Origin of the sequence: Phytohabitans kaempferiae, assembly GCF_042433955.1 — a bacterium.
Classification (GTDB): Bacteria; Actinomycetota; Actinomycetes; order Mycobacteriales; family Micromonosporaceae; genus Phytohabitans; species Phytohabitans kaempferiae.
The window spans coordinates 113511-171181 of record NZ_JBHLUH010000079.1 but is presented as its reverse complement, the minus strand read 5'-3'; the positions used below and the strand labels follow the sequence as shown (position 1 = coordinate 171181).

Below are 57671 nucleotides of genomic sequence, written 5' to 3'. Positions count from 1 at the left end.
GACACCTGGATGCGCGCCCGACCGGCGAGCAGGCCGAGCTGGTGGCGTTCGCGGACCGGCACGGCCTCGTCTACGTCCCGCTCGGCTACGCCGTCGACCTCGACCTGTCGGCGATCCCAGCCGGTGAGCGAGTGATCATGCGTGGCTTCGGCCTCGCGTTCTTCGACCTGATGGCGCTGCTCACGGAAGGCCGCGGCGGTCGCTACGCGCGGGGTCGCGACGGCACGCTCGAATACCACGCCAGCGGTCGTGAGCCGCTTCTCTATGTCGGGTCCCGGCGAGGGCTGCCGTACCGGTGCAAGCCGGAACGGCGACCCGACAAGGCCGTCCTGCGCTACCTGACAGACGGGGCCGTCGGGCGCATGGTGGCCGACGGCAGCCGGTTGAGCTTCGAGGGGGACGTGTGGCCGCTCGTGGTCAAGGAGCTCAGCCTCGCCTACCACCGGCAACTGTTCGCGATCCGCCCCGACCTCGCGGGCCTGAGCCTGCAAGAGGTGCAGGACCTGCTCGACCGCGCGGGCGACCTCGCCGATGTGACCCGCGTGAGCACCCGCGCTGTCATCGCCGCTTCCCACCGGTTCGACATGGACGCACTGCACCAACCGTTGCGGGGTCACCGTTTCGACAGCGTGCAGGAGCTGAACGACTACCTGTGCGCCGAGCTGCGGACGGAGATCGCGCGGGCATCGGATCCATTCCGGTCCGCCGACCTTGCCGTCTACGCGGCGCTGCTGGTCATGTTCGGCCAGCTACCGCGCCTGCGCCCGTTGCTCGATGGCAGGTCGCGCGTGGACCTCGACAACGCCTGGACCAGACTCTTCGACCTCGTGGTCAGTGGCCCTCCGGCCTTCCGCGTCGAACAGGCGCTCGCGCTGGCCCGGCGCGGCGTCATCGTCCTCATCGGATCCGGGATGCGGGTGCGCGGAGACTCCCGGCGAGGGCTGTTTCGGGCCACCAGCGCCAATACGTCCAGTGAGTTCGTCGCGACCGCACTGGTCGACGCGTTCCAGCCGGCGCTGACGATCGCCCACACGGCGGACGGACTGCTGTCGGACCTGCACGCCTCGGGCGCGGTCACCGAGGAGGTGCTGACCGACGAGTCAGGCCACCGCCACAGCACCGGGCGCATCGCCGTGGACGGCGACGGTCGCCTCATCGACGCGGCGGGTCGGGCCCACCCGTCCCGCTTCGCACTGGGCTGGAACACGTCACTGCGTGGGGCGCGGGCATTTGCCTTGCCCGGGACCGACGCGGTCGCGTTTCACCACGCCGATCAGGTGGCTAGGGCGAGCCTCCGTGGTCTTTCAGGCATCCAAGAAGATCTTTTCGAACGTACGAACTCTTATTAGTCGGCCTTCACGACGCTGAGGAGAACAGTGCTGAGCATCGTTGTTCCCAGTCGCCACAACGTGCATGTCTCGACCTGACGCTGCGATCGCTCCTGAACCTGATTATCGGCAACGACCCGATCCACGCCCTGTCAACGCAGTGACAACAGCATTGGAGTGAGGTCATGTCAACGGACGCCGAGATAGAAGGCCTGCTACGTCGTGAAGATGAGCACTATCTCAACAGCATCGACCTGATCGCGGCGTCGAATGCGCCGATCGGTGCCGCCCGGGACAATCGAACCTGGGGCGTGGCGCAGTTTCGCTCGGCGGAGGGGCATGTCGGCCGCAAGCCCTACGCCGGTACGCACCTGTTTGACGAGGTGGAGCGGCTGGCCGTGCGCCGGGCATGTGAGCTGTTCGGAGCCGATTACGCCAACGTCCAACCGGCCTCGGGGTCACTGGCCAACCTCGCCGCCTACCGAGCGGTGATGAAGCCGGGCGACACGCTTCTCTCCCTGGACGTCTCGTCGGGCGGGCACCTGTCGCACGGGCATCCGCGACACATCGTGCACGATCTATATCAGGTCGTTACCTACGCCGTGAACCCCAGCACCGGGCTGTTGGACTACGACGAGATCCGAGACGTCGCGCTGCGTCAGCGTCCGAAGGTCATCGTCTCCGGCTTCTCCGCCTATCCGCGGGCGATCGACTTCGGCGCGTTCAGCAAGATTGCCGAGGAGGTGGGCGGCACGCTTGTCGCCGACATCTCCCACATCGCCGGCCTGGTGGCGGCGGGCTTGCATGACAACCCGTGCGTCTGTCCGAACGCGATCGTCACCACCTCGGTGGAGAAGACCCTGCGCGGGACCCGTGGCGGCATCATCCTCGGCCCGGCCGCTGTGCAGCCCGCGGTGGATGCCGCGGTGTTTCCAGGGCTGCAGTCGTCGGTCGGGCTCGCCGGGCTCGTGTCGCTGGCGGAGACGCTGGGGGACGCGGCGAGTCCGGGGTTCCGGGCCTACCAACGCCGCGTGGTGGACAATGCCCGGCTCCTCGCTGAGCTGCTCCTCGCGGGCGGCCTGGACCTGGTCTCGGGCGGCACCGATACCCACCTGCTCGTGCTCGACCTGACCCGCACCGGGCTCACCGGGCGGGACGCCGAAGGGCGCCTGCAGGACCTTGGCATCCTTTCCAACCGCAACATGCTCGCCGGTGACCCGCGCCCGCCCTTCGTCGCCAGCGGGCTTCGCCTGGGCACGCCCACCATCACCTCGCGTGGCTTTGACGAGGCCGACATCAGGGAGCTGGCCGGCATCGTGCTCGCCGCGCTGAAGGCCCAGCACTGGGACCAGGCGGAGCGCGATCCGTTGCGGGAGCGGACAGTGGCGCTGCGCGAACGGCGCCGGCCCGACGACACTCTCACAGATCTTCTCTCGGAAGGGGCCTGACATGGCGAGTCGTGGCACGGTCGTGGGCTTCCACCCCTTTGAAACCTATGCGGGGCACCCCGGCAAGGACGGCGCGAACTTCGACTATGTCGAGCAGGTGGCGCTGGTCGAGGCCGACGGTGGGGTTGTGCCGCGGCCACACAACCTGGTTGACCTGTGCCGCAGTGACGCCGTGGCCCGGGAGGCGCTCAGCGGCGTGGACGTGGTCATGACCACCGTCGGTCCGCATGCGTATTTCTACTTCTACCTCCGGGAGCGTCTGGGCCTCGACTTCCGGATCGTCCGGGACGTGCGTACGGCGCTGTGGAACGGCTACCTGCAGCAGGAGAGCCTGTGCGCGTCCTACCTGCGAGCGGACGACATGCTTCTGCACGCGTCGCGCTACTCGATGGGCGTGTTCAACACGGTGCTTCCGCATCTGGCCCCCAAGCCCCAGGCCGTCTGCTACCCGATCCTGCATTCCCTCCCGCCCGAGGCCGAGGGTTCGTGGGTCGGCTCTGGGCGGTCGGCCGCGTCCACGACCCGCCCTCGGCGCATCGGATTCGTCGGCCGGCTCACCGACGACAAAAACTACGGGCAGGCGCTGGCACTTCTCGACGAGTTGCGGCGCCGCTGGCCTGGCCGGTACGAGCTGCACGCGGTGGGCGAGCGACCACCTGGCGTACCCGGGCCGTCGTCCGACACCACCGACTACCGCTGGTTCCCGCCCGTCGACAGGTCAGCGCTCTGGGCGATGTTCAGGGAGATGGACGTACTGTTCTTTCCGAGCACGTCGAGCCTGGAGACCTTCGGCCGAGTGCTCGTCGAAGCGTCCTATGTGGGCACGCCGATCCTCTCCTCCTCGCACGCGGCCACGTCCGAACTGTTGCCGCAGACATCGCTGGTCGACACCGCCTACCGCACCGACCTGGAGTTCACGACCCACCTCGCCGGACGGCTGGGCGACGTCGACGTCGAACGGGCGGCCGACCTGCTCGGTGCTGGAGAAGCTCCGCCGCGCGCCACCGGCTACCAGGTGTTTCGCGGGCACGACCGCTACCTGACAGACCTGCTGCGACGTGGGCCCGAGGCGGTGGCGACCGACGCTCAGGTGGAGCCGACGCCGCTGCAGCGCGACTTCCTCGCATCAGTTCAGATGTCCAACCTGTCGACGTCCTTCGACAGGGAGGCGGCTGACGACATCATCGCGCGGCTCCGGTCCCACTTCGTCGCGCTGCACCGCCGGGGGAGCCTCCGCTACTTCGCCACACTCGCCACGCTGCTGGCCCGGTCTCGCTATCGCGCCAAGACCAGGGACTTCGTGCGGCGCAGCCTGGTGCGCGGGGAAGACTTCACCAACATCGGCGGCATCGACCTGCAGTTCAGCCACCTCATCGGCTACGAGCCACGGTTTCGCATCAAGGCGTAGCGCGGACGGATCGGAGAGCGCCATGCTAAACAAACTCGTCGTCGGGTACGACAACGAATCGTTCGACTTCGCGGGCAGCGTGGGCAAGCGCCTCGGCGTCGCCGATCTGAGCCGGTGGCACGAGCAGGTCGACCTGGCCGGCGAGGAGGAGCCGGGGTTCGGTAACCAGCGATCGGACCTGCACGAACGGCTTTACGCGTCCGGTGACGTGTTTCTGCCTCTGTTCGAGCGGTTCGTGGCCACGACGGTGACAAGCCTCGTCGGCGAACCCGTGCGGTACCAGCCGATCCCCAACTGGCGTGTGCAACTGCCAGGGCGCCATGGCGTGGGGGAGTACCACCGTGACCGGGACGGTGGACACAACACCGAGGAGATGACGTTCTGGGTTCCGCTCGTCGCGGTCAGCGAGGACAACTGCCTGTGGGTCGAGTCGGCCGAAGGGCGAGCCGACTTCCGGCCAGCGACCATGCCTTATGGCAAGATGCTCGTCTTCGACAGCGCCAACCTTCTGCACGGCAATGTGCGCAACGGCTCCGACCGCACGCGGGTGAGCTTCGACTTCCGCGTCATTCCGGCGTCTGCCTACCGTGAGGATCTGGCCCGGCCGTTCCACACCGGCATCGGCGCCCCGATCGAGTGGGTGCGGTCGTGAGTCGCGTCGACCCGCCGTTGTCGGTAGGCGCCAGGAGTTCGCGTACCGGCGCGACGGCCGCCCGTTGGGCGGTGACTGTGATGTTCGGCGTCAACGGCCTGGTCATCGCGAGTCTGGCGGTGCGGACACCCTCGCTGCAGCAGGACCTACAGCTCACCACCGGCCAGCTCGGGCTGCTCTCCGCTCTGTTCGGGCTGACCGCGGTCGGCACCATGCAGATCGCCGGGAGCCTCACCGTCAGGTTTGGCAGCCGCTCGCTCGTGCGGGCGGCATCCGTCGTGCAACCGGTGCTGCTGCTCGGGATGGGGGTCGCGCCCGACTTCGTGACGCTGGCCGCCGTGCAGATGATGCTGGGCGCCGTCGTCGGCCTGCTCGACGTCAGCGTCAACGCCCACGCCGTGACGGTCGAGCGGGCTCTGGGGCGGCCCATCATGAACGGCTGTCACGCGGCGTGGAGTCTCGGCAGTGTCAGCGGTGCGCTCCTCGGCGCGGGCGCCGCCCACATAGGACTGTCACGCGGCGTCCACTACGTGTTCCTCACCGCGGTGCTCGTGCCGTTCATCGTCGTGATCGGACGGCTTCTGCTGCCCGCCGCCGGCGAGCCGACCGGGGCACGGCCAGGCGCACGTACGACTTGGCGGACCGGTTGGAGCCGGCCGGTACTCGTGCTCGGCGCGATGGGCGCCATCGCGCTGACCGCCGAGGCTGCCGTCATCAACTGGAGTGGCGTGTTCCTGCACGAGCGGCAGGCGACCCTGGGCGTGGCCGGCCTCGGCTACGCCGCGTTCGCGGTCTGCCAGACCTCGGTCCGCTTGATCGGCGACTCGATCCTGGTCCGGACGTCGGCGGCGGTGATGCTCCGTCTCGGCGCCGGCCTCACCGCGGCCGGCCTGACGGTTGTCGTGGTCAGCCCCTGGGTGGCGCTCGTGGTCGCCGGCTTCGCGCTGATGGGCCTGGGCCTCGCCACCTGCCTGCCCGTCCTGTACAGCGTGGTCGGGCACCTCGGCGCGGACCGCGAGTCCGGCTCCGAGCCCGGAGCCGACGCTGGTGCCGCCGCCATGGTGGCGCGGTTCACCACCATGACGTACGCCGGCATCCTGCTCGCCCCGGCGGTGATCGGCTGGGTCGCCGACGTCGTCGGGCTCACGTGGACGTTGGCGGCGATCATCCCGCTGCTGGTGGCGGTGGCGTACGCGGCCCGGACCGTCACAGCGAACCCCGTTCCAGCGAAATGAGCCCACTGTGGACTGTGCTCTGTCGAGCGAAAGGATGAGAGCTGATGTCCGAGGTACTCAAGGATGGCGCAGCACACAATCCGGCCCATCAGCCGTGGCGGGATCCGTCGTTGCCAGTGAGTGATCGGGTCGCCGATCTGCTGGACCGGATGACCCTTGAGGAGAAGGTCGGGCAACTCGGCGCGTACTGGGTGGCGCCCCTGCGTCCCGGTGAGCCCGTGCTCGCGGTTCCGGAGGGGGCCACCGACCCGCTGCCTCCGCCGCTGGAGGAGGCGGCGGCCGTCGGCTTGGGTCAGCTCACCAGGGTCTACGGCACAGAGCCCGTGCTTCCCGCGGCGGGACTGGAACGGCTCCGCCTTCTGCAGGGCACCGTGATGGCGGCGAACCGGTTCGCGATTCCCGCGCTCGTGCACGAGGAATGTCTCACCGGCGTCATGTCGTGGACTGCCACCGTCTTTCCCACTCCGCTCGCTTGGGGCGCGGCATTCAATCCCGAACTGGTGGAGGAGATGGCCACGGCCATTGGGGGTAATCTGCGCAAGATCGGCGCGCAGGTGGGTCTGGCGCCCGTGCTCGACGTGACGCGAGATTATCGCTGGGGCTGCACGGAGGAGACGATCGGAGACGACCCCTACCTCGTCGCGACCATTGGCGCCGCCTACGTCCGCGGCTTGGAAGGTTCTGGGATAGTGGCCACGCTCAAGCACTTCGCCGGATACTCGGCTGGTGTGGCCGGGCGAAACATGGCGCCGGTGGCGTGCGGCCCTCGCGAGTTCGCCGACGTCATACTGGAGCCGTTTGTCGCCGGCGTGCGCCTCGGCGGGGCGCGTTCCGTGATGGTCTCGCAGAATGACATCGACGGCGTACCGCCCACCGCGGACCGGCGCCTGCTCACTGACGTGCTCCGCGGTGAGATGGGCTTCACCGGCGTCGTCCTGGCCGACTATTTCGGGATCTGGAATCTCAAGCACATCCACGGCGCGGCCGACTCGCGCGGGGAGGCCGCCGCGATGGCGCTACAGGCCGGCGTCGACATGGAGCTACCCACCACGCACTGTTACGGGACGCCGTTGGTCGAGATGGTGCGACAGGGGCGTGTCGCCGAGGAGCTGGTGACGCGGGCAGCGTCTCGGGTTCTCACGTTGAAATGCGAACTGGGCATGTTGGACGAAGCCTGGAAGGCCGAGCTGGCCGCCCTCCCAGCTCTGGGGCCCGGAGATCTGGACCCGCCCGAGCACCGGGCACTGGCGCGCAGACTCGCCGAAGAATCGGTGGTGCTGTTGGCCAACGACGGCACGCTCCCGATCCGTGACGGTGCCGTCGCGCTGGTCGGCCCGCTGGCGGACGATCCGCTGGCCCTGCTGGGCTGCTACGCGTTCGCCAACCACAATTCCCTCGATTTCCTGGAGGAGATGTCGGCGCGCGCGGGCATGGAGCCAGGGGTTGCGATCCCGACCCTGCGCGATGCTTTGGCCGCTGAGCTGCCGGACGCGAAGCTCCAGGTGAGATCCGCGGACGATACCGCGATGACGCAGGACGCGGACATCGCCGCCGCCGTGGCCGCGGCGCGCGACGCCGATGTGTGCGTGCTGACACTCGGCGACCGCGCCGGCCTCTTCGGCGTCGGGGGGCGGACTTCCGGCGAGGGGTGTGACGCGGAGACCGTGGCCCTGCCCGGCCGGCAGGCCGAACTCGCGAAGGCGGTGCTGGACACCGGAACTCCCACCGTTGTCGTACTGATCTCCGGCCGCCCATACGCCCTGAGCGGCCTGGCCGAGCGGGCCGCGGCCGTCGTCCAGGCGTTCTTCCCAGGTGAGGAAGGGGCGGGCGCGATCGCGGGCATCCTGTCCGGTCGGGTCGAACCGTCCGGACGGTTGCCGGTGAGCATGCCCCGCCACGCGGGCGCCCAGCTCGGGACCTACCCGCGCGCCGTGATGGCCGGTGCCTCCAGGGTGAGTTCGGTCGATCCCACACCGCTGTACCCGTTCGGGCATGGGCTCACGTGGACCACCTTCACCTACGCGGACCTCGCGACGGATGCCGACGTCATCGCGACCGACGGCACCGTGCGGATCAGCGTCACCGTGCGCAATGACGGGCGGCGGGCTGGCACCGAGGTGGTCCAGCTCTACCTTTCCGATCCGGTGGCCTCGGTCGTGCGTCCTTCCCGTTGGCTCGCCGGATGGGCCAGGGTGCGACTCGAAGCGGGCCGCGCCGCCCGCGTCGAGTTCGCCCTCCACGCCGACCGTGTCTCCTTCACCGGGAGGGACCTCAAACGCCTCGTAGAGCCCGGATTGATCCACGCCGAGGTCGGGTCATCGAGCGTTGACCTGCCGCTACGCGGATCGTTCATGCTCGATGGCCCGGAGCGGGTCCTGGGAGCCGACCGCCACCTCACCGTGCCGGTGAGCATCCAGCCACTGTGAAAGCGGTCGAGGTGAAGACTTGTGTGCGCGTGGCGGTGGATCCTGGCGCCCGGATTCCTGCAGTATGGTGGCGCGGTCGCGTAGCACGGATCGGCGCGTCAACGGTGGTCGGTGACAGGTGGTGGTTGTGGTGGCGGTCGGAAGGATTCTGCGGTTCGACGATGCCCGGGGGTACGGGTTCATCGCACCGGACGGCGGCGGCGAGGACGTGTTCGTCCACGCCAACGATTTCGGGGAGCAGCGCCATCAGGTCCACTCCGGCACGCGGGTCGAGTACACGGTCGTGGAGGGCGAGCGGGGCCTGAAGGTCGCGACGGTCCGGATCCTGGACCCATCGCCGGTGCAAGCCGCCACGGGGCAGCCCGACGAGGTGTCAGCCCGGTCGAAAACGGCGCCGGCCGGTGACGACGAGGGCATGTGCGACGTGCTGACGGCGCGGCAGTACACCACCGAGGTGACCGAGGTGCTCCTTCAGCACGTGGGCTCGCTGACGGCCGCGCAGATCACGCAGATCCGCGAACGGCTGCTGGCGCACGCACGCGCCCACGGCTGGGTCGAGGCCTGACCTGCTCCGCCCAGGTCTACCGGCAGGGCTACGGGGAGGGAGCCGGAGCGGCGATCGCGGAGCTGTACGGTGCCGCCTGAGAGGCCCGACCTCGCCCCTTCTCGCGGGACACGACAGCCTCCGCGTCGGGGGAGCGCTACGGCGCCGTTCCAGGTGGCTAAGCTGACCGTCGTCATCACCGTCTCACCATCCTCGATCCTTGGCAGGGGTGCCGATGGGCCAGCCGCCCTGGGCGGAAGGCGTCGACCTTTCGCGACCGAGTCCCGCTCGTGTGTACGACTACTTTCTGGGCGGCGCGCACAACTTCGCGTCCGACCGTGACCTGGCCGAGCAGATGCTGACGGTCGAGCCGGGCGTGCGGCAGTGGGCGGCCGCCAATCGCAGCTTCCTCGGACGCGCCGTCGAGCACCTGCTGGATTCCGGGGTACGGCAGTTCATCGACCTGGGCGCCGGCATCCCGACGGTGGGAAACGTGCACGACATCGCGCTGGGGGCCACCTCGGACGCCCGCGTGGTGTACGTGGACATCGACCAGGTCGCGGTGACCCACAGCCGCCACCTCGTGGCCGACGTCGCCGACCGCGTGGGCGTCGTACAGGCGGATCTGCGCAAGCCGGATGCCGTTCTCGGCGACCCGGTGACGCAGCGGCTGATCGACTTCGACCGGCCGGTCGCCATCCTGATGGTCGCGGTGCTGCACTTCGTCGCGGAGTCCGACGAGCCGGAGGCGTTGCTCGCGGCCTACCGTGACGCGGTGCCCTCCGGCAGTGGCCTGGTCATCTCGCACATGACCTACCCCGCGGAGATGACCGATCAGGTGCGGGAGAGCGTGAAGACGTACGGCCGCAGTGCCGCGCCGCTGACGTTCCGCTCGCAGGCCGAGGTCGAGGCGCTCTTCGCGGGCTGGGATCTTGTCGACCCCGGCGTCGTGCGGGTGACGCGCTGGCGCCCGACGGCGGCCGGCAACGACCCGGCGACCCTGCCCGACATTCCCGGGCTGGTCGGCGTCGCGATCAAGCCGTAGTCAGTCGGCGCCGCGTCAGCAGGCGTGGGGCTGGCTGGGGCCCGGTGTGCGTGCACCGTGAAAGATCGGCAGGATCTGCCGGGCGACCAGGTCGAGGTGGCGCTGGCCGATGTTGTCTGGCAGCCGCAGGTAGACCCGGTCGGTGCCGATCGCGTGATACTGGCCCAGCGTGGCGAGGACCTTGAGCAGCGCGTCACCGGCACACGCGTGCGGCACCGGCGCGGCCGGCTCGTGGCGGTGGCGGCAGTTGACCGGGTCGAAGCGCACGGTGAGCGCCGCCGAGCGCCCCAGCCGCTGCCGGTCGCGCGGTCGCCGGTCGGATCGGGAGCTGGCGTCGTCGGCGTTCCAGTACTGCCGGACGGTGTGGTGCAGGCCGCGAAACGGGACGTTGACCTCGTCGGCCCAGCGGGCGGCCAGATAGCTCGTGGTGTGCCGGCCCGGGCCGGAGACGATCAGCGGCGGCCCGGGCCGTTGGGCGGGGACGACCGCGGGGTGGTTGAGCACCGTGTGGTAGCGGCCGGTGAAGGTGAACCGCTCGCCGGGCGAGGTCCACCACAGCCCGGTGATCACCGCAAGGGTCTCGTCCAGCCGGGTGAACCCCTCGGCCATCGGCGGCAGGCCCCGGCCCGGTCCGCCGGCGGCGCGGACCGCGGCCAGGCCGAACTCGAGGCGCCCGCCGCTGCACCGGTCGAGCGCGGCGGCCGAGGCCGCGACCCGGTGCGGGGCGGTGAGGTGGGCCGGCTGGAGCAGGACGCCGAGCCGCAGCCGCCGCGTGCCGCGCGCCACCGCGGACATCGTCGCCCAGCCGCTGTCGCAGGCGGACCGCCCGATGTGGAGTGTCGCCGGGCTCGGGGCGGCGACGATCAGACCGTCGAATCCGGAGTGCTCGGCGGCCTTGGCGAGCCGGACCAGCCGTCGTGCCACCGCGTTCGGTTTCGGCGAGGTGTACAGCCACACTCTCACGATCGCCCGCTCCCGCTCCGGCCGCCTGACCTGCCGATCCCTCACTCGGACGGGCTCGGCACGGCAACGCCTCGCCCCCCGACGGTACGGGAAAGATCGTCAATTGTCGCGCCGCCGAAAGATCGCTCCGGCGGGCGTGCATCGACCACCTAGACTCGGCGCGTGTCGGAGACGCCCCTGACGCCCGTTCTGGAAGAAAAGCGGCGACGCGACCCGTTGCTGGTTGCCTTCGGCATATTCGCCGTCGTGGCGGTGCTGGCCCTGTGCGCGTGCACCGGTGCCGTCTTCGCCTTCCGCGACCGCATCTTCGACCTCGGCGAGCCCGGTGAGACCGTGATCACGGTGGAAGCGGTCACCGCGGACGGCGCCACGCCCACCAAAGACCAGCTGGAACGGAGCCGCGACGTGCTCGCCGGCCGGATCGAGGCCGCGGACCTGAAGCGGGTACGGGTCGAGGTGCGCGACGACGGACGGATCACCGCGCGGGTCGACGGCACCGGCCACGAGGACGAGCTGCGGGCGCTGGCCGGGACCGGCGACCTGCGGCTGCGCAAGGTGCTGGCGACGACGCCGGACCAGGCCGGCGGCGGCATACCTCCCACTGTGGACACTGAGCCGATCCCGCCGCTGGAGGATGTCGCCGCGGCGCTCGGGCCGGCGTACCAGGCGGCCGAGACGATCGCCGCGCCCGACCGGCTCGACGCCGCCACGACGCGGGAGCTGGCGCCCTTCGCCGAGCTGACCCCGGCGCAGGTCGCCGCACTGCCGGCCACCATGCAGTACCAGGTGCCGACCATCGGCTGCCGGCAGCTCCTGGCCCGCCCCGCCCAGGGCGGCGCCACCGGGCAGGTCGCGGCGTGCGACTGGCTCAGCCCGCCCAGCAAGTACCTGTTGGAGGTGGCCCAGGTCGACGGCGCCGACGTCGGATCCGCGGAGGCCAAGCTGGGCCCGACCGGGCAGTGGGTCGTCGCCATGACGTTCACGGAGGCCGGTCAGCAGCGCTGGACGGAGCTGACCCGGCAGGTGGTCGCCGAGGGCGACAACGGCCAGGTGGCCGTCGTGCTGGACGGCGTCGTGATCAGCGCGCCCACCGTCACCGCCGTCGTCACCGGCGACGCCGAGATCGGCGGCCAGTTCAGCCGCGGCGACGCCATGCTGCTCGCGGCGCAGCTCGACAGCGACCCGCTGCCACTCATCCTGCGGCCGGTCGCCTGACTCCTCCGCCGGACGGGCGGGCGCCCCGCGCCTCCCGCGACGGCGGGGCAGCGGCCATCTGTCACCCTTGTGCGGTGCTGATCTACAAGATTCTGCGGCCGGCCGAGTGGGCCAAGTTCGAGGCGGCCGGGCGCTTCGAGGGCTCGCCGTTCGACCACGAGTCCGGTTTCGTCCACTGCTCGTCCCGGGAGCAGGTGGCCGCGACCGCGCTGCGCTTCTTCGCGGACGTGTCCCCGCTCGTGGTCCTCGCGCTAGAGGCTGACGCGCTGGGGGAGAGCGTGCGCTGGGAGGAGGCGTCCGACGGCGACCTCTTCCCGCACGTCTACGCCCCGGTGCCGCGCACGGCGGTCGCCGCCGTCCACGAGGTCGCCGGTGCCGCCGAGGTGGAGCGGGCGCTGGGGGCCTCTTCCTAGGGACACGGCCTGGCCCGTAAATGGTGCGATGATGCGACACATGTCGATACGTGACCGGCTGGATGATGTGCTCGCGGCGGGGCGGGCAGAGGGATTGCACGCCGTTGTGGTGGTCCACGGCGGCCGCACGGTGCTGGAGCACTACGGCAAGGGCGAAGACTTCGCCTGGAATACGCCGCTCGGCACCGTCGATTTCGGGCCGCGCACACCGCACGACGTGCGCTCGGTGACCAAGAGCGTCGTGGCGCTGCTGTACGGGATCGCGCTCGGCGAGGGCCGCGTTCCCGAACCGGCGCAGCCGCTGCTGGCGGCGTTTCCGGAGTATCCGGACCTGGCCGCCGACCCGGCCCGCGCCGCGCTCACGGTGGAGCACGCGCTGACGATGTCGCTCGGCATCGAGTGGAGAGAGGAGATCCCGTACAACAGCCCTGCCAACGCGGAGATCGCGATGGAGTTGGCGCCGGACCGGTGCCGATACGTGCTTGAGCGGCCGATCAGCGGCCCGCCGGGCATGGCCTACTCCTACTGTGGCGGCGCCACGGCCCTGCTGGGACGGCTCATCTCCGCGGGCACCGGGCGTCCATTGGCGGAGTATGCCCGGGAGGCGCTCTTCGCCCCGCTCGGGTTCGACTCGTTCGAGTGGATGGCCGGCCACGACGGCGTCGTCTCCGCCGCGTCCGGGCTGCGGCTGGCACCGCCCGACCTGGCCCGCGTCGGCGAGCTGGTGCTCGCGGGCGGGGAGTGGGCCGGCCGGCAGGTCGTTCCCACCGGCTGGGTCGCGGCGATGCTCCAACCGCGCCTGCCGATCGACTGGGGCGGCTGGTACGGCTACCAGTGGTACAGCGGGGAGGCGGCCGGCCAGCGGTGGGCCGGCGCGATGGGCAACGGTGGGCAGCGCCTGATCGTGCTGCCCGGCCTGGGAGCGGTGGTGGCGATCGCGGCCGGCAACTACGACGACCCGGAGCAGTGGCGTACGCCGAACGCGATCCTGGAGGAAGTGGTGATCCCGGGCCTCGCCTGACGCCCGCGCCTACCTGCCCGAAGCCGGCCGACGGACGAAGGGGCGCGGCCCTGCGCGGCGCCACCGACCCCGCCTCGCGCCGCCGAGATCCGCGGGCCCTAGCGTGGGGACATGTCGGGAAGCCGGCTCGCCCCCGCGCTCGTCGCGAGGATGGTCGCCCGGCAGTTTCCGCGCTGGGCGGGACTGCCGGTCACCGCCGTGCACTCCTCCGGCACCGACAACACGCTCTTCCGGCTCGGCACGGACATGGTCGTACGCCTGCCGGCCATGCCGCGCGCGGTCCCGATGCTGCGCCGCGAGTGGGAGTGGTTGCCGCGGCTGGCCGCACACCTGCCGCTGCCGGTACCGCTGCCGCTCGGTGCCGGCGTGCCCGACGGCGACTTCCCGTACCCGTGGTCGGTCTACGGCTGGATCGACGGCGACACCGTCGCCGACTCGCCCGACCTCGACCTGGACGGCGTGGCCGTGCGACTGGGGCGTTTCGTCGCGGCGCTCCAGCGGATCGACACCACCGGTGGCCCGCGCTCGCTCCGGGCACAGCCGCTCGGCCCGCACGACGACGAGGTCCGGGACGCGATCGACCGGCTGGCGGCCGGCGGCCTCGTGGACCCCGAGCGGGCGGCGGCGGTGTGGCGGGACGCGCTGGCGGCACCGCCGTGGGACGGTGCGCCGGTCTGGCTGCACGGCGACCTGATACCGGCCAACCTGCTTGTGCGGCAGGGGCGGCTCAGCGCGGTCATCGACTTCGGGCTGACCGGCCTCGGAGATCCGGCCACCGACCTCCAGCCCGCCTGGGCGGTGCTGACCGAAGGCAGCCGGGATCTCTTTCGGGCGCAGCTCGGCGTCGACGAGGCGACCTGGCGGCGCGGGCGCGGCTGGGCACTGCGCGCCGGGCTGGGCGCGGTGCGGACCTACCGCTACACCAACCCGGTGCTGGCCGCCGCCGGCCGGCACTCGCTGGCGCAGGTCATGGCCGACTTCGAGGTCAGACCCTGACGCCGACGACCAGTCCCGACGCGTAGCTCGACAGCCACTCGCCGACGTCAGCGCGGACGAAGTCGCCCCGAGGGTCGGTGCCGAGGTGCCTGACCGCGACCGCCTGCACATCCGGGTCGAGTTCCACAGTGGTCAGCCGGGCGGACCGGTCGGCGCCGTCGAGGAGTCAGGAGGCTCCCGCGCCGGTGCCGGTGCCGAGCTCCAGCAGGCGGCCGCCCGGCTTCGACGCGGCGAGCGTGGCGAGCAGGGCGCCGGTGCGCTCCTCACACGACATCACGAAGTCGCGGGCGGCGGCGTCGGCCAGGATGCCCGCCAGCGCGGTGTCGTCCATCACGGTGGGGGCGGATCCTCTCCTGAGGCACCGGGGGTAAGCGTCTCCCGCGCGGCGGCGAGGACCACCGGATCCTCGCATCCGGCGGCGTATCCGGCGATCCTCCGGCGGATGTCGCGGCCGAGAAACCACACGCCGATCCGCTCCAGCACCGGGCGGAGCCAGGCCGGGCGGCAGCGGAAGCTGTATCGCCACGTGGCCACGGTGTGGCCGGGCTCGCCGGCGGGGGCGAAGCGCCAGCCACCGGCGAACATCTCGAAGAACCACGGCCCGCGCACCATCTTCATGCCGACGTTGGTCGGCGGGGCGAACGAGACGTACTCACTGACCATCGCCAGGCCGTGCCTGGACCGCGTGTACGTGCGCACGCCCTTGCCGGGCCGCTCGGCGCCGTCGACGAAGTGCTGCCGGCGCACGAACGGATCCCACCGGTAGCGGACCGGCGCCGTGGTCTGGGACACGGCAAAGGCAAGATCCGGGGGTACGGGGACGGTGGCGACCGCCACGACGACAGGCATCGGCCCATTGTCGCCCACGGGCGCGGCGCCGGGCCGGAACCCGGCGCCGCCTCAGCCCTTGACGCACACCACCTGCTTGAGGTGGGCGACCACCTCGACCAGATCCTCCTGCTGTCGCATGACCTGCCCGATGTCCTTGTACGCCCCCGGGATCTCGTCGACCACGCCGGCGTCCTTGCGGCACTCGACGCCGGCCGTCTGCGCGGCGAGGTCTTCGGTGCTGAAGGTCTTCTTCGCCTTCGAGCGCGACATCCGCCGCCCGGCGCCGTGCGAGGCCGAGCAGTACGCCTCCTGGTTTCCCCGCCCGCGCACGATGTACGACCCGGTGCCCATCGAGCCGGGGATGATGCCCAGGTCGCCCGCGCCGGCACGGATCGCACCCTTGCGTGTCACGAGCACGTCGACCCCGCCGTAGCTCTCCTCCGCCACGTAGTTGTGGTGGCAGGAGATGGGCTCGCCGTAACGCACCCGCGGCAGCAGCCGGCGCACGACGTCGCAGAGCAGGGCCATCATGACGGCCCGGTTGCGCCGCGCGTACTCCTGCGCCCACCACAGGTCGCGGCGGTACGCCTCCATCTGCGGCGTGCCGGCCAGGAACACGGCGAGGTCGCGGTCGGGCAGGTCGGTGTTGTGCGGCAGGTGGCGGGCGACCGCGATGTGGCGCTCGGCCAGCTCCTTGCCGATGTTGCGCGAGCCCGAGTGCAGCATGAGCCAGACCTGGCCGTCGTCGGACCCGCCCCGCTCGACGCAGACCTCGATGAAGTGGTTGCCCCCGCCGAGCGTGCCCATCTGGTGGTGGGCCCGACCCTCCAACTTGGACACGCCATCGTGAAGGGTGTCGAAGCCACGCCAGAACGAATCCCAGCCGGACTGATCGAGGTCGCGCACGCGGCGCGGGTCGACCGCGCGGTCGCGCTGGGCGAAGCCGACCGGGATGGTGTCTTCGATCGCGCGGCGCAGCGCCCCCAGGTCGTCGGGAAGGTCCGTCGCGGTCAGGGAGGTGCGCACCGCGGACATGCCGCAACCGATGTCGACGCCGACAGCGGCGGGCGAGACGGCCTGCCGCATGGCGATGACGGATCCGACGGTCGCGCCCTTTCCATAGTGGACGTCGGGCATCACGGCGACGCCCTCGACCCACGGCAGCTGACCGATGTTGCGCAGCTGCTGTGCGGCCTCGGGCTCGATGCCGTACGGGTCGGTCCAGACCCGCACCGGCGCCTTCGTACCCGCCAGCAGTGTGTATCCCATGGTGTATTTCCTCCGTCCGGTCGCTCAACCGTAGGAAGTCACGGGCCCCGCGGCAACGGCGTTTTCGGCCGCGCCGGCTCGTCGCGCTCGATGCGCAGCTCCCGTTCCAGGTCGGCGACGAGCTGGCGCAGGTCGTCGAGGCGCTGGCTGATCGCGATGCGGTCGATCTCGTCGGGTACGCCGTCGCCGTCCTCGTCGGCGGCCATCCGCTCGGTCATCTCCAGCCGGCGGGCCTCCTCCATCGAGTTGACGATGACGGCGATGAGGATGTTGAGCAGGAGGTTGGCGGTGATGAGCACGTAGCTGACGTAGTAGACCAGCGTCCACGGAGACAGCGCCATGCCCTCCTCGATGAGGTCGGGCAGCGTCTCCAGCGACAGCAGCACGAAGAGCGTCAGCAGGGCGCGACCGAGAGTGCCGTAATCCTCCGGCTGCGCGTGGCGGAAGATGAGCCAGCCCGCCATGCCGTACACGTAGAGGGTCACCATGGCCAGCGCGAGGAAGCCACCGACGCCGGGCAGGCTGCGCAGCAGTGCGGCGACGATCGTGCGCAGGCCGGGGGAGAAGCGCACCAGGCGCACCACGCGGGCGATGCGCACGACCCGCAGGGCGGGGGAGTCGCCGTGCAGGCCGGGCAGGAACGCGGCGGCGATGACGACGAAGTCGAAGACGTTCCAGCCGTGGCGGAAGAAGTCCTGCGGGCGCCGGCCGTGGGCGAGTATCCGGATCACGATCTCGGTGACGAAGAATGCCCGGAAGAGCCACTCGAGCCAGTGCAGGGGCGGGCCGGCGGTGCCGAGGTCCGGGTAGGTCTCGATGCCGAGCACCACCGCGTTGGCGCCGATGACCGTGACGATGACGATCTCGAAGACGCGGGACTGCGTGATCCGGGTACAGCGCTGCGCCAGGCGGGACGGCGGCGGTCCGGTCTGCCTCACGGCGATCCCCTTCCGGTTACGGCGGACTGTCGCCTGCTGTTCGTTCCTGCAAGCCAGTGGCAATAAGGTAGGGTTCGGGCATGGAACCTGGTGGCGACGAGCCACCGGGCTCCGCTGCGATGATCCCGGGCGTCCGGGCGCTCGTCGAGACCGTGCTGCTCAGCGCGCGGGGCGGACGGCTCAGCTTCCGCACCGTGACGCGGCCGCTCGGCACCGGTGAGCATCCGGACGCCTGCGCGCGGAGCCTGGCCGGCGTTGGAGTGGGGCTGCTGCACTCGACCTCGTGGCGGCACACCTCGGACGGCCTCGTGCTCACCTACGTGGCGCTGTCCGACCCGGATCCCGCCGCTCCCGCCGCGCCGGTGCTCGACCTGCCGGCCGCCCGCGGGCGCGGTCCGCTGACGCCCAGCCCGGCGGTGGTGCGCCCGGTCGACGTGGCGGCGCACGCGTGCCGGCATCTCGCGTTTCTGCGCCACACCGACCCGCAGGTCGCCGCCGCCGCGGCGGAGCAGGCCGAGCTGTGGGACCACATCGACGTCTTCACCCCGGCGGTGGCAGGCCTGCTGCCGATCGGATCGCGCTGAGCCTCGGCACACGCCAGGCTGAGTCTGGGCACAGGCGCACCGGGCGGCTGAGCCTCGGCTCAGGTCGGGCTGAGTCTGGGCACAGGTGCGCCGCGCGGCGGCCGAGACCGTCTGGAGGGCGCGGCGGGGCGCCAGGATCGGAGGCAACCGCTCAGGCGACCAGATCCGCCGCCAGCCTCGGTATCCGCCCCACGATGCTCAGGTGACCCTCGCCGGGCCGCAGGTCGAGCTTGGCGCCGGGCACGATGTCGGCGGTGTGTTGCGAGTGGGCGGTGCGCAGGATCGTGTCGGCCTCGCCGTGCAGCACGGTGACCGGCGCGCGGACGGCACCGGGGTCGAACGCCCACGGGCGCCCCTGCACGGTGATGTCGTGCGCGTATCCGACCACGCCCTGCCGGAAGCCCTCGCCCATCGTCTCCACCATGGCCGCCGCCAGGTCGGGGTCGCCGAGCAGCACCCTGTCGGCCGGCGCCCACTCGGAGCCGCCCTCGAGAAAGCGCGTGCCGTCGACCCCGTATCGCGACTCGCACCAGGCCAGCGCGGCGCCCATCTCGCCGACCCGCATGAGCTCCGCCTCGGCCTCGTCGTAGCCCTCCCACGCGGGCGCCCACCCCATGTCGGTGACGCCCGCGACCACGCCCGCCGCGACCACGCGGTGGGGCAGCAGGGCGGCGCTTGCCACCGCGTACGGCCCGCCGGAGGAGTAGCCGACCGTGGCGAAGCGCTCCAGCCCGAGATGGTCGGCGAGCGCGGTGACGTCGGCGGCCCAGCCCTCGAGCAGGCGCCCCGGCTGCGGGGTGGAGCGGCCGTAGCCGGGCCGGTCGGGCGAGAACACGCGTAGCCCCAGCCGGGCGAACTCGGCGTCGTAGGGCGCCAGGTCGAGGCGGCTGGTCGGGGCGCCGTGGAAGTAGAGCACCGGAGCCCCGTCGGGCGCGCCCAGGTCGGTGAAGGCCAGGGTGCGTCCGTCCGGGAGAGTCAGCGAGTCGTCACGCATCGGGATCAGTATGCCGTGAGGAACCGATCCCGAGCACTTCTGCCCGATGAACTTCCTCACCCCACTCGCGGGGGTCGGACCGGTCCGGCGGCGCCCGGTCCGGCGCTATGAGGCTTTTGTTATGCGGTACCCCAGCCGCGCGACCGCTAGATTGTCGAATGTCGATGTCATTACTCCCACAAGGAGTCCACAATGCTCAGACGCGCCCTCTTGGGCCTGCTCACGCTCACGCTGTCGCTGGCCGGCGTCCAGGTGCTCGCCCAGGCGCCCTCCACCGCGGCCGTACGCACGGTGTACTACGACGCGAGCCGGGCCGGTGAGTTCGCCACGAACTTCGCGCAGGCGGCCCAGATCTGGAACAGCAGCGTGTCGAACGTACGGCTGCAGGCCGGGTCGCCGGCGACCGTCGTCATCTACGTCGACAGCGGATGGCCACGGGCGTACGTGACCGGGCTCGGCTCCGGCCGCATCTACATGGGCCGGCAGGCGGTCAACCAGGGCTACAACCGGACCCGCATCGCCACGCACGAGTGGGGCCACATCCTCGGCCTGCCGGACAACCGCACCGGCCGCTGCTCCGACCTGATGTCCGGCAGCAGCGCGCCGGTCTCCTGTGCCAACGCCACGCCCAGCGCGGCCGAGGCGGCGCGGGTCAACCAGCTCTTCGCGGGCTCGGCCGCACCGGTGCCGGCCGGCGTCTACGCCTGGAGCTGACGCCGAATCGCCCCGCCGTCGCCGGTGATCCCCGCGCCGGCGGCGGCGGGGCGGCCCGGGCCGACCACTGCCGGGCCGCGGCCCGCCGCCCACCGCGGCACGGGGATCACGGCAAACGAGGTCTATGCCTCAGCAGGCGACATCTAGGTGATCGTGACCCAGGCGGCCGTGTCCGGCGGCAGCAGGTCGCCCTCGATCGGGCCGCTGGTGAGCACCACCGTCCCCGAAACGGGCAGCCGGACGGGCGCGTCCGACAGGTTGACCACGCAGGCGAACGTGGCGTCGTCGCCCCGGCTGAAGACCAGGACCCGATCCGGCCCGGGCAGCCAGGCGAAGGCGCCGTCGCCGAGTTCCGGCTGGCCGCGCCGCTGCCGCAGGGCCCGGCGGTACAGCTCCAGCATCGACTCCGGGTCGCCGGACTGCGCCTCGACGGTGTGGTCGCGCCAGGACGTCGGCTGGGGCAGCCACGGCTCGGCACTCGCTCCGGGCGGGCTGAAGCCGAACGGCGGGGCGGTGCCGGACCAGGGGATCGGGACCCGGCAGCCGTCCCGGCCGAGGTTCTCCCCGCCGGTGCGGGAGAACATCGGGTCCTGCCGCATCGAGTCCGGGATGTCCTCGATCTCCTCCAGCCCGAGCTCCTCGCCCTGGTACAGGTAGACAGAGCCGGGCAGCGCGAGGTTGAGCAGCAGCGCGGCGCGGGCCCGGCGCAGCCCCAACGACCGGTCGGTGGGGGCACCGAGCTGGCGGTACTCCAATGTGAACGATGTGTCCGCGCGCCCGTACCGGGTCACGTGACGGGGCACGTCGTGGTTGGACAGGACCCACGTCGCGGCCGCCCGGACCGGCGCGTGCACGGCCAGCGTCTCGTCGACGATCGCGCGCAGCGCCGCGGCGTCCCACGGGCAGCCCAGAAACGCGAAGTTGAACGCGGTGTGGATCTCGTCCGCGCGCAGGTACGCGGCGAACCGCTCCGCGTCCGGCAGCCACACCTCGCCGATCAGCGCCCGCGGCTCCGGGTAGCTGTCGGTGATCGCGCGCCATGCCTGGTAGATGGCGTGCACCTCGTCCCGGTCCTGAAACGGGTGCGGGACCGGCGGGTTCGCCGGGTCGAAGTCGACCAGCCCGCCGTCCTTCATCAGCAGCGCGGCCGAATCGATCCGGATGCCGTCCGCGCCCCGGTCGAGCCAGAACCGCAGCACATCCTCGAACTCCTCGCGGACTTTCGGGTTCTCCCAGTTGAGGTCCGGCTGCTCCGGGGCGAACAGGTGCAGGTACCACTCCCCGGGCGTGCCGTCGGGGTTGGTGGTGCGGGTCCACGCCGGGCCGCCGAAGATGGACTGCCAGTCGTTCGGCGGCAGCTCACCGGAGTCACCACGGCCGGGGCGAAACCAGAAGAGGTCGCGCGCGGTCGAGCCGGGGCCGCTCTGAAGCGCTTCGACGAACCACGCGTGTTTGTCGGAGCAGTGGTTTGGCACGATGTCCACGATGATCCGAATGCCCAGCGCGTGCGCCTCCCGGATCAGCTCCTCGGCCTCCGCGAGCGTACCGAAAACTGGGTCGATCGCCCGGTAGTCGGAGACGTCGTAGCCGGCGTCCGCCTGCGGGGAGGCGTACCAGGGGCTGAACCACACCGCGTCGACGCCGAGGTCGGCCAGGTGGTCGAGGTGAGCGCGAACACCGCCCAGATCGCCGATGCCGTCCCCGTTGCTGTCGGCGAAGCTGCGCGGATAGATCTGGTAGATGACGGCCGATCGCCACCATTCCACCGTCGCCGAGCGCACCTTTTCCGGCTCGACGGTTCCGATTTCGCCCACGGCTAACCTGCTTCCTTGTACGTCATTGTGTTTCGTGCGATTGGCACCAGATGCTGTTTTGTTCCGTCAGCCCTTCAAGCTGCCCGCCGTTAGGCCGGACATGATGCTCTTCTGGAAGATGAGAAAGAAGATGATGGTGGGAATCGCGGCGATGACGGCCGCCGCGACCACAACGTTCATCGGAGTGCCACCGGAAAACGCGTAGATGCCCACGCTGATCGTGCGCGTCTCGGGCGACGGCATGACCAGCTTCGGCCAGAGAAAGTCCTTCCACACCGCGGTCACCGCGAAGATGGAGACCACACCGAGGATGGGCCGCGACATCGGCAGGATGATCGACCACAGTGTCCGGAGCGGCGTCGCACCGTCCATTACGGCCGCCGACATGATCTCTTCCGGGATCGAGTCGAAAAAGCGCTTCAGCAGAAAGATGTTGAACGCGTTCGCCACCGCGGGGAGCCACAGTGCCAGCGGCGAGTCGAGCAGGTTGATGTGCAGGACCGGCAGGTCGATGACGGTCACGTACTGCGGGATGATGAGCACCATCGCCGGGATCATCAGCGTGGCGAGCATGAGGCCGAGGATCGCGTTGCCGAAGGCCGGTCGCAGCTTCGACAGCGCGTACGCCGCCGCGGTGTCCAGCACGAGCTGGAAGACGAGCGCGCCGGCCGCGTAGTAGAACGTGTTGAAGAGCAGCTTGGCGAGGTCGAGCTGGTTCCACGCGTCGACGTAGTTGGTCAGCCTCGGGTCCCGCGGCCACAGGGTCGGCGGCGTCTGCGCGATTTCCTGACCCGACTTGAGCGCGCCGGTGACCATCCAGTACAGCGGCCCGATGAAGACCAGCGTGAAGACGAGCACCACGAGGGTGAGCAGGCTCCAGTAGATGTACTTTCCTCGCCCGCGCCGCATCTGTGCGGAGGAGATCAGGGTCCGGTTGCCGGAATCCGCTGCCATGACTCGTGTTCCCCTAGTCCTGTCGCGAGGTGAGGCGTAGGTACGCGGCGGAGAAGCCGGCCAGCACGACGAGCATGATCACGCCGAGCGCGGCCGCGCCGTTGAGGTCGTTCTGGAAGAAGCCGTGCTGGTAGATGAGGTACGCGACCGAGGTGGCCGAGTCCTGCGTACCGGCGCCGTTGGCGAGGATGAGCGGCTCGATGAAGAGCTGCATCGTGGCGACGATCTGGAGCATCGCCATCAGCGACAGGATCAGCTTCGTCTGCGGGATGGTCACGTTCCAGATCCGCCGCCAGATGCCCGCGCCGTCCATTTCCGCGGCCTCGTACAGCTCGCCGGGGATGTTCTGTAGCGCGGCGAGGTAGATGAGCACCGCACCGCCCAGGTTCATCCACGTGGAGGCGATGACCATCGCGGGCATCGTCATCGTCGTGGACTGCATCCATTCGGATGTGGGCAGGCCGAAGAACTTGAGGATGGCGTTGAAGAGCCCGGCGTCGCTGGGGTCGTACGCGTAGTACTTGAAGAGGAACAGCGCGGACGCCGGCGGCAGCATAACCGGCAGGTACACCAGGACGCGCAGGTAGCCCTTGGCGTGGCGAAACTCGTTGAGCAGGATCGCCACGAAGAATGGCACCGCATAGCCGAGGATCAGCGCCAGCGCGGTGAAGTAGAACGTGTTCTTCCAGGCGGTCCAGAAGCTCGGGTCGTTGAGGATGCGTTCGTAGTTGTCCCAGCCGACCCAGGTGGTCTCTCCGCGCCGCGTCCGCTGAAAGCTCATGATGATGCCGCGGATCATCGGGTACCAGGAGAAGACGGCGAAACACACCACCGCGCCGACCAGGAAGACGTACCCGGTCAGGTTGTTCTGGATCCGGCGCTTGCGGCGGCTGGTCCTCCGGACCGGCGGCCTTGCCCGGGGGCCGGACACCTCGGCGGGCTTGCCGTGTGCCGTGATTGTCGCCATGACGACTCCTGTGTGGACGGTGCGGAAGCGGGGAGCGGGGTCGTGCGGGGGCCGGCGCACCGGCCCCCGCACGGGAGGGTCAGCTACCGGTTCCGCCCGTGGCGAGGACCTGGTTCACCTTGTCCTCGGCCGTTTTCAACAGCTGGTCGATGTTGGCGTTCGGGTCGGTCAGCACCGCCGACATCGCCGCGTCCAGCACCGCGTAGATGGCCTGTGCGTGCGGCGGCTCCACCTTCACCGGCACCGGGTTGTTCTCGAACGGGGCGAAGTCCTCGACGGTGACGTTGGCGTTCGCCTTGCGCTGCTCCAACTCCTGGTTGTACGCGGCGCTGCCGACCGTGAAGAGCTGCGGCTGGGGCAGGCCCACCGGGTTGTTCTGCGGCTTGGCCCGCACGTAGTCGAACTGGCCCTTGCCCGGAGTCAGCTTCTGGTACGCGACCCACTTCAGGCCGGCCTCGACCTGCTCCTTGCTCAGCCCTTTCTTGAAGAAGTAGCCCTCGCCGCCGCCGAGCGTCGCCTTGGCCGGGCCGTCCGGGCCGGGCATCGGGCCCATCGCCCAGTCCTGGTACTTGCCCTGGAACTGGGTCACGATCGCGGTCGTGGCGTCCGGCGCGCCGATGAACATGCCCACCTTGCCGGCGCCGGCGTTGGTCAGCAGGTCCGGCCACTGGAGCAGCTGCTTCTCGCCCACGCTGTTGTCGGTGAACCGCATGTCCTTGAGGATCTGCAGCACCTGCTTGCCCATGGGGTTGTTGAAGTCGGCCTTCTTGCCGTCCTCGGTCACCATCTGGCCGCCCATGGAGTAGATCTCGGCGGTGAAGTGCCAACCACCGGTGTTGCCCGCGCTGTACTCCGAGAATCCGGCGATCCCGTTGCCGAGCGCGGAGATCTTCTTCGCGGCGTCCCGCACCTCGGCCCACGTCTTCGGCGGGTTCTTGACGTCTAGGCCGGCCTGCTGGAACAGGTTCTTGTTGTAGACCAGGCCCATCGAGTAGTTCTTGGTCGGGATGCCGTAGACCTTCCCGGCCTCGCTGAAGGTCGCCTTGGCGCCCGCGTCGACGCTGTCCCACGTCGGGACGGTCGTCGAGTTGACGTACTCGGTGATGTCCATGACCTGGCCCGAGTCGAGCACCTGCTGAAGGTCGGTCATGTATCCGTAGAAGACATCCGTCGTCGTGCCGCCCTGGAGGCGCGCGGTGAAGTCCGGCGGGTTGTTGCACTGCGTACCGACCGAGATGCTCTTGATCTCGATGTTCGGGTTTTCCTTCTGGAACGCGTCGACGTCCGCGTTCCAGTTGGCCAGCAGCTCTTTCTGTGAGGCGACGGGCTGGCAGTCGACCGTGATGGTGACTTTGCCGCCGGCCGAGGAGGAGTCGTCGTCGCTCTTGGTGGAGCACGCCGCGAGGCTGAGCCCCGCGACACCGGCCGCGGCCGCTACGGCGACGACCCTTCGAAACAGCGGTGCGGACATGTGTCCTTCCCTTCGGGAACGGGGTTGCGTCATCGGTGCCCTGCGGTGACGCGTCACCGCGGTGCGTCGTGGAACTCGCTGGTGTCGATGGAAGGCCGGTGGCATGGGACCCAGGCCACAAGCGCAAGTGGAGTCACCGTAGCTAACGCGACATATTTCTGCAAGGTTTCGATGGAACACTGCAAACTTGAGACTTAGCCGTGTTTGATCGTTGACGGACACGCGGAGTCCGCCCCAATTAGGGGCTTAAACAGCACGATGGGCGGTTGCGGCCGTCTCCACGACCGCAACCGCCCGGAAATCAGCCCGTCAAGCGGGCAGGACGCGCATCCAGATACTTGTCGCGACCGGGGCCTGCCCGACGCTGATCCGCTCCAGCCGCACGTTGTCGCCGCCGGGCCGCTCGAACAGCCGCGTACCGTCGCCGAGCAGCACCGGCACGATGAAGACCAGGACCTCGTCGAGCAGCCCCGCGTCGAGGCAGGACCGGGCGGTCTCCGCGCCGAGGATGTTGACGTACCGGTCGCCGGCCGCGGCCCGGGCGGCGGCGACCCCGCTCACCACGTCACCGACGAACGTCATGCCCGGCACCGGCTCGGCGGGCGGCCGGTGGGTCAGTACGAACGACGGGCCGCTCCACGCGCCGCTGAACGCGCCCTCCTGCTCGGTGCCCTTGTTGGGGTCGTCGCCGTCGAACGTGCGCCGGCCGATCAGCAGCGACCCGATCCGGTCGACCAGGCCGTCGGCCTCAGGGTTGGGCCCGAAGTACGGCTTAAGCCACGACATGTCGCCGCCGGCTCCCGCGATGAACCCGTCGAGCGACATGGTGGCGGAGTAGAGCGTCTTGGCCATGAGCTGCCTCTTTCCCGTCAGATGTGTCGGACATCCGTTGAGACGTCAGCCGACGCGAAGGTCATCGGTGGCTCGAGCGGGAGGCCGAAAGTGGCGAACAGACTCGTGTCATGAAACGCGGTGATCTCCGCGATCCGGCCGTCAGCCACGCGCAGGACCCCGATCCCGAACGGGCGGAACGCGTCTTCACCCGGCGGCCGGACGTAGGTGACGGCGGCGGGCATGCCGTTGGCCGCCGTCAGCACCATGCGCAGGCGGCCGATGTAGTAGGGCCCCGCCGGATCCCAGCTCGCCGCGAGGGTGGCCAGCACGGTGTCCCGGCCGGCGAACCACATCGGCCACGGCGGCATGACCGCGCGGATGTCGTCGGCCAGCAGGACGGCCAGCGCGTCGAGGTCGGCCCGCTCGACCGCATCGACGTAGCGCCGGACCACGGCCAGCTCCTCCTCGGTCGGGCCGAGCGGTTGCGTCCACTCCGACCGGTGCTCCGGCAGGTGCTCGCGCAGCGTGGCGCGGGCCCGCTGGAGGGCGCTGTTGGTCGAGGCGACGCTGGCGTCCAGCGCGGACGCGGCCTCCTTCGCCGACCAACCGACCACGTCGCGCAGGATCAGCACGGCCCGTTGCCGCGGCGGCAGGTGCTGGATCGCGGCCAGGAACGCGAGCTCCATCGTCTCCCGCGTGACGACCACCGAGTCCGGCTCGGCCTCGACCGGCGCCGCCTGATCCAAGAACGGTTGCAGCCACGGGATGTCCGTGCGCGGCGGCAGGTCGTCGTCCGGACCGGAGGGCGGGCTGAGATCCTGCGGCAGCACGCGGCGCGCCCGCCCGCGCAGGGCGTCCAGGCAGGCGTTGGTGGCGATCCGGTACAGCCAGGCGCGCAGTGAGGAACGCCCGGCGAAGCTGTCCCGCCCCCGCCACGCCCGCAGGAACGTCTCCTGGACCAGGTCTTCCGCCTCGTCGTACGAGCCGAGCATCCGGTAGCAGTGCACGCGCAGCTCGCGCCGGTGCCGCTCGAGCATCTCGGCAAACGTGGACTCTTCCCCCATACCGCGAAACGCTAGCGTGCCGGTCTGACACGGCGGGCGTGGTTGGATCGGGACGTGGCTGGTACAGACGTCAAGCGCGTGATCGAGGCGGTTTGGCGGATCGAGGCGGCCCGACTCATCGCCGGCCTCGCCCGGATGACCCACGATGTCGGTCTCGCCGAGGAGCTGGCCCAGGATGCGCTGGTCGCCGCGCTGGAGCAGTGGCCTGAGTCGGGCGTACCGGATAACCCGGGCGCCTGGCTCATGGCCATCTCCAAGCGCCGCGCGATCGACCACTTCCGCCGGCGGGAGCGCTTCGACCGCAAGGTGGAGGAGCTCGGACGCGACCTGGAGACCGAGCACACGCCCGACTTCGAGGCCGCGGTCGAGGACATCGGCGACGACATGCTGCGCCTGGTCTTCACCGCCTGCCATCCGGCGCTCTCGATGGAGGCGCGGGTCGCGCTGACGTTGAAGGTGCTTGGCGGCCTCACCACGGGGGAGATCGCCCGGGCGTACCTGGTCTCCGAGGCCACCGTGGCACAGCGGATCGTCCGGGCAAAGCGGACGCTTGCCGAAAAACGCGTGCCGTTCGAGGTGCCGAGCGGCGCGGAGCTGCCGGCGCGGCTCGCGTCGGTGCTCGAAGTGATCTACCTCATCTTCAACGAGGGCTACACCGCGACCGCCGGTGACGACTGGATGCGACCGGCGCTGTGCGAAGACGCGTTGCGGCTTGGCCGGATCGTGGCCGAACTGACACCTCGCGAGCCCGAGGTGCACGGCCTGGTGGCGCTGATGGAGATTCAGGCGTCCCGGTCGGCGGCGCGGGTCGGTCCCGACGGCGAGCCGGTGCTGCTGCTGGAGCAGGACCGTGCCCGCTGGGACCGCCTGCTCATCCACCGTGGACTGGCCGCGTTGGAGCGGGCCGAGAAGCTGGGCGGGGCGCGCGGGCCGTACACGTTGCAGGCCGCCATCGCCGCCGTGCACGCGCGGGCCCGTGCCGCCGAGGAGACCGACTTCGCCCGGATGGCCTCGCTCTACGAACAACTCGCGGTCATCGCGCCGTCACCGGTGGTGGAACTCAACCGTGCGGTGGCGGTGGCGATGGCGTACGGGCCCGAGCAGGGGCTCAAGTTGGTGGACGAGTTGGCCGCCGAGCCGGCGCTCCGGGAGTACCACCTGTTGCCCAGCGTCCGCGGTGACCTGCTGGCGAAACTTGGGCGTAACGACGAGGCGGTCACCGAGTTTCGCAAAGCGGCCGGGTTGACCCGTAACGCCCGCGAACGCGAGCTTCTGCTGCGGCGCGTCCGTGTTTTGTAAACTCTCTGTCCGAGGGCGACATCCGATTGTGTGAATCAGTAACATCGGCCCCATGCCACGCCATCCGCAGGTTGTCGACCACGACTCCACGCACATCTTCGAGATGACCCCCGAGGACGCGCCGAGTCCCAAAAAGCCCGGCAAGCGCCGGCGCACCCGTCGGGTCCTGCTGATCTGCCTGCTGGTGGTGGCGCTGCTCTCCGGCGGTGGGCTGCTGGCCGGCGGGCTCTACCTGCGGTCGGTCGAGGGGAGCATCGAGCGGGTCGACGCGTTCGAGGGCGTGCCGGAGGCGTCTCGTCCGGAAAAGGTGGCGTCAGACGCCAAAAACATGCTCATTCTGGGCAGTGACACTCGCGATCCCGAAAACACCTCAGGTTCCCGCACCGACACGATCATTCTCGCTCACCTGCCAAAGGGTCGGGAGAGCGCGCAGCTGATCTCGATTCCGCGCGACACCTGGGTCTACATCCCCAAGTCGAGTAACGGGCGCTACGGCGACCGCGAGGCGAAGATCAATGCTGCCTTCGCGTGGGGCGGCATCCCGCTGATGGTGCAGACGGTGGAGAAATACACCGGTGTGCGCATCGATAATGTGGCAATTGTCGACTTCTCCGGTTTTCAGCAGATTGTCGATGCGTTGGGCGGTGTGGAAATCACCGTCGAGAAGGGCTTCACCTCGACGCATTCGCTGCTGCCGGGCGGGCGCCGCGAGTTCCCCAAGGGCAAGCAGACGATGGACGGCGCCATGGCGCTCGACTACGCCCGTGAGCGCTACGCCTTCGCCGACGGCGACTTCACCCGGATCAAGCACCAGCAGCAGGTCATCAAGGCGATCCTGGACAAGGCCGCCTCCGGTGGCACGCTGGCCAACCCGGGCCGGCTCAACTCGTTCCTGCGGGCCACCGCCGACGCGGTTTCCGTCGACGAGACGTTCAGCATCTTCGACAGCGCGACCGAGTTGCGCCACATGCGCAGTGGCAACCTGACGTTCATTACCAACCCCACCACGGGCACCGGGCGCAAGGGCTCGGAGAGCGTGGTGCTCGACGACCCGGAGCAGGCCAAGGCACTGTACGACGCGGTCAGGCGAGACGCGGTCCCGGAGATCCTCGCCGCGGCCAAGTAGGAGGAACGACAAAATCACTGTTTTGTATTTCGGGGGACACCATGAGCAGCACCAGCCTTTCAGCGTTGGGACAGCCGTCCGCCGCTGGGCATGAGCCGACCGTCGAGTTACCTGTCATCGCGGCGCGCAAGCTCGCCGCCGCGACCGGTGAGGAGGGCGCCGAGGGGCAGTTGACGATTCCCAGGCCGCGTCAGGTCGACGGGGAGACCGGTAGCGTCGAGCGGCCGGTCCGCCCCGCGTCCACGGCCGTACTGCCGTACGTCGGATCGGCCGCCTCCAAGCGCACGCGCGGGCTGCGCGCGTGGATGATCACCGCGCCGGTCGACCTCGTCGCGATGCTGGCGCCGCTGCTGGTCTCGACGCAGTACTGGCGTGGTTCGTTGTTCCTCGCCGGCCTCACCGTCGCCATCTTCGCCGCCGGCGGGCTCTACCACGCCCGGCGCCACGTGAGCATCCTCGACGAGCTGCCCAGCCTCTGCGGCCGGCTGCTCGCCTCGGCGGCCATCGTGGCCATCATCGCGGCGCTGCGGCACGAGTCGGTGGAGTACGTCTCCGGCTTCATGCGCATGGTGGCACTCGCCGCCGGCCTGGTCATCGTCGGTCGGATCATCACCCGCTCGGCGACCGTGCTGGCCCGCAAGCGCCGCTGGGTCGAGCACAACGCGATCATCATCGGCGCCGGGCCGGTCGGTGTGGAGTTGGCTCGCCTGCTCCGCCGCTACCCCGGATACGGGCTGCGCTTCACCGGGCTGATCGACGACGACGCGCCGAGCGAGTCGGGAGCGCCGCCGCTGCTGGGCGGCATCGACGACCTCGACAAGATGATCGCGATGGTCGAGGTCGACGTGCTGATCCTCGCCGACGCCGGCGCTCCCGAGGCGACGCTGATGGAGGTGCTGCGCCGCCCCGAGTGCGCGCGCTGCGACCTGTGGGTCGTGCCCCGGCTGTGGGGCTCGCACGCGCAGGGCCGGCTCCCCGACCACATCGGGGCGATCCCGGTCGTGCAGGCGCGCCACACGATGCTCAGCGGCCCGCGGTGGGCGGCCAAGCGCGCGTCCGACATCGTCTTCTCCACTGTGGCGCTCACCGTGCTCAGCCCGGTCCTGCTGCTCTGCGCGATCGCCACCCTCATCGACGGCGGGCGGGGCATCTTCTTCCGGCAGGAGCGGATCGGGCGCTACGGCAAGCCGTTCCAGGTCATCAAGTTCCGCACGATGCGCCCGGTCGACGAGCACGAGTCGCAGACCAACTGGTCGATCGCCGGCGACCGGCGGGTCGGCCCGATCGGGCGGTTCATGCGGCGCACCTCGCTCGACGAGCTGCCCCAGCTGTGGAACATCCTGCGTGGCGACATGACGGTGGTCGGCCCCCGCCCCGAGCGGCCGTACTTCGTGGAGAAGTTCTCCGCCGAGCACCCCGACTACGCGATGCGCCACCGCGTGCCGGTCGGGCTGACCGGCCTGGCACAGGTCAGCGGCCTGCGCGGCGACACGCCCATCTCCGACCGGGCCCGGTTCGACAACTACTACATCGAAAACTGGTCGCTCTGGCTCGACGTCAAGGTGCTGCTGCGTACAATCGCCGAGGTCTTCCGGGGTGGCGGCCGGTAGGCCGACGTCACGGCAGCAGGAAGGGCATCGAGTCGGTCTGGAAGCCGTCGATGTAGCGGCTCGGGTCGGCGGCCAGCACGGAGTCGATGACGGTGCCGAAGACCTGGCGGAAGTCCACTGTGGCCTTCAGATCACCCTCGTCGAGGTCACGCAAGTTGGGCTGCTCGCCGTAGAAGCCGCCGGCCACCTTTGCGCCCAAGATGAAGACCGGGCCGGCGGTGCCGTGGTCGGTGCCGTCCGAGGCGTTGGCGCGCACCCGCCGGCCAAACTCGCTGTAGACGACGACCGTCACCTGCTGGCCCACATCGGTGCCGGCCATCCGGTCGACGAACGCGGTCAGTGCCTGGTCGAGCTGCTTCAGCAGGATCTCGTGGCCGGCGATCTCCTGGGCGTGCGTGTCGAAGCCGCCCAGGCTCACCGAGTAGACCCGAGTCGGCACGCCAGCCTCGATACAGCGCGCGACCAGGGCGAGCTGCGTGGCCAGGGCGTTGTCGCCGCCCGTGCCGGTGGCCGGGACGGTGTCGCTCGGCGCGTGGCTGGGGTCGGGGGACTGCGCGGCCTGCTCGGCCTCGCGGACCACCTGCTCCATGTTGATCAGGTCGGCGTAAGCGGCGGCGGCCCGGGCTTGCATCGGCGGCTCGTTGGGCTCGCTCTTGCCGATCGCGGCCACGACGCTGCTCTCTACCCACGACGGCACGCTGAGCCCGCGGTAGCTGACGCAGGCGCCGACCCGCGTGCGCCCCACCAGCAGCGGCGGAAGTACAGGCTCGAAGCTGACCGCCGACTCGACGCCCGCGTTGGTGTCGTCGAGCCAGCGGCCGACCCAGCCGGTGGTGGCCGGATTGTCCGGCGACGCGGTCTGCCAGATGTCCATCGAGCGAAAGTGGCTGCGGTCCGGCTTGGGATAGCCGACGCCGAGCACGATCGCCAGCCGCTTCTGCGCCCACAACCGCTTGAGGCCGCCCATCATCGGGTTGAGCCCGAGCGCCTCGTCGAGGTGGAGCACCTTCTCGGCGGGGTACGCCAGCTCGGGGCGGGCGGTGTAGTAGTCGCGGTCGGCGTATGGGATGACGGTGTTGAGGCCGTCGTTGCCGCCGTAGAGCGTGACCAGGACGAGCTTCCCGGTGTTGCGTAGGGCGGCGGCCTGCTCGCTGCCCGCGGATCGCAGCAGCTGGGCGAGGCCGATGGTGCCCACGCCGGCCGCCAGCGCGCCGCCTCCGGCGACACCGGAAGCGATGAGAAAGCGGCGTCGGGTCAGCGCGTCCATTCAGGTCACCAGGTATTCCGGGCTCACGAGGCCGAGCGTCAGCAACAGCCGGGAGTTGCGCACGTCACGCAGGACCGCGTAGGTCCGGTTGGTCCACTTGTCGATGCACAAAATGTACGCGACGTCTTCGGGCGTCAGCCGCTCCGGCGTGAGCAGGCTCGCCAGCTTGCCGGCAAGGCTCAGCCGCACCTGCGCGGCGGCGGAGGTGAGCCAGGCGGCACCGGAGGTCCATCCGCCGACGCTGGGCGGGGCGAAGGGGCGCTGACCCAACCCGTTCATCCCCGCGAGGATCTGCCGGAATGTCTCGTCGGGCATTCCGGCCGGCCGCACGCCGAGCTGGCGCATCGCCCCGACAAGCCACTCCACCGGCTGCTTGACCATCGTGCCCCGGGTCGTGTGCAGGCTTTCGTCCGCGAAGAGCGCCCGGAGCATGGCCAGCGGCCGAGGGAACGCAGCGCTCATCCGCTCCAATGTGGACTCCGGGATCGGCTGGGTCGACGACCCGTACCGGAACCAGAGCCGAGAGGCGATGAACCGGCGGCACGCCGGCTGCCGCAGCAGATGGTCGACAAGGCTTTGCGCGTCGAAGTCGGCGGTACGACCGAGGATCGTCTTGGCGCCGCCGTCGTGCTCGCTGGCCACCAGAGTGGATCGCGCCCGCCGCAGGTCGATCCGCCAGCCGGTCAGCGCCCGCCCGGCTGCCTTGACGTCCTGCTCGGTGTACTGTCCGATGCCGAGCAGGAAGAGCTCCAGCAGCTCGCGGCCGAGATTTTCGTTGGCTGAGGCCTTGGTGTTGAGCTGGCCGTCCAACCAGTAGACGAGGGCGGGATCGACCACCATGCGGCGGGCCATGTCGCCGAAGTCGCGCGACTGTCGGATCGTGACGTGCTGGGCGAGCATGAGCTGCGCGCTCTTCACCTTCGTCACAGAAGTGGCCCAGTGGCCGTGCCAGAAGAAGAGCAGCTTTTCCACCGCCTGGTGGTTGGCGACCGTCATGCGGTCAAGCCACCACCGGCTGATCCGCTCGTTTTGCTCGCCGCGGATGTCGTCGGACCGGACCCGCTGCGCCTGCGTGGGATTGGGCGTCTCGGCGTATGGGTCCAGGCCCAGGTCGGGGATGGGCGCACTGGTCGCGCCGATGTCTGGACCGGCTGGCACCGTAAGGCCGGCGACTGTCGTGGCATAGCCCGCCTGCCGCGCCGCGCTCAGCTCGGCGGCGGTCGGGCCGAAGCCGGCCCGCTGCAGCAACAGCGCGACGTCGTCGGTCATGCTGCAAACATAGGGGACAGTCAGCGCTCAAGCACAGCTGGCTGCGTGTTCGTCCACATGTTTCGAGTCACGATCGCGCACAGCCACGTCGTGGCTGCCAGCCGTAACACGATCGACAACAGGTACAGCGCGCCGGCGACGCCGTTGATCCGATGCCCCATCTCCAGGTGGTCCCAGACCATGTACCAGTAGAGGACCTCGGCTGCCTGCCACGCGCCCCATACCACCAGTGGCCGTTTGCCCCGCAGAGCGCCGACGGCGAGGGCGCCGAAAGGCAGCATCCAGAGCACATACTGCGGCGAGTAGACCTTGTTGGTCATCAGGAACGCGGCGATGACGAGGAACGCGAGGGGCGCCACCGCCGGCGGCTCCGGCGCCCGCCAGGCGACCCACGCGACGCCCGCGCAGAGTGCGGCGAAGCAGAGCGGCGCCACGAGGTTGAGCGCGGGTACTCCCCAGCCGACCAGATCCAGCCCGTACCAGGGGGAGCCGACCTCGGCGGGGCGGTCGGAGTTGAACCGGAAGAACAGCAGCCAGCCGTCGGGGTAGCGCAGCGCCACCGGCAGGTTGACCGCGACCCAGGCCGCCACCGCACCGGTCGCCGTCCGGGCGAACGCCGGCATCGTGTGCCCGCGTAGGCAGAGCAGTAGCAGCGGGCCGAGGATGAAGAGCGGGAAGAGCTTAGCCGCGGTACCCAGGCCGATGAGAATCCCGGCGACCAGCGGGCGCCCGCGCGACCAGGCCAGCAGCGCGGCCACGGCGGCGAGGACCGCCACCAGGTCCCAGTTGATGGTGCCGGTGAACGCGAGCACCGGCGCGGACGCCACCAGCAGCGCACCCACCAGACGGTGCCTCGCGTCGCGCGGCAGCGCCCACACGACGGCGACCGTGGCGAGCGCGAAGCCGAGCAGCACCACGACGTTGACGTCGAAGTATGTCCGGGTCAGCCCGCTCTCGCCGCCACCGCCCACGGCCCGGGTCAGGCGCGCTGTGGCGTCCATCACGATGCCGGTGAGTACCGGGTACTCCAGCGGATGGCGCCAGGACTCCGGCGCGTACGGGAAGATGCCCGCGATCAGACCGCGCTCGCGGAAGAGCACCGGGATGTCGCTGTAGCAGCTCTCCGCGTAGGCCAGACGGTTGCCGCGCGGCCAGGCCGCCGCGTAGCAGGTGGCCTTCTGCCAGTAGCCGAGCAGGAACGCGAGGCCGGTGACGGCGAGCGGCAGGGCGAGGCCGGTGCGGAGGCTGCGCCACTGGCGAGCCGGTGCCGCCAAAGCCTGCTCCACCTTCGAACCTCCGTTTGCCCGTCGCCGCCGGCGCACGATAACAGCCGGGGCGGGCCATGGTGAGGCCGCTCGGTCCGGGCGCGGACTGCGGAAAGTGCCGTTGTCCATTAGCATTTCGAGCCGGCGAGGATCGCCATTCATGTAAATGACGCGGGGAGTACGTGGGGATATGTCCGGCCATTTCGCCCATTCATCGCCGGGCGCCACTGACGCGACCCTGCTACCGGGGCGTTCCGTCGCACTTGTCCACGAGTGGTTCGGTGCCACCGGCGGATCGGAAAACGTCTTCCGCCGCATCGCCGATCTCGTGCCGCACGCCGAGCGGTTCGTGCTGTGGAAGGACCGCGACGCCGACGAGCCAGGGCTGCGCGAGTCGTGGCTGTCGCGCACGCCGCTGACCCGTTCCAAGGCCCTCGCCCTGCCCCTGATGCCGCTGGTCTGGCGTACGCTGACGCGCGAGCGGTTCGATGTGGTGATCTCCTCCAGCCACGCGTTCGCGCACACCGTGCGCCTGGGCGCGCCGAGCGATACCCGCCACCTGAGCTACGTGCACTCGCCCGCACGCTACATCTGGAGTCCGGCGTTCGACGGTCGCGGCGCCAACCCCCTGCTGGTGCCGCCGCGCCGGGCGCTCCAGGCGGTCGACGTGCGGCTCAGCCAGCACGTGCACAGCTACGCGGCCAACTCCCGTGAGGTGCAGGCCCGGATCCACCGCTACTGGCGGCGGGACGCGGTCGTGGTCAACCCGCCCGTCGATGTCGCCTACTTCTCCGCCGCGCCGCGTGCCGACCGCGAGCAGCCGCGCGACTACCTGCTCGGGATCGGGCGCTGGATCCCGTACAAGAACTTCGACCTCGCCATCGCGATCGCCGACCGGATGGGAGTGCCGCTGGTCCTCGCCGGCTCGGGGCCGGAGGAGGCCGCGCTGCGCCGTGCGGCGGAGCGGGTGCGTGTGCCGGTGACGTTCGAGGTGCGACCGGACCGGGCCCGGCTGCGCCAGTTGTACTGGGGCGCTCGCGCGCTGCTCTTCCCGGTGCACGAAGACTTCGGCATCATCCCGGTCGAGGCGCAGGCCTGTGGCACACCGGTCGTGGGGCTGCGCCGAGGTGGGCTACTGGAGACCGTCGTCGATGGCGAGACGGGCTTCCTGGTCGACTCGACCGATCCGTCCGCCTACGCGCCTTTTGCTCAGCGGATCGGCGAGCTGGTGCCGGAGCGGGCGATCACGCACGCCGCGTCGTTCTCGGAGCAGGAGTTCGCATCACGTCTCTCCGCGTGGGTACGCGATGCCACCGCCTAACGTGCTGCACGTCAGCCACACCTCCCACCGGGGTGGCGCGGAGCTGGCGCTGGCGCGGCTGCTGGCCCAGGAGCACGAGTGGCGGGCCGGGATCTGTGCCCCGCCCGGCGGCGACGCATTCGACGCCCTGCCCGCCCATGGCGTACGGGTCGCGCTCGACCTGCCGGAGTTGCCCACCGGAGGCACGCGCAGCCGCAGTCCTGCCCTCGTCGCGCGATACCTCAACGGGCTGCGGGCTTCCGCCCGGGCGCTGCGGCGCGGCCCGCTCTACCGCGAGGCGGACGTGCTGCACGCCAATACGGCCGCCGCCGGCATCATCTGCGGCTTGATCGGCCGGCGGCGGGCACCGCTTGTCGTGCATGTACGTGACCAGGTCGCGACGGAAAGCCTCGGAAAGTTCGGGCTGACCGCGTTCACCCGGCTGGCCCTAGGCCGTGCGGACGGTGTCGTGGCCAACTCCCGATCCACGCTCGAGTCGGCCGAGCATTGGCTGGCGCCCGACGTGCCGCGCACGGTAATCCAGAGCCCGATCGGCGTGGCCAGCCGGGTCACCGCGGCGCGAGTGCGCCCGGAGGTGGCCACGATCGGCATGGTCGGGCGGCTGCAACGGTGGAAGGGCCAGCACGTCTTCATCGAGGCGTTCGCGCGGGAGTTCCGGGGTACACCGGTCCGGGCCCACCTGGCCGGCGCGCCGCTGTTCGGCGAGTCCGCGTACGAGGAGGAGCTGCGCAAACTGGCCGCTCGGCTCGGCGTGGCGGAGCAGGTGCGCCTCCTCGGGCACGTCGACGACATAGGCGGTTTCCTCGACTCGATCGACGTACTGGTGCACGCCTCGACCCGCCCCGAGCCGCTGGGCCAGACGGTGATCCAGGGACTGGCACACGGCAAGCCGATCGTGGCTACCGAGGGCGGCGGGCCGAGCGAGTGGATCCGCACCGGCTTCAACGGCCTCCTCATCCCGGCGGACCAGCCGGAGGCGCTCGGTAAGGCGATGCGCGAAGTGGCGGACAGCGCCGAGCTGCGCGCGAAGCTGGCGTCCGGCGCGGTGCACACCGACGGCATCCAGACCGACCGGGAGTGCATGGCGGCACAGGCGGCGTTCTTCACTGATGTACGGCAGCGTTCCGCGAGCGAGAGGCGCCACCAGTGACCGACCAGGACGGCCGTTTCCGGGTCGCCTACGTACTTCTCCGTCCGCCCAGCTACAGCGAGACCTTCATCGGCTCTGAGATCCGGGCGGTGGGCGACGCGGGAGCCGCGGTAGAGGTCTTCGTGGCCCGCCCTGGCGGGCGCGCGGGCGAGCTGCGACGTGTGCTGGCCATCCTCCTGCGGCATCCGGTGCGGCTGCTGCGCCACGTACGCCTGCTCGGCTTCTCGTACCTGCCCCGCGCGGTGCTCGCCAGCGCGTACGCGATCGCGTTGTCGCGCGATGTCGCCCGATTCCGCCCCGATGTCGTGCACACCCACTTCGTCAACCTCCCCACCGCGACGGCCGTACTCGTCGGCCGCGAGCTGGGCGTACCGGTGACCGCGCTAGCGCACGCGGCGGACTTCCTGCTCGACGGCAACGTGGCGGCGCTCGCCCGCCGCCTCGGCGCCCTGGCCCACCTCTTCGTCATCTCCGAGGCGGCGGTGGGGCAGCTTCGGGACAAGGGAGTTGCTATCCCGCCACCGTCGCACAGCGTGGTCCGCGCCGCCTACGACGGTGAGGTGTCCGAGCGGGCGGAGCGGCTGCCGGGTACGCCCGCGCGGCTGGTGACCGTCGCCCGCCTCATCGAGAAGAAGGGCATCGGCGCCACGCTCGACGCGGTCGCCCGCCTCTCCGCCGAAGGGCTGCCGGTGCGGTACGACGTCTACGGCGACGGCCCCCTCCGCGAGGCGCTCACCGCACAGGCGCAGGCGCTGGGGATCGCCGGCATGGTCACGTTCCATGGCGCGGTGCCGCACCGGGAGGCGACCGCGGCCCTGCTCGACGCGGACGTCGCGGTGCTGGCCTGCCAGGCGGCCGCCGACGGCGACCTCGACGGCATCCCGGTCTTCCTCATGGAGGCAGCCAGCCGGGGCGTACCGGTGGTCACCACGGCCGTTTCGGGCATCCCTGAGCTGGTCGGCGCGCGCGGTGCTTGGCTCGCGCCGCCGGCCGACCCGGTTGCCTTGGCCACGGCCCTGCGCGCGGCGCTGGAGGCCGACCCTGTTGAGGTGCGGCGGCGCACCCGCGAGGTCGCCGACCGTATCCGCACCGAGTTTCCCCCCGGGCTGCAGGCGGAGCGGCTGCTCGATCGGTGGCGCCGGCTTGCCGGAGCCGAGCGGGCGAGCGAGGCACGGTCCACATGGGACTGACGGTGGTCAGCACCTTCTTCCCGATCCCGCAGGATCGCGGCGATCCGGTACGAGTGCTCATGATGCTGCGCGCGATCGCCAAGGTGCGCGGCTACACCCTGCTCGCGGTGCGCCGCCCGGAGACCACCGATGCCCAGGTCGAGGAGCTGCGCGCACTGCTACCCGGCGTGGAGGTACGCGACTTCGCCGCCACGCCGTACCGGCTGGACCGGCTCGGCCCGCTTGGCCGCTACCCGGAGTCGCTTGGCGGTGGGCTGCCCCCGTGGGTGCGCACCCGCTACAGTCGGGCGCTCCACGACGACCTACGCGACCGCGCCGGCGCCGGTGTCGCGATCGGCGAGGCGGCCGGCGCCTACCTCGCGGATACCCGGCTGCGCTGGCACTGGGACAAGGCGAACGTGCTCGCCACCAGCAGCCGCGAGGACGTCGCGGAGGCTCCCGGCATGGCCCACCAGATCCGCGCCCGCTACCTGGCCGGGATATCGGCGCGCTTCGAGGCCCGGGCACTCGCGCACTGCGGCACCGTCTCGGTCACCAGCGACGAGGAAGCCGCACGGCTGCTGACCAGCCACGGGCGGAAGGCCGACTTCACGCTGCCGAGCTGCGTACCGGTGCCGGACGGACACGTACCGGCGCCGCGCCAACGGGAGCTGGTCTGGCTGAGCAGCTTCGCCTACCGCTCCAACCTGCTCGGGCTGCGTCGGTTTCTGGACGAGGCGTGGGAGCCGTTGCGTCGCGCCGGGTTCGCGCTGACGCTGGTCGGTTCGGGCCTGAGTAACGGCATGCGAGACGAGCTCGCCGCGTACGACGGTGTGCGGGTCCTCGGATACGTCGATGACCTGCGCCCGGTGCTGGCCGGTGCGCGGGCCGGGATCGTTCCACTGTGGAGCGGCGCGGGCGTGAAGCTCAAGACGCTGACGCTGCTGGCCCACTCGGTGCCGGTGTTCAGCACGCCGGTGGGCGTCGAGGGCGTGCCGCCGACGGTCGCCGTGCGAGTCGCGCCGACCTCGGTCGGGCTCGCCGACCAGTTGCTCGCGGCTAGCGAGGCCGAGCTGGACGAGATGGCAGCCGAAGCGTTGCGGCTGGTACGGGAGCGGTTCTCGCAGGAGTGGTTCGCCACCCGGCTGGTCGAATCGCTGGGCGCGCACGGCTACCTTGACCAGGCACCCTGATGTCCACGAGGAAACTCGTCTCGGCGTCCGTCGCCAACCTGCTGATCCCGATCAGCGGGCTCGTCGTCGGCCCGATCCTCTCCCGCGAGCTGGGGCCGAGCGGTCGAGGGCTCTACGCCGCGCTGACGCTGCCGATCGTAGTGTGCGGCTGGTTTGGCACATACGGCCTGCAGGACGCGCTCACCTTCCATCTGCGCGACGGGCGTCTCTCCCGGCGGGCCGCCGCGCGGGTGAGCCTGCTGGCGGTCGTACCGCTGGGGGTGCTCGGCATCGGGCTGCTGGCGGTGCTCGGGTTCTTCGTCTTCGGCGGCACTGGGCACTACGGTCAGTTTCTCACGCTGGCCCTGCTCGCGCCGCTGCACGTGCTCGCCAACCTCTTCATGGGCGGGCTCACCGGCGTATCCGACATCCGCGGTGTCAACCTCGTCAAGGTGCTGCCGGCGCTGTTGCGTACCGCGCTGGTGGTCTTCGCCTGTCTCGCGTTCGACCTGAGTGCGTACTGGGCCAGCGTGATCTTCGTGGCTTCCATCGCGGCCGGCGTGATCGTGGGGCTGCTGCGGCTGCGGCGGGAGACGGCGCCGGACGAGGCGGATGCGGCCTGGGACGGCAGGATACCGACCCGGTCGCTCGTCACGTACTCACTGGCCGCCCTGCCCGGCGTGCTGGCCGCCATCTCCAGCGCGCGCCTCGACCAGATCATCGGCCTGCCGGTCATCGGCGCCGAGCAGCTTGGCTACTACGCGGTGGCGGTGAGCGTCGCGGAGATCCCGATGGTGATCGCGACCGCCGCCCGCACGGTTCTCATGGGACGACCGTCGTCGGACGACCCGCGCCGGGCGACCCGGGTGGCGCGGCTGGCCGTGGTCGCCTCGTTCGGCGCCTGCGCGTTTCTGGCGGCGATCGCGGCCGTGGCGGTGCCGTGGGTCTTCGGTGCCCCATTCACGCCCGCGGTCCTGCCCACCGTGATCCTCTGCGCCGGTACGACGCTCTACACCTGCATGGTGATCTTCAGCGCGGTACTGCTCGCGAACGGCCGCGCGGCCTCGTCGTCGGCCGCGCTCGTCACCGGTTCCGTGGTCTCGATCGTCCTGCTTTTCCTGCTCGCCCCGATGGGGGCAGTGGGTGCGGCCGTGGCGAGCCTCGCCGGCTACGGCGTCTCCGTGATCGGTACGGCCTGGGCGCTGGGCAAGGTGCCTGACTCCGGATCGCTGCGGATGCTCACCGTGCCGGGTCGGGACGATGTGCAGGCCGTGCGCACGCGGCTCGCGGCACTCTCCGACACCTCGATCGGGCGGATCGTCCGCCGGCTCGGCGGGATCGGCTTTCCCACGCTCGCGGTCGGCGCCCTGATCGTGCTCGGCTGGCTGCGAGTGGTGCTGCCGCACGTCGTCCAGCTCTTCTCCGGTGGCCGCCCCGAGTTCAACTCGCGGGACGACACCGTGCCGGCGCTCGCCGACAGGGCCGGTGACGCGAGCACGTTGGTGTTCCTCGCGATCGCGGCCCTGCTCGCGGTCAGCGGTGTGTGGGGCCGGCGCCCGAGCCACCTGCCCTGGCTGCTGGTGCCAATCGCGCCGCTGGTCGCGATTGCGATCTCCGGGGCGGTCAACGGTCAGGCACCGGGCATCGTGACGCTCGCGCTGCCGCTGGCCGCGCTCGCGATCTGGCTGCGCCCGCCGCGTCAGGAGGTGCTCGCCACGTTCGGCGCACTCGGCGCGATCACCGCCGCCGGGTCGATCCTGCTCGCGCTCGTCCGTTCCGACCTGGCACTGCTCTCCGGAGCGGACGCCGGTGACAAGGCGGTGCTCTTCGGCGGGCTGCTCGCCGGGCCGTACCCACACTCCAACGTGCTGGGCATCTCGCTCGCGCTGAGCCTGCCGTTCGCTTTCTGCCTGCGCTACGCGGCCCTGCGCTGGGGATCCGTCGCGGTGATGCTCGTCGCGCTCTTCTGGACCGGGTCGCGCAGCAGCCAACTCGCCGCCGCTGCGGTCATCGGCACATACGCGGCGTACCGCCTCGTCAGGCGCCAGCCACTGCGGTCCTGGCTGCTCTCGGTGCCGATCGCCGGCGGGGTCGCGCTAGTCATCTTCGTTCCGCTCGTCACCACCGACCCCGCAGGCTTCACCCGGCGCGGTCAGATCTGGGACGCGCTGCTGGACCGGTGGGCCGACCGGCCCATGCTGGGGCTCGGCCCGGAGTTCCTCGACCGCCAGCAGGCCCAGCTGGCGGTCGAGATGGGTGGCTCGTTCAACCACGCGCACAACGTGCTGGTGCAGCTCATCGTCGCCGGTGGCATGGTCGCCGCGGTCCTCTTCGCGGTGCTCTTCGCCGAGTCCTGGCGGTGGTCGATGCCGCTGGCCCGGGCCGGGATGCCCGCCGCGGCGCTCTTCCTGGTCGCGTTCTGCTATGTGTCGTGGCTGGAGGCGTCGCACGTGTCGACGACGCTCGCTGGCTACGCGGCCTGGCTGCCACTCGTCCTGATCGCACGGCTCGGCCTCCGCGCCTCCGAGAGCACGAGCCCCACGGCGGGGTACGCGCCGGTAGCGCCATCTACGGGCGAGCCGGATCAAAAAATGACCGTGTCGCGGATGTAGTTGGCGACCCGGCGCAGCTGGCCGGCGCCGTCCACTGGGGCGGTCATCCGGAAGACCAGCTGCCGGTCGACGGTGCCCTCGGCGCCGCTGCGCCAGTACGCCACGATCACCAGCCCGTACCGCTTCGCGCCCTCGATCTCCAGCGAGCTGGACTCGGCGTACGCGGCGAACTCCCCGCTGCGCACCCACTGCAGGCCGAACGCCTCCTCGGACTGGCGCAGCGCGTCGCGCCGCTCCTGGGAGCAACCGTCGGGGCAGGTACGCACGATCAGCTCGCCGCCAATCTCCGGGTTGGCGCCCGGGGAGACACCGCAGTTGTACTTGGCGAAGCCCTCGGCCCGGCCGGCCGGGCTGCAGTCCCAGGCGCGTGGCACCTTCAGCGTGAAGCCCAGACCGTCCAGATCGGACAGTGTTCGCAGGCTGTCGGAGGCCCCGAACTTCGGCCACTGCTCCGGCCAACTGCCTTCCCGCGGCGGCTCGATGCCGGGGAAGAGCGGCGAGGCGGTCGGCAGCGGCGCAGTCGCGAGCGTGGCGGAGGGGGAGGGCTCCGGCGGGCGGGGCTCCTCGCCGCCGGAAGCGGTGAACGCGTACACGCCGCCGCCGCCCGCGATCACGAGCAGCACCGCCACGGCGATGCCGACCCAGAGCCCCGTGCGGGACCGGCGCGGCTGTGCCGGCGGCACCGGCGCGTACGGGTCGTAGGGCGCCGGACCGTGCGGCGGCCGTGGCCCGTACGCCGGGGCGTTGTAGGCCGGCGACTGCGGATGCGAGTACGCCGGTGACATCGGCGTGCCGGAGACCGGACCGGACGCGCCCGACGTGGGGTGTGGTGCCCCGGAGATGGGGTGTGGTGCCCCGGAGATGGGGTGTGGCGTGCCGGAGGTCGGATGCGGGGGAGCGGAGAACATCGGCGGCGGCGACGAGACCGGCATCGCCTGCTGTGGCGGCCCGGAGACCGACTGGGTCGGCGCCCACGGGTTGACCGGCGCGGACTGCGCGGGCGGAGCGGCCTGCGGCGGGGCGGCCGGCGGTAGCTGCATCCGCTGCGTGGGCTGAGTCTGCTCGTAGTCGTCGACCGGCTGGGCCGGCGCGGGGAGAGCGGGCTGGGGCGGGGGGAGAGCGGCCGGCGGCGCGGACTGCGGCGTGGGCTGTGGTGCGGCCGGGGACTGCTGGGCGGCGGCCGGCGGACCGGGCCGGACCGGCGGGATCACCGTCGTCGGAGGCGCCTCGGCCGGGCCGGTGGTGTTGATCACGTCGGGCGGCAGCGGCTGCTGCTGGGCCGCAGCGGCCTGGTCAGGCGCGGGCGGCGTCAACTGGGTCGTCGGCTCGACCGGCGCGTGGTCGAGCGGCCCCAGCCCATCCGGCGGTACGGGCTGGAAGTCCATGCCCAGCGCCAGGAAGACCCGCTCGGCGCCGACGCCGTTTTCCGCCGCGTACGCCACCCAGGGCGAGCCGCTCGCGAAGTCCGCGTACAGGTAGCCGGGCTCGCCGGCCTGCACGAGCGCGTTGGCCGCCTCCTGGAACGCCTCCCGCCAGCGCTGGTCGGTGGCGACGTTGGGATCGAGCAGCGCCACCATCAGCGATCGGCCCTGCGGGTCGATGGCCGACCAGACACTGCCCACCTGACACGAGCCAACCGCCTCGATCAAGTGGTACGGATTGCCTGGTTGCATTACTGACCCTCCCCGCAGTTTCCGTATGCGGATCCTAGCGAGCGTTGGCACGTCCGAGCGGCTCAGGGTTAGTCGGCATTCAGGGCGGACAGGTGTGCGGCGAGGCTGGTCGGGGGGTGTCCGGTGAGCTCGGCGACCGCCGCGGTGACGCCGTCGAACTCGCCCGCGGCGATCGCCGTGTAGGTGCTGACCCACGCGTCGACCTGCCAAGCCGGTGCGCCGTACGTGGCCCGCGACGAGTACGCCTCGTTGAGCGACTCGTCGCGGTAGGTCACCTGGCGCCCGGTCACCTCGGTGATGGTGGCGGCCACCTCGCGCAGCGTGAGCGCGGCCGGGCCGGTGAGGTCGTAGCGGGCGTTTTCGTGCTTTTCCGGCTCGCTCAGCACCGCGACGGCCGCGTCGGCTATGTCGTCCTGCGTCACCGCGGCGACCCGGCCGTCGCCCGCCGGGCCGCGCAGCACGCCGTCGTCGCCGACCATCAGCGGGAAGAAGTCGATGTACAGGTTGTCGCGCAGGATCGTGGTGCGCAGCCCGCTCGCGGCCAGGTGCTCCTCGGTCGCCCAATGGTCGCGGGCGAGCGTGAACGTGGCGTCCGGCGCGGCGCCGAAGAACGACGTGTACACCAGGTGCGAGACGCCGGCCGCGACCGCCGCGTCGACGAACGTGCGGTGCGCCTCGACCCGGCCTGGCTCCTCGGCCCCGGAGACCATGAAGAGCGTCTTCACACCGTCGAGCGCGCGGCGGGCGGCCTCGCCGTCGGCGTACTCCGCCCGCACCACCTCGACACCGGGCAACTCGGGCGCCCGGGCCGGGTCGCGTACGACCAGCCGCTGGGGTGTGCCGGCGGCGGCCAGCCGCTCGGCGACGCGGCGGCCCAGCCGGCCGGTGGCCCCGGTGACGGCGAGAGCGGGTGCGGAGGGCGTCACGATCGCATTGTCCTTCCCACGGATCGGCAACACGCCCGCGAAACCACCACGGGCGGCGTCAAACCTGGCACGCTGTACCCTGCCGCGAAACCCCCGTCCCAGAAACCAGCGGTTGCGTAAATCACCCGTCCCATGACGCCGGAGCGCCCCTCGTGACCCCGCCGACCCCCGCCGCGCCGACCCGGCCTGGCGCCGAGCTGCGCCGCGTGGTCGTGGCGTCCCTGGTGGGGACCGCTCTGGAGTGGTACGACTTCTTCATCTACGGGCTCGCCGCGGCGCTCGTCCTCGGTGACCTCTTCTTCCCCAACGCGTCTCCGCCGGTGCGGATTCTCGCCTCGTTCGCGACGTTCGGGGTGGCGTTCATCTTCCGCCCGCTCGGCGGGTTCTTCTTCGGCCGGCTCGGCGACCGGATCGGCCGCCGCTCGACGCTGGTGATGACCACGCTGCTGATGGGCTTCGCGACCGGCATCGTGGGGCTGCTGCCGACATACGAGAGCGTCGGCGTGCTCGCCCCGATCCTGCTGGTCACCGCCCGGATCTGCCAGGGGCTGGGGGCCGGCGCCGAGTTCGGTGGCGCCTCCACGCTGCTGGCCGAGCACGCGCCGCGCGACCGCCGGGCCTTCTACGCGTCCTTCGTGCAGACCGGCGTGCAGGTGGGTCTGCTCGCCGGCACGGTGGCCTTCCTGCTGGTGCAACTGCTCGGCACCGAGGCGATGCGGGAGTGGGGCTGGCGGCTGCCGTTCCTGGCCAGCTTCGTGCTCATCTTCGTCTCGCTGTACGTGCGGCTGCGGGTCGCCGAGTCGCCGGTGTTCCTGGCGATGGAGCGCGACCGCACGATCGTCTCGTCGCCGGTGCTGACCACGCTGCGCCGCTATCCGCGCAGCTTCCTGGTGGGCGTGGGCGCGCACGTCTGCGACACCGCCGTGGTCTACGTCTACGGCACATTCATGATCACGTATCTGGTCGACGAGGAGGGGCAGAGCCGCGCCGTCGCGCTGACCGGCGTGATCCTGTTCAGCGTGGTCGTGATCGCGCTCCAGCCGGTGTACGGCGCGCTGGCCGACCGGGTTGGCCGCCGCCCGCTCAACCTGTTCAGCGTCGTGTTCACCGCCCTCTTCGCGGTGCCGCTCTTCCTGCTGGTGGGCACTGGGCAGCCGGTGGTGATCTGGCTGGCGATGGTCACCGCGATGGCGCTCGGCTTCGCCCCGATGATCGCCGTACAGCCGATCTTCTACGCCGAGCTCTTCGGGGCCGGCGTCCGGTACACCGGATTTGCCGCTTCACGCGAAGTGGGCGCTGTGGTCTCCGGCTTCTCGCCCCTGGTGGCGGCGGCACTGCTGCGGGCCGGCGGCGGCGAGCCCTGGCTGGTCGCCGGCTGGATCATCGTGACCGCGCTGATCTCGCTGGTCGCCTTCCTGTACTCCAAGGAGACCCGCGACATCGACATCGCCGCCCCGACGATCACCCTGCCGCGCGGTGCCGGCTCCGGCGTCGACCTTCCGGCGCCCGCCATCCCGCACGAGGTCCGCGCCGGCTGAAACGATATTTGAGCTGCCGCGATGCCCGTCGCGGTCCAGACCGCTGCTCCCGCAGCCTCACCCTCCGCGGTTCACGACCCGGCTTGCTCGCTGGTGGAGGCGGGATGCTCCCACCATTGTGGACAGAGCGCTTCGCGACGCGGGTCCCGGGGGAGGTGTGGAGGTCTTCCGAGGATGGAGGTTCCTACGCCGCCCATCTGGAAGACCTCGACGTGCCTGACGCTACCTTCGGCTGCCCTGACCTGACCACGTTCTGCCGCCCGGATGAGCTCGGCCTGGTCGTGGTCGGCCAGCGTCTGGAGCCCGATAGGCGGATTCAGACCCCGAGTACGTCCTACATTGGCGAAGAGCCGCTCTTCCTGGAGTCGGCCAAAGATACGACGGAAACCGGCAACCAGTGATCTTGAGTTGAACTTGCCGCAGGTGAGGTGCTGGGGCGGATCGGCGTCGGCTGCCCGACCAGGCACAGCGATGCGCAAACGCAGCCGGAGGCCCGATCTTGTGTCACTGTTCGCAGTGGACTTCTTCGCGTAGCCGCTCAGATCGTCAACGACGCACCCGATAGCGCAGGTGAAGCACCCGGTCGGCCTGAATCACCACGTCAGGATCCTCCAACAGGTGCTGCGCGTGGACCGACCCGAAGTAGCGCTTGCCGGACCCGAACACGACGGGTACGACGTCCATGCGCACCTCGTCGATCAGGCCCGCGGCAAGCACCTGGCCACCGACGTCGCCAGCGGCGACCTCGACCATGCGGTCACCCGCAAGCTCCTGCGCCTTGGCCACGGCTGCCTCGACGCCGTCGACGAAGTGAAACGGTGCCTCGGGGTCCCAGCCCTCGGGCGCCGGCCGGTGCGTCACGACGACCACGTGGTCGATCCCGCCCGGAGGCTTCCCGTCCCAGCCGTCCGTCATGTCGAAGACGTGGCGGCCGGCGATTGTCGCCCCGATCTGGTCCCAGTACGGCCGGGTGTAGTCGTAGGACGTTTGCGACACCTTCACCTCGCCGCTCTCGTCCAACGGGACGTCGCCGCTGGTCAACCAGTCGAACAGCGGTCCGGGCTGGTCGTGCTCGTCTGCGATGAAGCCGTCCACCGACACCGAGCTGTACATGACCACCTTGCCCACGGTGCTCTCCTCTGCTTTGGGGTGCCCCCAAACTAGCGAGTCGTGAGCTGTCGCTCTTGTAAGGAATCAATCGGCCGGCAGCGACCAGCCGTCCAGCGCGTTGCCGGGATGTTCGCGCAGGAATCGCTGCCGGACTTCGGCGTATCGGGTCGGCGTGAGCCCGGTGAACGCCCGGAACTCGTGGCCGAAGTGGGCCTGGTCGAAGTAGCCCGCGCCACCGGCGACGTCGCCCCAGTCGATCGGTCCGGCGAAGTCGATCGCGAGCAAGGTGGCGGCGAAGCGCTGGGTGCGGGCCAGCCGCTTCGGCGTGACGCCGATGAGCTCCTTGAACCGCTGTGCCAGATGAGTGCTGCTGACACCGGCTGCCGCCCTCAGGTCGCCGATCGGCACCGCCCCGCTGGTCGCCGCGATGACGCTGCTCGTATGGCGGACCAGCCCCAGGCCGGCGGTCTCGCACAGCCGTCGCTTCAGCTCCTCCTCGAGCAGCGTCAGCATCTGGTGCGGTCCGCCCGCCGTGGCCAGCCGGTCTCGCAGCTCAGCAATGGCGGGTCGGCCCCACACCTGCTCTATCGTCACCGGCCGGTCGCACAGCTCGGCCGCGGGCATCGGCAGGAACGGCGCCAGCCCCCACGGCTTGAAGTGCACGCCGACGGACCGGGTCCGTAGTGGGTAGCCGAACTCCCACGCGCGGGTGGGCATGGTGACCACGCAGCCGTCGGCATACTCGGCTGTCTCGATGTCGGTGCCGCCGCGGATGCGGAACGGCGCCCCGAGGTTGACGATGAGCAACGCCGACGGCGCGGGCGGCAGCGTCAGCCGGGCGTACGGCGGCGCACCCTCCAGGTAGTAGAGGTCGTCGATCAACCCGTCCAGCGGCGGTCGCGGCACTCTGGACACGTACTCCACGCCCGTAGCATCGCCGCCACCGTGTTCGCGATCAACCCCGCCGGCATCGCGCGCCGGGATGGTCCAGCCGCGCTGCCGCCAGCATCGAGCCGGCGCCCGCTGCCGGATGACCTCCATCATGTCGATCGCGGTGTGGAAACCGAGCCCGCGCCGGGCGCTGTCTACGTCAGGGACGCGCGCAGTGCGACCGGCGTGGAGAGGTAGTCGAGCACGCCTTCGGGCGGGCAGGGCCGGGCGAAGTGGTAGCCCTGGGCCAGCGGGCAGCCCAGCTCGCGCAGCAGCGCTGCCTGGCGGGGCGTCTCCACGCCCTCGGCGACCGTCGGTACGTCGAGGCTCAGCCCGAGCCCCAGGATGGCGCCGACGAAGCGCTGGCCCCGCTCGCTGGGCGAGTCGAGCGTCGCGGTGAACGAGTGGTCGATCTTCAGGATGTCGATCGGCAGGCGCTGGAGGTAGGCCAGCGAGGAGTAGCCGGTGCCGAAGTCGTCGACCGCGATCCGCACGCCGTGCTCGCGCAGCGTGGTCAGCGTGCGGTGGGCCAGCTCGCCCGCGGCGCCGGCCGCCTCGACCAGCACCGTCTCGGTGAGCTCGATGATGAGCGCGCCTGGTGGCAGCGAACGGTCGGCGAGCACGCTGAGCACGTCGGCCGCGAACGCCGGCGAGGCCAGCTGCCGCGCCGACACGTTGACGCTGACCGCCACGTCGTGCCGGGCGTGCCAGAGGGCGGCGTGCGCGGTGGCGTCGCGCAGCACCTTCGAGCCGACGTCGAGGACCAGCCCGATCTCCTCCGCCACCGCGATGAACTGGCTGGGCGGCACGTCCCGCCCATCCGCCGTACGCCACCGCAGCAGCGCCTCCAGCGCGACCGGCTGGCCCGAGCGCAGGTCGACGATCGGCTGGTACAGCACGGTCAGCGCGTCGGCGGCCAGCGCGGCACGCAGGCTCGCGGCCAGCTCGGCGTGGCGCATGCGGGACTCGCGCATCCGCGGGCTGAACTCGACGACCTGGTTTTTGCCCGCCTCCTTTGCCGCGTACAGCGCGAGGTCTGCGTCGCGCAGCGCCTCGGCCGGCTCGGTGCGCTCCAGGTCGAGGATGAGCAGGCCACCGCTGGCGGCGAGGCAGACCTGGCGCTCGGCGAGCGGGTACACGTCGCGGACCACCTCGATGATCCGCCCGGCGACCTGCCGGCACCGGTCGGCGTCGGTCTCGGTGAGCAGCACCGCGAACTCGTCGCCGCCCAGCCGGGCCACCGTGTCGGCGCACTCCGCCGCGACCCGCAGCCGCCGCCCGACCCGGACGAGCAACTCGTCGCCGACGGGGTGGCCGAGCGTGTCGTTGACGTCCTTGAAGCCGTCGAGGTCGATGAGGAGCAGCCCGCCGGGGCCGCGGGCGCTGTCGAGCAGGACCTGCTCCAGCCGCTCGGCCAGCAGCGCCCGGTTGGCCAGCCCGGTCAGCGGGTCGTGCAGCGCGCGGTGGGCCAGCTCCTTCTGCAGGGCATGCTGGTCATCGAGCGCCTGCTGGAGCACGGTGGCCTGGACCATCAGGGCGGCGGACTGCACGTTCATCGCGCCGGCCCGGCGGAAGGCCAGGCGGGCGAAGTTTCCCAGCCGCACGACCAGCAGGACCAGCAGGATGCAGGTGAGCACCGCCGCGCCGACGAGCGCGGGCAGAGTGTCCTGCGGGACCAGGCCGGAGGTGACGAGGCCGATCACCGGTACGACCGGGGCGAAGAGTGCCACCGCGACGAACGCGACGAACCGGGCACGGGGCAGCACGTCTTCGGTGCCACCGTCGATGCGGCGGTAGCCCACGCCGTACGAGGGGTGGAGCGCGGCCGCGGCCACCAGGACGCCACAGAGCTGCCAGGCCGTGAAGACCAGCCCACCGGGCTGGAAGCCGTCGAGGCCGTCGCGGCTCACGCGCGTGATCGAGGAGAGATCGGCCGCGAGCACCACGGCGGCACCGAGCGCCAGCAACAGCATCGTTGGAGTGCGCGAGGCGGGGATGGTGACGATCCGTAACAGCAGGCTCAGCAGCAGCAGGTCGAGCGCGCCGAAGCAGGCGATCATCCCGGTGTATCGCCCGTCCGGCGGCTCCTTGCCGAGCCACGGCTGGATCAGGAACGCCCAGGCGACGATCGCCAGGCCGGCGGCGACGATCGCGGCGTCGAGGAGGTTTTGGTCGGCCGGCTGTGCCCGGCGCACGCCGAGCAGCAGGATCAGCCCCATCACGAAGAGTGCGGAGCGGGCGGCCAGGGCGATCGGCCAGGCGGCGTCGGAGAGCGCGTCGGCCGGCACCACGTGCAGGGCGCCGCTGGCGAGGCCGAGGCCGCAACTGGCGAGCAGGACCCACCAGCCGGAGCGGTGCAGTGCCTCGCGCCTGGTCAGGGCGTAGGTCGCCACGCCGACGGTGACCAGCTGGGTGATGATCCAGATCGGGGCGGCGGCCGCGTGGGGGAGTGGCCAGGCCGCGACGACCAGCGTCAGGCCGCCAGCCAGAACGATCAACCACGCACGCCGCGGCGCACCGATCACGATCTTCGTCCCATTTCCCCTGGTCGAGTCGGAACCCCCGAGTGCGGCCAAAAACGGGAAGGCAGCGCCGTGAGTCTACTGCTCCATCGCAGTTCGTACCTACGGACCAATCGGTAGTTTTCCCTCCGTCTGGAGTGCTGGCGGCGCCGGACGGTAGCCATTTACGATCCTGTAAAAGTCCCCGTGGCGAGGTCCCCAATGTCGAGAACCCCGACGCCGGTGGTCGGGATGGCGCAGGAGCAGATCCACCGGCACAAGGTCGGCATCCTGCTGCGCCACCTGCACCTGGGCGGGTCACTGACGCGCGCCGAGCTGGCCGGGCGGATGGGGCTCAACCGCAGCACGATCATGGCGCTCACCGCACAGCTCAGCGCTGCCGGCCTCGTCCACGAGGAGTCGCCCACCGACACCGGCCGGGCCGGGCGCCCTTCGTTCCTGGTGCGGGTCCGGCCCAACTGGGCGTACGTGCTCGCCTTCGACGTCGCGGTCGACCGGCTGGTGGCCGCGCGGGTCGGGCTCGGCGGGGCGGTGCTCGACCGGCGGGAGGCCGTACGCGCGCGGGCCGGCGCCGACCTCGACCACGTGGTGGAGGTGCTGGCCCGCTTCGGCCGCCAGTTGCACGAGGCGGCCCCGGCGGAGTCGGTGTGCGTGGGCATCGGCGCCTCGTACTGCGGGATGATCCGCCCCGGCGACGGGATGGTCCGCTTCGGACCTGACATGGGCTGGGTCGACCAGGCGTTCGGCGCCGAGCTGAGCCGCCGGCTGGGGCTGGGCATCCCCGTACCGGTGGGCAACGAGGCGCACCTTGGCGCGCAGGCCGAGCAGCAGCGCGGCGCCGGCGTCGGCCTGCAAAACCTGCTCTACCTGCACGGCGACGTCGGCGTGGGCGGCGGCATCATCGTCGGCGGCAAGCTGCTCGACGGCGACGGCGGTTACGGCTGCGAGCTGGGGCACATGGTGGTCAACCCGTACGACGGGCGCCCCTGCGGATGCGGCTCGTACGGCTGCCTGGAGGCCGAGGTGGGCGAGCGGGCGCTGCTCGACGCCGCCGGCCGCCCGCCCGACCTGTGGGGGCGCGACGCGCTGCGCGCGGTGGTCGACGACGCCGACCGCGGTGACCCGGTGGCACGCGAGGCGCTGCGCCGGATCGGCGACTGGCTCGGCATCGGGGTGGCCAACCTGATCAACCTCTTCAACCCCGGCATGGTCATTTTCGGTGGCATGCTCCGCGACGTGTACCCCGGCGCCGCGCCCCAGGTGCGCCACCGCATCGCCACCAACGTGCTGCCGGTCGCCCGCGAGCGCGTGCGGCTGCGCACCTCGGCGTTGGGCGACGACTCCACATTGGTCGGTGCGGCCGAGCTGGCCTTCGCCGACCTGCTGGCCGACCCGCTGGGCGTGCTCGACCGCGCGAAGGCGTAGGGCCGGTTTCACGGACCCGGCCGCGCCCGCGGTGTCTCCAGCGGTCCCGCGACCCCGTTCAGCGCGGCTCGTCCGTGTCGTCTTCGGGAGTGGCGGGTTTGGTGTCGAGGCGCTTCCGGTGCCGCTCGCGCAGCCACACCGCCAGGCCCGTCACGCCGAGTACGACCGCGAGCCCGATCTTGAAGCCGCTCTTGCCCAGCACCAGATAGCCGCCGATCTGGCTGAACACTCCCAGCCACCAGCCAGGATCGGTGAACCGGGGCCCGTCGGAGGCCGGTACCCAGCCGTGCAGCCAGAAGCCGAGGACGATGAGTGTCACCGCGGTCAGGCCGGCGACCACCGCCGCGGAGGCGAGGATGGGAGTGCTCGGGTCGTTCCGTTCGATCATGGAATGACCCTACGAACGGCCGAGGTGCGAATCGTCATGCCGGACAAGGAGTTCGCTCTGTATCGCTGGGTAGAGCTCGGCTATACCGTGTGACCGGAAACGCCACGCGATGACCCCCGGCGGGAGGGGCCACGCTCGACGCCCGCGTCGCCCCTCCGCGGCCCGCGCTAGCGACCGGCCGGCGGCGCCGTCCCGCGCGGGCGGACCAGCCCCATGTCGTACGCGAAGATGGTGGCCTGCACGCGGTCGCGCACGCCGAGCTTGGAGAGCAGGGCGTTGACGTGGGTCTTGACCGTGCCGGTCGCGACCCCGAGGCGCTCGCCGATCTCCGCATTGGACAGTCCACTCGCGACCAGCGTGAGCACCTCGCGCTCCCGCGGCGTGAGCCCCGGCGGCGGTGCCGTGTCCGGCGGCGGGGCGACCGTACCGCCGGCGAAGGCGGCGATCAGGCGGCGGGTCACCGCCGGCGCGAGCATCCCGTCGCCGGCCGCGACGACCCGGATCGCGGCGAGCAGGTCGTCGGGGTTGGCGTCCTTGAGCAGGAAGCCGGAGGCGCCCGCGCGCAGCGCCTCGAAGACGTACGCGTCCAGGTCGAAGGTGGTCAGCACCAGCACGCGCGGCGGATCCGGCTCGGCGGTGAGCAGGCGCGTGGCGGTCAGCCCGTCCATGCCCGGCATCCGGATGTCCATCACCACCACGTCAGGGCGGAGGCTGCCGGCCAGCTCGACCGCGGCCGCGCCGTCGGCGGCCATGCCCACCACGGACAGGTCGGGCTCGGCGTCGAGGATCGCGGCGAACCCGGCGCGCACGACCGGCTGGTCGTCGACGACGAGTACGCGGGTCAGGACCGGGACGGCAGCCATACGTCCATCGTCCCGGTCTGGTCCACCGTCATGCGCCCTCCGATCGCCGCGACCCGCGCCCGCAGCCCGGCCGCGACCGGGCCGGCGGTAGCGGAGGGTACACCGGTCACCGTGATCCGCAGATCCGCCGGGCCGTAGCCGAGCGTCACCCGCGCCGGGCCGGCGTCGCCCGCGCCGAGGGCGGTCTCCACGACGCGGTACGCGGACACGTCCACCGCCGGTGGCAGTGCCGGTGCCGGCGTGGGGGAGTGCAGTTCCACGCGCCGCCCGGCCGCGCTCAGCTCGCGGCAGAGGGCGTCGATCGCGGCCGCGGTCGGCTGCGGCGCCCGCTCGGGGTCGACCCGGAGGTCGCCGAGCAGGTCGCGCATCGCGGCCAGCGCGGCCCGCGCGGAGTCGAGTACCTCGTCCAGCCGGCCGCCCTCGGCCGCGGCGGTGACCTGCGCGGCGTGCCGGAGCACGGCGGCGCGCAGCCCGGCGGCGATCCGCAGCCGCTCTGCGTAGGCCAGCTCGACCGCGCCGGCCGTCGAGGCCGCCACCGCCCGCCGCTCCCGGGACACGACACCGTCGCGGCGCAGCCGGACCATGAACCCCGCCGTCCACACCGGGACGATGACCGCGAGGAACGGCACGGCCGTCGGGGCGATCAGGATGACCATCAGGCCCGGCGAGATCGGCTGCTCCAGCAGCCAGCCGTCGAGCGCGTACGTGAGCACCGTGACCGCCGCGTGTACGCCGCCCACCAGCGGCACGCAGAGCCAGGTGAGGTGGCGTGGCCGCCCGCGCGCGGCGACCGCGTACACCGCGACGAGGTCGGAGCCGATGCCGGCGAAGAGCGCCGCCGTGGCGGTGGCCGGCAGCAGTTCGAGGGCGGCCACCAGCGGCCAGAGCGCGGTGGTGGCGAGCACGGCGCCCAGCACCGGCCACGGCGCGCGTCGGCGCCACAGCAGCGGGAGCGCGTGCGCGGCCGCCAGCATGGTGGCCAGCGCCGCCGCGCTCGCGCCGACCCGGGGCATCGTGGGATCGGGTATGAGCATGAGCGCCACCGGCAGCACGCCGGCGGCGAGCGCCACCGCGATGTCGGCCAGGCGCGGCCCTCTCGTCCGGCGCAGCGAACGATCCATTGTCGAGGTGATGGACTCGGGCAGCAGCGCCCGCACGCGCCATCCGCCGTCCGGCTGGGGGCCGGCCTCCAGCGTGCCCCCGGCAGACTCCGCGCGCTCGCGCATGCCGTCGATGCCGCTCCCGGAGCCGAGCCCGCCGGCGGCGCCCGGTGCCGAGGCGGCGCTGTTGGCCACCACCACCTCCAGGAGGCCGTCGCGCTGGCCGAGCGTCACCTCGACCGCGCCGCCGGGCGCGTGGCGCAGCGCGTTGGTGAGTGCCTCGCGGGCGATGCCGTACGCGGCCTCGGCGACCGGGCCGGTGATCGGTGCGGCGCTGACCCGGGTCGTGACCGGCTGGCCGAGCGCGGCGAACCCGGCCGCCAGCTCCTCGATCCGGGCGCCCAAACCCGATCCGCCCTCCAGCTCGACGCCGCGCATGACGGCGACCAGCCGGTGCAGGGCGGACTGGGTCTCCCGCCCGGTACGCGCGGCGAACTCCAGCGCCTCGGCCGCCAGCTCCGGCCGGCGGCCGGCGAGCCGCTGGGCCGCGGTGGCGGTGACCACAATGGACGTCAGGTGGTGGGCGCTCACGTCGTGCAGCTCGCGGGCCAGCCGCTGGCGCTCCTGCACGGACGCCTGGCGGCGGTCGGTCTCGGCCCGGGCGAGCCGGTCGGCCGCCTCCCGCCGGGCCGCCCGCCACCGCCGCCGGCTGCGTCCCAGGCCGGCCGCGAGCAGGTAGACGACGACGGTGATCACCACGTTGCCGAAGTACTCCCGGACGTCGTGGTACAGGAGGATCCCGACCGCGGCCTGCCAGGCGATCAGCGTGACCGTGACGGCGAACGTGACCCGGGCCGGCCGGCGCACGCCGACCGAGTACAGGGCGATGACGTCGGTGAAGATGAGCACGAGCAGCGCGTCGCGGGGCGTGGCGATCAGCCCGAGCGTCAGCGCCGGAATGATCACGGCGAGCGCCGCGACCGGCGACCGGCGCCGCCAGCCGAGCGCGACGGTGGCCAGCACGGTCGCGGCCAGCGCCCCGGCCACCTCCACGCGGTCGAGGGGCCTCCCGAGCAGCAGCGGGATGCCCGGCCACAGCGCCGCCTGGCCGGCGGCCAGCAGTGCGGGCAGCAACCAGCTTCGCAGGACCACCATGACGGTACGACGATAGGACGCGGCCTCCACCTCGGGCATCCAGCCGAGGTCGTAGGAGACCTATACCTCTGGGCCTAGGCATGTCCCGCCGGTCCTTCGCAGGCTCACCACCGGACCGGGCGGGCACCGGCTACAACCTGCGCTTGTTGTGGTCTTAACGCTGCGCATTGTGGACAGGCTCCGCGTGTATCGGCTCGACCGAGTGACTGTGCGTGCTTAGGTTCGCACCGGATGTATTTCCCTGGGTGCTGGTCCGGGTCGTCTGCCCGCGACCTGGCCAGCGCCGGCATGGCTCGAGTGGGGGAGTCGGTCATGATCGACGAGGTTGAGGTTGAGGTGCGGCGGGACCTGAGCCGGGCGGCGCATGCGCTGGACGAGGCGGCCAAGTTTCTGGCCAGCTACGACGCTGCCCACGCGACCCTGCTGGGCATGGCGGCGGGCTGGGAGTCTCCGCTGGCGCTGACCCTCCGCGACGGGCGCCAGGCGGTCGACCGGGTCGCCGCGTACGTGCACGCGCTGGCCGGCGAGCCGGCCACTGGCGAGCCGTCCACCGGCGAGTCGCTCAACGGTGTCCCCGTGCGCCGGATGGCGCTGCTGAGCCACGGCGACCCGGGAGAGTAGCCCCCCGGCCCCGCCCGGACCGTGGCTTGGCGATGTCGCGGATCGGGCCGGGCGGCGACTGGTCGTGCAGCGTGTCGGCGGGCGGCCGACCGTACTCAGCCCGGTAGGCGGCGGCGAACCGGCCGAGGTGCGCGAAGCCCCACCGGTGCGCCACGCACGCCACCGTCGTCTCGCCGGGGTCGGCGGCGCGCAGGTCGGCGTGGGCCTGGGCCAGCCGCAGCCGGCGCAGATAGGCCATCGGCGGGATGCCGACGTGCCGCCGGAACCCCTCCTGCAACGTGCGGACGCTGCAGCCGGAGATCGCCGCGAGCGAGGCGGAGGTGAACGCCCGCTCCGGCTCGGCCTCCATCGCGTCGATCGCCCGCTTGACCGCGCGGGGGCGGATGGTGCGCTCCGCCAGGGCCCGGTCCTCGCGGCAGCGGTCGACGGTCGCCGTCAGCAGACCGCTCAGCACGGCGTGCCACAGGCGCCCGACCAGCAGCGGCTGGTAGATCAGCCCTTCCGGGTCGTTGATCTCGGCGCGCAGCAACGCGAGCAGCCGGGCCAGGCTGCGTCCGGCGCCGGTGCTCAGGTCGGCCTCGGTGGGCAGCGCGGCCATCGGCGTGGTGTCCGGACCGGCGGGCGGCGGCGCGGCCATGACGGGCGGGACCACCGGACCGTAGTGGACGACCCGCAGGCGGGGAACGCGCTTAGACCCTGGCCCGCATGGCTTAGCGATGAGTACGCATTGGGTAGTCTCCCGCATACCGGGAGTATTTGCACGGCCTCCCGGGGCTGGTCAACAGGAAGCTGCAACTTTCATCAGTGGTAGTGCCTTATCGTGGTGGTTGCATGTGCCGACCGCATGATCACGCTGGGCTGATCGGCTGACCTGGCCCTCATGCCGTCGATGTGTTGTCCGATGGGGAGGGACGCCGGAGGCGGGGCCGGTGTGGCGTGGGCTACATGTCAGTCGCTGACATCGTTCACACTGTGGCATCCCTCACGGAATATTCGTCCCGACGCCGCAGCATTTCCGCCGCGGGGGCCGAT

51 protein-coding genes (1 of these 51 only partly in view) are annotated in these 57671 nt (G+C 71.1%); 26 read left to right on the top strand and 25 right to left on the bottom strand.

Features of this window, described 5'->3' with window-relative positions; translation table 11 throughout:
* The 8 genes from ACFFIA_RS37230 to ACFFIA_RS37195 all read left to right on the top strand — a co-directional run.
* Positions 1-1349: the 3' portion of an FAD/NAD(P)-binding protein gene (locus ACFFIA_RS37230; protein ID WP_377260610.1), read on the top strand. The gene continues 619 nt to the left of window position 1, outside the view; 1349 of the gene's 1968 nt are visible here — the last part of the coding sequence; its start codon lies off the left edge, out of view; the stop codon is at positions 1347-1349.
* A 164-nt stretch (positions 1350-1513) separates the two neighbouring features.
* On the top strand, positions 1514-2776 hold the full coding sequence (gene glyA / locus ACFFIA_RS37225; protein ID WP_377260608.1) for a serine hydroxymethyltransferase: 1263 nt from the start codon (positions 1514-1516) through the stop codon (positions 2774-2776).
* 1 nt (position 2777) lies between these two features.
* Positions 2778-4184 (top strand): glycosyltransferase, encoded by a 1407-nt coding sequence (locus ACFFIA_RS37220; RefSeq protein WP_377260606.1) that lies wholly within the window; start codon positions 2778-2780, stop codon positions 4182-4184.
* Positions 4185-4206: 22 nt separating this feature from the next.
* A complete protein-coding gene (locus ACFFIA_RS37215) occupies positions 4207-4836 on the top strand; it encodes a phytanoyl-CoA dioxygenase family protein (RefSeq protein ID WP_377260604.1) in 630 nt (209 codons plus the stop codon).
* Complete coding sequence (locus ACFFIA_RS37210) at positions 4833-6071, top strand: MFS transporter (RefSeq protein ID WP_377260602.1); 1239 nt, start codon at positions 4833-4835, stop codon at positions 6069-6071. Before ACFFIA_RS37215 ends, ACFFIA_RS37210 begins: the two co-directional genes overlap by 4 nt.
* A 116-nt stretch (positions 6072-6187) precedes the next feature.
* Complete coding sequence (locus ACFFIA_RS37205) at positions 6188-8497, top strand: glycoside hydrolase family 3 N-terminal domain-containing protein (protein ID WP_377260659.1); 2310 nt, start codon at positions 6188-6190, stop codon at positions 8495-8497.
* Positions 8498-8624: 127 nt separating this feature from the next.
* The gene (locus tag ACFFIA_RS37200; RefSeq protein ID WP_377260656.1) at positions 8625-9062 is read left to right on the top strand and encodes a cold shock domain-containing protein; all 438 of its coding nucleotides are present in this window, start codon (positions 8625-8627) and stop codon (positions 9060-9062) included.
* Positions 9063-9270: 208 nt separating this feature from the next.
* The gene (locus tag ACFFIA_RS37195; protein WP_377260653.1) at positions 9271-10086 is read left to right on the top strand and encodes an SAM-dependent methyltransferase; all 816 of its coding nucleotides are present in this window, start codon (positions 9271-9273) and stop codon (positions 10084-10086) included.
* 15 nt (positions 10087-10101) lie between these two features.
* Here ACFFIA_RS37195 and ACFFIA_RS37190 read toward each other — a convergent pair whose 3' ends face one another.
* Positions 10102-11049: an LLM class flavin-dependent oxidoreductase gene (locus ACFFIA_RS37190; protein WP_377260599.1), complete on the bottom strand. Its 948-nt coding sequence runs from the start codon at positions 11047-11049 to the stop codon at positions 10102-10104.
* A 162-nt stretch (positions 11050-11211) separates the two neighbouring features.
* Here ACFFIA_RS37190 and ACFFIA_RS37185 point away from each other — a divergent pair, with 162 nt between their 5' ends.
* The 4 genes from ACFFIA_RS37185 to ACFFIA_RS37170 all read left to right on the top strand — a co-directional run bounded on the left by ACFFIA_RS37185 (position 11212) and on the right by ACFFIA_RS37170 (position 14694).
* A complete protein-coding gene (locus tag ACFFIA_RS37185; RefSeq protein WP_377260596.1) occupies positions 11212-12264 on the top strand; it encodes a SecDF P1 head subdomain-containing protein in 1053 nt (350 codons plus the stop codon).
* A 74-nt stretch (positions 12265-12338) separates the two neighbouring features.
* Positions 12339-12677: a DUF952 domain-containing protein gene (locus ACFFIA_RS37180; protein WP_377260594.1), complete on the top strand. Its 339-nt coding sequence runs from the start codon at positions 12339-12341 to the stop codon at positions 12675-12677.
* 40 nt (positions 12678-12717) lie between these two features.
* The gene (locus ACFFIA_RS37175) at positions 12718-13698 is read left to right on the top strand and encodes a serine hydrolase domain-containing protein (protein ID WP_377260592.1); all 981 of its coding nucleotides are present in this window, start codon (positions 12718-12720) and stop codon (positions 13696-13698) included.
* A 111-nt stretch (positions 13699-13809) separates the two neighbouring features.
* Positions 13810-14694 carry an aminoglycoside phosphotransferase family protein gene (locus tag ACFFIA_RS37170; RefSeq protein ID WP_377260590.1) on the top strand — a complete coding sequence of 295 codons (885 nt, stop codon included), beginning with the start codon at positions 13810-13812 and terminating at the stop codon, positions 14692-14694.
* Here the strand turns inward: ACFFIA_RS37170 and ACFFIA_RS37165 are convergent.
* The 5 genes from ACFFIA_RS37165 to ACFFIA_RS37145 are packed head-to-tail and all read right to left on the bottom strand — an operon-like array spanning position 14684 to position 17732.
* Positions 14684-14821, bottom strand: a complete 138-nt coding sequence (locus ACFFIA_RS37165) for a hypothetical protein (RefSeq protein ID WP_377260588.1) — start codon at positions 14819-14821, stop codon at positions 14684-14686. The two genes, ACFFIA_RS37170 and ACFFIA_RS37165, sit on opposite strands and share 11 nt — an antisense overlap.
* Positions 14822-14860: 39 nt before the next feature.
* The gene (locus ACFFIA_RS37160) at positions 14861-15028 is read right to left on the bottom strand and encodes a hypothetical protein (protein WP_377260586.1); all 168 of its coding nucleotides are present in this window, start codon (positions 15026-15028) and stop codon (positions 14861-14863) included.
* Complete coding sequence (locus ACFFIA_RS37155; protein WP_377260584.1) at positions 15025-15543, bottom strand: SRPBCC family protein; 519 nt, start codon at positions 15541-15543, stop codon at positions 15025-15027. Before ACFFIA_RS37155 ends, ACFFIA_RS37160 begins: the two co-directional genes overlap by 4 nt.
* A gap of 51 nt (positions 15544-15594) precedes the next feature.
* On the bottom strand, positions 15595-16794 hold the full coding sequence (locus ACFFIA_RS37150; protein ID WP_377260582.1) for an RtcB family protein: 1200 nt from the start codon (positions 16792-16794) through the stop codon (positions 15595-15597).
* Between the two features lie 38 nt (positions 16795-16832).
* The gene (locus tag ACFFIA_RS37145; protein WP_377260580.1) at positions 16833-17732 is read right to left on the bottom strand and encodes an ion transporter; all 900 of its coding nucleotides are present in this window, start codon (positions 17730-17732) and stop codon (positions 16833-16835) included.
* 80 nt (positions 17733-17812) lie between these two features.
* Between ACFFIA_RS37145 and ACFFIA_RS37140 the strand changes: the two genes are divergently transcribed.
* Positions 17813-18316, top strand: a complete 504-nt coding sequence (locus ACFFIA_RS37140) for a hypothetical protein (protein WP_377260578.1) — start codon at positions 17813-17815, stop codon at positions 18314-18316.
* Positions 18317-18467: 151 nt separating this feature from the next.
* Here ACFFIA_RS37140 and ACFFIA_RS37135 read toward each other — a convergent pair whose 3' ends face one another.
* Positions 18468-19310, bottom strand: a complete 843-nt coding sequence (locus ACFFIA_RS37135) for an alpha/beta fold hydrolase (protein ID WP_377260576.1) — start codon at positions 19308-19310, stop codon at positions 18468-18470.
* Between the two features lie 192 nt (positions 19311-19502).
* Between ACFFIA_RS37135 and ACFFIA_RS37130 the strand changes: the two genes are divergently transcribed.
* Entirely contained in the window at positions 19503-20024 is a 522-nt protein-coding gene (locus ACFFIA_RS37130; RefSeq protein ID WP_377260574.1) for a snapalysin family zinc-dependent metalloprotease, read from the top strand.
* Between the two features lie 143 nt (positions 20025-20167).
* Here the strand turns inward: ACFFIA_RS37130 and ACFFIA_RS37125 are convergent, their stop codons facing one another.
* The 6 genes from ACFFIA_RS37125 to ACFFIA_RS37100 all read right to left on the bottom strand — a co-directional run bounded on the left by ACFFIA_RS37125 (position 20168) and on the right by ACFFIA_RS37100 (position 27128).
* A complete protein-coding gene (locus tag ACFFIA_RS37125) occupies positions 20168-21838 on the bottom strand; it encodes a glycoside hydrolase family 13 protein (protein WP_377260572.1) in 1671 nt (556 codons plus the stop codon).
* A gap of 66 nt (positions 21839-21904) precedes the next feature.
* Positions 21905-22792, bottom strand: a complete 888-nt coding sequence (locus tag ACFFIA_RS37120; RefSeq protein WP_377260570.1) for a carbohydrate ABC transporter permease — start codon at positions 22790-22792, stop codon at positions 21905-21907.
* A gap of 13 nt (positions 22793-22805) precedes the next feature.
* Positions 22806-23759: a carbohydrate ABC transporter permease gene (locus ACFFIA_RS37115; protein WP_377260568.1), complete on the bottom strand. Its 954-nt coding sequence runs from the start codon at positions 23757-23759 to the stop codon at positions 22806-22808.
* A 79-nt stretch (positions 23760-23838) separates the two neighbouring features.
* Positions 23839-25230 carry an ABC transporter substrate-binding protein gene (locus ACFFIA_RS37110; protein WP_377260566.1) on the bottom strand — a complete coding sequence of 464 codons (1392 nt, stop codon included), beginning with the start codon at positions 25228-25230 and terminating at the stop codon, positions 23839-23841.
* A 309-nt stretch (positions 25231-25539) separates the two neighbouring features.
* Positions 25540-26082 carry a dihydrofolate reductase family protein gene (locus ACFFIA_RS37105; RefSeq protein ID WP_377260564.1) on the bottom strand — a complete coding sequence of 181 codons (543 nt, stop codon included), beginning with the start codon at positions 26080-26082 and terminating at the stop codon, positions 25540-25542.
* 17 nt (positions 26083-26099) lie between these two features.
* A complete protein-coding gene (locus ACFFIA_RS37100; protein WP_377260562.1) occupies positions 26100-27128 on the bottom strand; it encodes a sigma-70 family RNA polymerase sigma factor in 1029 nt (342 codons plus the stop codon).
* Between the two features lie 54 nt (positions 27129-27182).
* On the opposite strand from ACFFIA_RS37100, the gene ACFFIA_RS37095 reads away from it, so the two are divergent.
* The 3 genes from ACFFIA_RS37095 to ACFFIA_RS37085 all read left to right on the top strand — a co-directional run bounded on the left by ACFFIA_RS37095 (position 27183) and on the right by ACFFIA_RS37085 (position 31163).
* Positions 27183-28427 (top strand): RNA polymerase sigma factor, encoded by a 1245-nt coding sequence (locus tag ACFFIA_RS37095; RefSeq protein WP_377260560.1) that lies wholly within the window; start codon positions 27183-27185, stop codon positions 28425-28427.
* Positions 28428-28479: 52 nt separating this feature from the next.
* Positions 28480-29553, top strand: coding sequence for an LCP family protein (locus ACFFIA_RS37090; RefSeq protein WP_377260558.1), 1074 nt, complete (start codon positions 28480-28482; stop codon positions 29551-29553).
* Positions 29554-29618: 65 nt separating this feature from the next.
* Positions 29619-31163 (top strand): sugar transferase, encoded by a 1545-nt coding sequence (locus ACFFIA_RS37085; protein ID WP_377260556.1) that lies wholly within the window; start codon positions 29619-29621, stop codon positions 31161-31163.
* Positions 31164-31170: 7 nt separating this feature from the next.
* On the opposite strand, the gene ACFFIA_RS37080 is transcribed toward ACFFIA_RS37085, so the two are convergent.
* From ACFFIA_RS37080 to ACFFIA_RS37070, 3 genes are read right to left on the bottom strand one after another with little or no spacing between them, the layout of a single operon-like run.
* Positions 31171-32430 (bottom strand): DUF1501 domain-containing protein, encoded by a 1260-nt coding sequence (locus ACFFIA_RS37080; RefSeq protein WP_377260554.1) that lies wholly within the window; start codon positions 32428-32430, stop codon positions 31171-31173.
* Positions 32431-33699 (bottom strand): DUF1800 domain-containing protein, encoded by a 1269-nt coding sequence (locus tag ACFFIA_RS37075; RefSeq protein WP_377260552.1) that lies wholly within the window; start codon positions 33697-33699, stop codon positions 32431-32433.
* Between the two features lie 20 nt (positions 33700-33719).
* Positions 33720-34985 (bottom strand): glycosyltransferase family 87 protein, encoded by a 1266-nt coding sequence (locus ACFFIA_RS37070; protein ID WP_377260550.1) that lies wholly within the window; start codon positions 34983-34985, stop codon positions 33720-33722.
* Positions 34986-35154: 169 nt separating this feature from the next.
* Between ACFFIA_RS37070 and ACFFIA_RS37065 the strand changes: the two genes are divergently transcribed.
* The 5 genes from ACFFIA_RS37065 to ACFFIA_RS37045 are packed head-to-tail and all read left to right on the top strand — an operon-like array spanning position 35155 to position 42388.
* Positions 35155-36285: a glycosyltransferase gene (locus tag ACFFIA_RS37065; RefSeq protein WP_377260548.1), complete on the top strand. Its 1131-nt coding sequence runs from the start codon at positions 35155-35157 to the stop codon at positions 36283-36285.
* Positions 36272-37435, top strand: a complete 1164-nt coding sequence (locus ACFFIA_RS37060; RefSeq protein WP_377260546.1) for a glycosyltransferase — start codon at positions 36272-36274, stop codon at positions 37433-37435. The genes ACFFIA_RS37065 and ACFFIA_RS37060 overlap by 14 nt, the downstream gene beginning before the upstream one ends.
* Positions 37432-38625: a glycosyltransferase gene (locus tag ACFFIA_RS37055; protein ID WP_377260544.1), complete on the top strand. Its 1194-nt coding sequence runs from the start codon at positions 37432-37434 to the stop codon at positions 38623-38625. Before ACFFIA_RS37060 ends, ACFFIA_RS37055 begins: the two co-directional genes overlap by 4 nt.
* A complete protein-coding gene (locus ACFFIA_RS37050) occupies positions 38616-39797 on the top strand; it encodes a glycosyltransferase family 4 protein (RefSeq protein ID WP_377260542.1) in 1182 nt (393 codons plus the stop codon). Before ACFFIA_RS37055 ends, ACFFIA_RS37050 begins: the two co-directional genes overlap by 10 nt.
* Positions 39797-42388, top strand: a complete 2592-nt coding sequence (locus tag ACFFIA_RS37045; RefSeq protein ID WP_377260540.1) for an O-antigen ligase family protein — start codon at positions 39797-39799, stop codon at positions 42386-42388. The genes ACFFIA_RS37050 and ACFFIA_RS37045 overlap by 1 nt, the downstream gene beginning before the upstream one ends.
* Here ACFFIA_RS37045 and ACFFIA_RS37040 read toward each other — a convergent pair.
* Together ACFFIA_RS37040 and ACFFIA_RS37035 are read right to left on the bottom strand one after the other, a co-directional pair.
* On the bottom strand, positions 42361-44010 hold the full coding sequence (locus tag ACFFIA_RS37040; RefSeq protein ID WP_377260538.1) for a hypothetical protein: 1650 nt from the start codon (positions 44008-44010) through the stop codon (positions 42361-42363). The two genes, ACFFIA_RS37045 and ACFFIA_RS37040, sit on opposite strands and share 28 nt — an antisense overlap.
* Positions 44011-44129: 119 nt before the next feature.
* Entirely contained in the window at positions 44130-44987 is an 858-nt protein-coding gene (locus ACFFIA_RS37035) for an SDR family oxidoreductase (RefSeq protein WP_377260536.1), read from the bottom strand.
* A gap of 152 nt (positions 44988-45139) precedes the next feature.
* On the opposite strand from ACFFIA_RS37035, the gene ACFFIA_RS37030 reads away from it, so the two are divergent.
* Positions 45140-46525, top strand: coding sequence for an MFS transporter (locus ACFFIA_RS37030; protein WP_377260534.1), 1386 nt, complete (start codon positions 45140-45142; stop codon positions 46523-46525).
* Between the two features lie 104 nt (positions 46526-46629).
* Positions 46630-46926: a hypothetical protein gene (locus ACFFIA_RS37025; RefSeq protein WP_377260664.1), complete on the top strand. Its 297-nt coding sequence runs from the start codon at positions 46630-46632 to the stop codon at positions 46924-46926.
* A gap of 145 nt (positions 46927-47071) precedes the next feature.
* Here the strand turns inward: ACFFIA_RS37025 and ACFFIA_RS37020 are convergent, their stop codons facing one another.
* From ACFFIA_RS37020 to ACFFIA_RS37010, 3 genes are all read right to left on the bottom strand, one after another.
* On the bottom strand, positions 47072-47653 hold the full coding sequence (locus tag ACFFIA_RS37020) for a dihydrofolate reductase family protein (protein ID WP_377260532.1): 582 nt from the start codon (positions 47651-47653) through the stop codon (positions 47072-47074).
* 66 nt (positions 47654-47719) lie between these two features.
* Entirely contained in the window at positions 47720-48559 is an 840-nt protein-coding gene (locus ACFFIA_RS37015; RefSeq protein WP_377260530.1) for a helix-turn-helix domain-containing protein, read from the bottom strand.
* Between the two features lie 161 nt (positions 48560-48720).
* Positions 48721-51063: a putative bifunctional diguanylate cyclase/phosphodiesterase gene (locus ACFFIA_RS37010; RefSeq protein ID WP_377260528.1), complete on the bottom strand. Its 2343-nt coding sequence runs from the start codon at positions 51061-51063 to the stop codon at positions 48721-48723.
* Between the two features lie 225 nt (positions 51064-51288).
* Between ACFFIA_RS37010 and ACFFIA_RS37005 the strand changes: the two genes are divergently transcribed.
* Entirely contained in the window at positions 51289-52512 is a 1224-nt protein-coding gene (locus ACFFIA_RS37005) for an ROK family transcriptional regulator (RefSeq protein WP_377260526.1), read from the top strand.
* Positions 52513-52570: 58 nt separating this feature from the next.
* Here ACFFIA_RS37005 and ACFFIA_RS37000 read toward each other — a convergent pair whose 3' ends face one another.
* The 3 genes from ACFFIA_RS37000 to ACFFIA_RS36990 form a co-directional block, all read right to left on the bottom strand.
* Entirely contained in the window at positions 52571-52900 is a 330-nt protein-coding gene (locus ACFFIA_RS37000; RefSeq protein WP_377260524.1) for a hypothetical protein, read from the bottom strand.
* A gap of 167 nt (positions 52901-53067) precedes the next feature.
* Positions 53068-53763 carry a response regulator gene (locus ACFFIA_RS36995; protein WP_377260522.1) on the bottom strand — a complete coding sequence of 232 codons (696 nt, stop codon included), beginning with the start codon at positions 53761-53763 and terminating at the stop codon, positions 53068-53070.
* The gene (locus tag ACFFIA_RS36990; protein WP_377260520.1) at positions 53742-56018 is read right to left on the bottom strand and encodes a sensor histidine kinase; all 2277 of its coding nucleotides are present in this window, start codon (positions 56016-56018) and stop codon (positions 53742-53744) included. Before ACFFIA_RS36990 ends, ACFFIA_RS36995 begins: the two co-directional genes overlap by 22 nt.
* A gap of 312 nt (positions 56019-56330) precedes the next feature.
* Here ACFFIA_RS36990 and ACFFIA_RS36985 point away from each other — a divergent pair, with 312 nt between their 5' ends.
* Entirely contained in the window at positions 56331-56639 is a 309-nt protein-coding gene (locus ACFFIA_RS36985; RefSeq protein ID WP_377260518.1) for a hypothetical protein, read from the top strand.
* On the opposite strand, the gene ACFFIA_RS36980 is transcribed toward ACFFIA_RS36985, so the two are convergent.
* Positions 56581-57291 (bottom strand): helix-turn-helix transcriptional regulator, encoded by a 711-nt coding sequence (locus tag ACFFIA_RS36980; RefSeq protein ID WP_377260517.1) that lies wholly within the window; start codon positions 57289-57291, stop codon positions 56581-56583. The genes ACFFIA_RS36985 and ACFFIA_RS36980 overlap by 59 nt on opposite strands.
* Between the last annotated feature and the right edge of the window lie 380 nt (positions 57292-57671).

Coding starts and splice junctions, on each gene's coding strand:
- ACFFIA_RS37060 (WP_377260546.1), top strand. CDS start 36,272: ATGCCACCGCCTAACGTGCTGCACGTCAGCCACACCTCCCACCGGGGT.
- ACFFIA_RS37135 (WP_377260576.1), bottom strand. CDS start 19,310: ATGCGTGACGACTCGCTGACTCTCCCGGACGGACGCACCCTGGCCTTC.
- ACFFIA_RS37115 (WP_377260568.1), bottom strand. CDS start 23,759: ATGGCGACAATCACGGCACACGGCAAGCCCGCCGAGGTGTCCGGCCCC.
- ACFFIA_RS37075 (WP_377260552.1), bottom strand. CDS start 33,699: ATGACCGACGACGTCGCGCTGTTGCTGCAGCGGGCCGGCTTCGGCCCG.
- ACFFIA_RS37080 (WP_377260554.1), bottom strand. CDS start 32,430: ATGGACGCGCTGACCCGACGCCGCTTTCTCATCGCTTCCGGTGTCGCC.
- ACFFIA_RS37170 (WP_377260590.1), top strand. CDS start 13,810: ATGTCGGGAAGCCGGCTCGCCCCCGCGCTCGTCGCGAGGATGGTCGCC.
- ACFFIA_RS37175 (WP_377260592.1), top strand. CDS start 12,718: ATGTCGATACGTGACCGGCTGGATGATGTGCTCGCGGCGGGGCGGGCA.
- ACFFIA_RS37140 (WP_377260578.1), top strand. CDS start 17,813: ATGGAACCTGGTGGCGACGAGCCACCGGGCTCCGCTGCGATGATCCCG.
- ACFFIA_RS37220 (WP_377260606.1), top strand. CDS start 2,778: ATGGCGAGTCGTGGCACGGTCGTGGGCTTCCACCCCTTTGAAACCTAT.
- ACFFIA_RS37110 (WP_377260566.1), bottom strand. CDS start 25,230: ATGTCCGCACCGCTGTTTCGAAGGGTCGTCGCCGTAGCGGCCGCGGCC.
- ACFFIA_RS37000 (WP_377260524.1), bottom strand. CDS start 52,900: ATGATCGAACGGAACGACCCGAGCACTCCCATCCTCGCCTCCGCGGCG.
- ACFFIA_RS37025 (WP_377260664.1), top strand. CDS start 46,630: ATGCTCCCACCATTGTGGACAGAGCGCTTCGCGACGCGGGTCCCGGGG.
- ACFFIA_RS37090 (WP_377260558.1), top strand. CDS start 28,480: ATGCCACGCCATCCGCAGGTTGTCGACCACGACTCCACGCACATCTTC.
- ACFFIA_RS36985 (WP_377260518.1), top strand. CDS start 56,331: ATGATCGACGAGGTTGAGGTTGAGGTGCGGCGGGACCTGAGCCGGGCG.
- ACFFIA_RS37050 (WP_377260542.1), top strand. CDS start 38,616: ATGGGACTGACGGTGGTCAGCACCTTCTTCCCGATCCCGCAGGATCGC.
- ACFFIA_RS37120 (WP_377260570.1), bottom strand. CDS start 22,792: ATGGCAGCGGATTCCGGCAACCGGACCCTGATCTCCTCCGCACAGATG.
- ACFFIA_RS37215 (WP_377260604.1), top strand. CDS start 4,207: ATGCTAAACAAACTCGTCGTCGGGTACGACAACGAATCGTTCGACTTC.
- ACFFIA_RS37045 (WP_377260540.1), top strand. CDS start 39,797: ATGTCCACGAGGAAACTCGTCTCGGCGTCCGTCGCCAACCTGCTGATC.
- ACFFIA_RS37105 (WP_377260564.1), bottom strand. CDS start 26,082: ATGGCCAAGACGCTCTACTCCGCCACCATGTCGCTCGACGGGTTCATC.
- ACFFIA_RS37005 (WP_377260526.1), top strand. CDS start 51,289: ATGTCGAGAACCCCGACGCCGGTGGTCGGGATGGCGCAGGAGCAGATC.
- ACFFIA_RS37100 (WP_377260562.1), bottom strand. CDS start 27,128: ATGGGGGAAGAGTCCACGTTTGCCGAGATGCTCGAGCGGCACCGGCGC.
- glyA (WP_377260608.1), top strand. CDS start 1,514: ATGTCAACGGACGCCGAGATAGAAGGCCTGCTACGTCGTGAAGATGAG.
- ACFFIA_RS37065 (WP_377260548.1), top strand. CDS start 35,155: ATGTCCGGCCATTTCGCCCATTCATCGCCGGGCGCCACTGACGCGACC.
- ACFFIA_RS36990 (WP_377260520.1), bottom strand. CDS start 56,018: ATGGTGGTCCTGCGAAGCTGGTTGCTGCCCGCACTGCTGGCCGCCGGC.
- ACFFIA_RS37155 (WP_377260584.1), bottom strand. CDS start 15,543: ATGCCTGTCGTCGTGGCGGTCGCCACCGTCCCCGTACCCCCGGATCTT.
- ACFFIA_RS37130 (WP_377260574.1), top strand. CDS start 19,503: ATGCTCAGACGCGCCCTCTTGGGCCTGCTCACGCTCACGCTGTCGCTG.
- ACFFIA_RS37150 (WP_377260582.1), bottom strand. CDS start 16,794: ATGGGATACACACTGCTGGCGGGTACGAAGGCGCCGGTGCGGGTCTGG.
- ACFFIA_RS36995 (WP_377260522.1), bottom strand. CDS start 53,763: ATGGCTGCCGTCCCGGTCCTGACCCGCGTACTCGTCGTCGACGACCAG.